The organism is Chryseobacterium sp. SN22, assembly GCF_008329705.1.
Lineage (GTDB): Bacteria > Bacteroidota > Bacteroidia > Flavobacteriales > Weeksellaceae > Chryseobacterium.
In genome coordinates this window covers 1-57,671 of the sequence record NZ_VTSX01000001.1, presented here as the reverse complement: position 1 = coordinate 57,671, position 57,671 = coordinate 1, and the positions used below count along the sequence as shown (strand labels likewise).

General features: G+C 42.0%; 48 protein-coding genes and 1 pseudogene (1 of these 49 running past the window's edge). 33 read left to right on the top strand and 16 right to left on the bottom strand.

Going from position 1 to position 57,671, the window contains the following annotated elements:
* Positions 1-7: the start of a prephenate dehydratase gene (gene pheA, locus FY557_RS00245; RefSeq protein WP_149245293.1), read on the bottom strand. The gene continues 842 nt to the left of window position 1, outside the view; only the first 7 of its 849 coding nucleotides appear in the window; it begins with the start codon at positions 5-7; the stop codon falls past the left edge of the window.
* A 90-nt stretch (positions 8-97) separates the two neighbouring features.
* Positions 98-508, bottom strand: a complete 411-nt coding sequence (locus FY557_RS00240; protein ID WP_149245292.1) for an acyl-CoA thioesterase — start codon at positions 506-508, stop codon at positions 98-100.
* A 137-nt stretch (positions 509-645) separates the two neighbouring features.
* Between FY557_RS00240 and dnaA the strand changes: the two genes are divergently transcribed.
* The 3 genes from dnaA (at position 646) to FY557_RS00225 (ending at position 3,370) form a co-directional block, all read left to right on the top strand.
* Positions 646-2,100: a chromosomal replication initiator protein DnaA gene (gene dnaA, locus FY557_RS00235; RefSeq protein ID WP_149245291.1), complete on the top strand. Its 1,455-nt coding sequence runs from the start codon at positions 646-648 to the stop codon at positions 2,098-2,100.
* Between the two features lie 84 nt (positions 2,101-2,184).
* A complete protein-coding gene (locus FY557_RS00230; protein WP_149245290.1) occupies positions 2,185-2,634 on the top strand; it encodes a low molecular weight protein-tyrosine-phosphatase in 450 nt (149 codons plus the stop codon).
* Positions 2,635-2,671: 37 nt separating this feature from the next.
* Positions 2,672-3,370, top strand: coding sequence for an SAM-dependent methyltransferase (locus FY557_RS00225; protein WP_149245289.1), 699 nt, complete (start codon positions 2,672-2,674; stop codon positions 3,368-3,370).
* 372 nt (positions 3,371-3,742) lie between these two features.
* Here the strand turns inward: FY557_RS00225 and FY557_RS00220 are convergent, their stop codons facing one another.
* Complete coding sequence (locus tag FY557_RS00220; RefSeq protein ID WP_149245288.1) at positions 3,743-4,579, bottom strand: DUF4349 domain-containing protein; 837 nt, start codon at positions 4,577-4,579, stop codon at positions 3,743-3,745.
* 125 nt (positions 4,580-4,704) lie between these two features.
* On the opposite strand from FY557_RS00220, the gene FY557_RS00215 reads away from it, so the two are divergent.
* Positions 4,705-5,772, top strand: coding sequence for a DUF2891 domain-containing protein (locus FY557_RS00215; RefSeq protein ID WP_149245287.1), 1,068 nt, complete (start codon positions 4,705-4,707; stop codon positions 5,770-5,772).
* 52 nt (positions 5,773-5,824) lie between these two features.
* Here the strand turns inward: FY557_RS00215 and FY557_RS00210 are convergent, their stop codons facing one another.
* The gene (locus tag FY557_RS00210; RefSeq protein ID WP_149245286.1) at positions 5,825-6,298 is read right to left on the bottom strand and encodes a DUF962 domain-containing protein; all 474 of its coding nucleotides are present in this window, start codon (positions 6,296-6,298) and stop codon (positions 5,825-5,827) included.
* Positions 6,299-6,368: 70 nt separating this feature from the next.
* On the opposite strand from FY557_RS00210, the gene FY557_RS00205 reads away from it, so the two are divergent.
* The 6 genes from FY557_RS00205 to FY557_RS00180 all read left to right on the top strand — a co-directional run bounded on the left by FY557_RS00205 (position 6,369) and on the right by FY557_RS00180 (position 12,964).
* Complete coding sequence (locus FY557_RS00205) at positions 6,369-7,214, top strand: helix-turn-helix domain-containing protein (RefSeq protein ID WP_149245285.1); 846 nt, start codon at positions 6,369-6,371, stop codon at positions 7,212-7,214.
* Positions 7,215-7,303: 89 nt separating this feature from the next.
* The gene (locus FY557_RS00200) at positions 7,304-8,614 is read left to right on the top strand and encodes a TolC family protein (protein ID WP_149245284.1); all 1,311 of its coding nucleotides are present in this window, start codon (positions 7,304-7,306) and stop codon (positions 8,612-8,614) included.
* Positions 8,615-8,631: 17 nt separating this feature from the next.
* Positions 8,632-9,747, top strand: a complete 1,116-nt coding sequence (locus tag FY557_RS00195) for an HlyD family secretion protein (RefSeq protein ID WP_149245283.1) — start codon at positions 8,632-8,634, stop codon at positions 9,745-9,747.
* A 98-nt stretch (positions 9,748-9,845) separates the two neighbouring features.
* Positions 9,846-11,438, top strand: a complete 1,593-nt coding sequence (locus tag FY557_RS00190; RefSeq protein ID WP_149245282.1) for an MFS transporter — start codon at positions 9,846-9,848, stop codon at positions 11,436-11,438.
* A 194-nt stretch (positions 11,439-11,632) separates the two neighbouring features.
* Positions 11,633-12,091 (top strand): adenylate kinase, encoded by a 459-nt coding sequence (locus FY557_RS00185; RefSeq protein ID WP_228451652.1) that lies wholly within the window; start codon positions 11,633-11,635, stop codon positions 12,089-12,091.
* Positions 12,092-12,259: 168 nt separating this feature from the next.
* On the top strand, positions 12,260-12,964 hold the full coding sequence (locus FY557_RS00180; protein WP_149245281.1) for a class I SAM-dependent methyltransferase: 705 nt from the start codon (positions 12,260-12,262) through the stop codon (positions 12,962-12,964).
* Here the strand turns inward: FY557_RS00180 and FY557_RS00175 are convergent.
* Together FY557_RS00175 and metG are read right to left on the bottom strand one after the other, a co-directional pair.
* On the bottom strand, positions 12,937-13,623 hold the full coding sequence (locus tag FY557_RS00175; protein ID WP_149245280.1) for a hypothetical protein: 687 nt from the start codon (positions 13,621-13,623) through the stop codon (positions 12,937-12,939). The two genes, FY557_RS00180 and FY557_RS00175, sit on opposite strands and share 28 nt — an antisense overlap.
* A gap of 35 nt (positions 13,624-13,658) precedes the next feature.
* Positions 13,659-15,695 carry a methionine--tRNA ligase gene (gene metG, locus FY557_RS00170; protein WP_149245279.1) on the bottom strand — a complete coding sequence of 679 codons (2,037 nt, stop codon included), beginning with the start codon at positions 15,693-15,695 and terminating at the stop codon, positions 13,659-13,661.
* Positions 15,696-16,029: 334 nt separating this feature from the next.
* Here metG and FY557_RS00165 point away from each other — a divergent pair, with 334 nt between their 5' ends.
* The 21 genes from FY557_RS00165 to FY557_RS00060 all read left to right on the top strand — a co-directional run bounded on the left by FY557_RS00165 (position 16,030) and on the right by FY557_RS00060 (position 47,701).
* Complete coding sequence (locus FY557_RS00165) at positions 16,030-18,888, top strand: SusC/RagA family TonB-linked outer membrane protein (protein WP_149245278.1); 2,859 nt, start codon at positions 16,030-16,032, stop codon at positions 18,886-18,888.
* An 11-nt stretch (positions 18,889-18,899) separates the two neighbouring features.
* Positions 18,900-20,459, top strand: coding sequence for a RagB/SusD family nutrient uptake outer membrane protein (locus tag FY557_RS00160; RefSeq protein ID WP_149245277.1), 1,560 nt, complete (start codon positions 18,900-18,902; stop codon positions 20,457-20,459).
* 20 nt (positions 20,460-20,479) lie between these two features.
* On the top strand, positions 20,480-21,589 hold the full coding sequence (locus tag FY557_RS00155; protein ID WP_149245276.1) for a SusE domain-containing protein: 1,110 nt from the start codon (positions 20,480-20,482) through the stop codon (positions 21,587-21,589).
* Between the two features lie 78 nt (positions 21,590-21,667).
* Positions 21,668-23,824 carry a glycoside hydrolase family 97 protein gene (locus FY557_RS00150; protein ID WP_149245275.1) on the top strand — a complete coding sequence of 719 codons (2,157 nt, stop codon included), beginning with the start codon at positions 21,668-21,670 and terminating at the stop codon, positions 23,822-23,824.
* A gap of 231 nt (positions 23,825-24,055) precedes the next feature.
* The gene (locus FY557_RS00145) at positions 24,056-25,915 is read left to right on the top strand and encodes a glycoside hydrolase family 13 protein (protein ID WP_149245274.1); all 1,860 of its coding nucleotides are present in this window, start codon (positions 24,056-24,058) and stop codon (positions 25,913-25,915) included.
* A gap of 66 nt (positions 25,916-25,981) precedes the next feature.
* Positions 25,982-26,494 carry a nuclear transport factor 2 family protein gene (locus FY557_RS00140; protein ID WP_149245273.1) on the top strand — a complete coding sequence of 171 codons (513 nt, stop codon included), beginning with the start codon at positions 25,982-25,984 and terminating at the stop codon, positions 26,492-26,494.
* The gene (locus tag FY557_RS00135) at positions 26,494-27,909 is read left to right on the top strand and encodes an MFS transporter (RefSeq protein ID WP_149245272.1); all 1,416 of its coding nucleotides are present in this window, start codon (positions 26,494-26,496) and stop codon (positions 27,907-27,909) included. The genes FY557_RS00140 and FY557_RS00135 overlap by 1 nt, the downstream gene beginning before the upstream one ends.
* Before the next feature lie 421 nt (positions 27,910-28,330).
* Positions 28,331-31,234 (top strand): sensor histidine kinase, encoded by a 2,904-nt coding sequence (locus FY557_RS00130; RefSeq protein WP_185151622.1) that lies wholly within the window; start codon positions 28,331-28,333, stop codon positions 31,232-31,234.
* Positions 31,231-31,842, top strand: coding sequence for a response regulator transcription factor (locus FY557_RS00125; protein ID WP_149245270.1), 612 nt, complete (start codon positions 31,231-31,233; stop codon positions 31,840-31,842). Before FY557_RS00130 ends, FY557_RS00125 begins: the two co-directional genes overlap by 4 nt.
* A gap of 207 nt (positions 31,843-32,049) precedes the next feature.
* Positions 32,050-32,769: a hypothetical protein gene (locus FY557_RS00120; RefSeq protein ID WP_149245269.1), complete on the top strand. Its 720-nt coding sequence runs from the start codon at positions 32,050-32,052 to the stop codon at positions 32,767-32,769.
* Positions 32,770-32,784: 15 nt separating this feature from the next.
* Complete coding sequence (locus FY557_RS00115; protein WP_185151616.1) at positions 32,785-33,501, top strand: hypothetical protein; 717 nt, start codon at positions 32,785-32,787, stop codon at positions 33,499-33,501.
* Positions 33,502-33,882: 381 nt separating this feature from the next.
* Positions 33,883-35,415, top strand: a complete 1,533-nt coding sequence (locus FY557_RS00110; protein ID WP_149245267.1) for a GMC oxidoreductase — start codon at positions 33,883-33,885, stop codon at positions 35,413-35,415.
* Positions 35,412-36,578, top strand: a complete 1,167-nt coding sequence (locus FY557_RS00105) for an MFS transporter (protein WP_149245266.1) — start codon at positions 35,412-35,414, stop codon at positions 36,576-36,578. The genes FY557_RS00110 and FY557_RS00105 overlap by 4 nt, the downstream gene beginning before the upstream one ends.
* Positions 36,579-37,105: 527 nt before the next feature.
* Positions 37,106-37,834 (top strand): pirin family protein, encoded by a 729-nt coding sequence (locus FY557_RS00100; protein WP_149245265.1) that lies wholly within the window; start codon positions 37,106-37,108, stop codon positions 37,832-37,834.
* Between the two features lie 367 nt (positions 37,835-38,201).
* Positions 38,202-38,753, top strand: a complete 552-nt coding sequence (locus FY557_RS00090) for an NADPH-dependent FMN reductase (protein ID WP_149245263.1) — start codon at positions 38,202-38,204, stop codon at positions 38,751-38,753.
* 274 nt (positions 38,754-39,027) lie between these two features.
* Positions 39,028-40,020, top strand: a complete 993-nt coding sequence (purM, locus tag FY557_RS00085) for a phosphoribosylformylglycinamidine cyclo-ligase (RefSeq protein WP_149245262.1) — start codon at positions 39,028-39,030, stop codon at positions 40,018-40,020.
* A 68-nt stretch (positions 40,021-40,088) separates the two neighbouring features.
* Positions 40,089-40,655, top strand: a complete 567-nt coding sequence (gene purN / locus FY557_RS00080; RefSeq protein ID WP_149245261.1) for a phosphoribosylglycinamide formyltransferase — start codon at positions 40,089-40,091, stop codon at positions 40,653-40,655.
* 196 nt (positions 40,656-40,851) lie between these two features.
* Positions 40,852-42,369 carry a bifunctional phosphoribosylaminoimidazolecarboxamide formyltransferase/IMP cyclohydrolase gene (gene purH / locus FY557_RS00075; RefSeq protein WP_149245260.1) on the top strand — a complete coding sequence of 506 codons (1,518 nt, stop codon included), beginning with the start codon at positions 40,852-40,854 and terminating at the stop codon, positions 42,367-42,369.
* Between the two features lie 91 nt (positions 42,370-42,460).
* Positions 42,461-43,699 carry a phosphoribosylamine--glycine ligase gene (purD, locus tag FY557_RS00070; RefSeq protein ID WP_149245259.1) on the top strand — a complete coding sequence of 413 codons (1,239 nt, stop codon included), beginning with the start codon at positions 42,461-42,463 and terminating at the stop codon, positions 43,697-43,699.
* A gap of 228 nt (positions 43,700-43,927) precedes the next feature.
* A complete protein-coding gene (gene guaA / locus FY557_RS00065; RefSeq protein ID WP_149245258.1) occupies positions 43,928-45,457 on the top strand; it encodes a glutamine-hydrolyzing GMP synthase in 1,530 nt (509 codons plus the stop codon).
* A 744-nt stretch (positions 45,458-46,201) separates the two neighbouring features.
* Positions 46,202-47,701 (top strand): carbon-nitrogen hydrolase family protein, encoded by a 1,500-nt coding sequence (locus FY557_RS00060; protein ID WP_149245257.1) that lies wholly within the window; start codon positions 46,202-46,204, stop codon positions 47,699-47,701.
* A gap of 94 nt (positions 47,702-47,795) precedes the next feature.
* On the opposite strand, the gene FY557_RS19980 is transcribed toward FY557_RS00060, so the two are convergent.
* Positions 47,796-47,951 carry a bacteriocin-like protein gene (locus FY557_RS19980; protein ID WP_185151615.1) on the bottom strand — a complete coding sequence of 52 codons (156 nt, stop codon included), beginning with the start codon at positions 47,949-47,951 and terminating at the stop codon, positions 47,796-47,798.
* A 170-nt stretch (positions 47,952-48,121) separates the two neighbouring features.
* Here FY557_RS19980 and FY557_RS00055 point away from each other — a divergent pair, with 170 nt between their 5' ends.
* Together FY557_RS00055 and FY557_RS00050 are read left to right on the top strand one after the other, a co-directional pair.
* Positions 48,122-49,768, top strand: coding sequence for an ABC1 kinase family protein (locus FY557_RS00055; RefSeq protein ID WP_149245256.1), 1,647 nt, complete (start codon positions 48,122-48,124; stop codon positions 49,766-49,768).
* Between the two features lie 285 nt (positions 49,769-50,053).
* Positions 50,054-51,406 (top strand): DEAD/DEAH box helicase, encoded by a 1,353-nt coding sequence (locus FY557_RS00050; protein ID WP_149245255.1) that lies wholly within the window; start codon positions 50,054-50,056, stop codon positions 51,404-51,406.
* Positions 51,407-51,437: 31 nt separating this feature from the next.
* On the opposite strand, the gene FY557_RS00045 is transcribed toward FY557_RS00050, so the two are convergent.
* The 9 genes and pseudogenes from FY557_RS00045 to FY557_RS20255 all read right to left on the bottom strand — a co-directional run.
* Positions 51,438-51,872 carry a lipocalin family protein gene (locus FY557_RS00045; protein ID WP_149245254.1) on the bottom strand — a complete coding sequence of 145 codons (435 nt, stop codon included), beginning with the start codon at positions 51,870-51,872 and terminating at the stop codon, positions 51,438-51,440.
* Between the two features lie 92 nt (positions 51,873-51,964).
* Positions 51,965-52,930, bottom strand: a complete 966-nt coding sequence (locus FY557_RS00040) for a tetratricopeptide repeat protein (RefSeq protein WP_149245253.1) — start codon at positions 52,928-52,930, stop codon at positions 51,965-51,967.
* Positions 52,931-52,938: 8 nt separating this feature from the next.
* Entirely contained in the window at positions 52,939-53,592 is a 654-nt protein-coding gene (locus FY557_RS00035) for a GDSL-type esterase/lipase family protein (protein WP_149245252.1), read from the bottom strand.
* Positions 53,593-53,668: 76 nt separating this feature from the next.
* Positions 53,669-54,133 carry a lipocalin family protein gene (locus FY557_RS00030; protein WP_149245251.1) on the bottom strand — a complete coding sequence of 155 codons (465 nt, stop codon included), beginning with the start codon at positions 54,131-54,133 and terminating at the stop codon, positions 53,669-53,671.
* Between the two features lie 379 nt (positions 54,134-54,512).
* Entirely contained in the window at positions 54,513-55,676 is a 1,164-nt protein-coding gene (locus FY557_RS00025; protein ID WP_149245250.1) for an iron-containing alcohol dehydrogenase, read from the bottom strand.
* Between the two features lie 366 nt (positions 55,677-56,042).
* Positions 56,043-56,624 (bottom strand): hypothetical protein, encoded by a 582-nt coding sequence (locus FY557_RS00020; RefSeq protein ID WP_149245249.1) that lies wholly within the window; start codon positions 56,622-56,624, stop codon positions 56,043-56,045.
* A gap of 33 nt (positions 56,625-56,657) precedes the next feature.
* Positions 56,658-57,062 carry a hypothetical protein gene (locus FY557_RS00015; RefSeq protein WP_149245248.1) on the bottom strand — a complete coding sequence of 135 codons (405 nt, stop codon included), beginning with the start codon at positions 57,060-57,062 and terminating at the stop codon, positions 56,658-56,660.
* A gap of 54 nt (positions 57,063-57,116) precedes the next feature.
* Complete coding sequence (locus FY557_RS00010) at positions 57,117-57,452, bottom strand: hypothetical protein (RefSeq protein WP_149245247.1); 336 nt, start codon at positions 57,450-57,452, stop codon at positions 57,117-57,119.
* An 11-nt stretch (positions 57,453-57,463) separates the two neighbouring features.
* Positions 57,464-57,671 (bottom strand): annotated as a pseudogene (locus FY557_RS20255) (hypothetical protein); the annotation flags it as partial.

Here is a 57,671-nt window from a genome sequence, read left to right as displayed (position 1 = left end):
TCTTCATGTATATTCTTTTTTTTAATAATATAATAATAGATATTGAATGGGTAATGGAAAATATCTTACCATTAAGAAAATGATTAACGGGCCGGAATTATTTATTCCAGTGGGCTTCAATAAGCTTCATCAGGTAATCGGGACATTTTACCACTTTATTGGTTCGGGCATCCAGAAAAAACAGGGTCGTGGAGGCCTCCGTAATCTTGATATTTTGTTCGTTAAAAATCTCGTACTCAAACTCAATCCTGACGCCCGGAATTTTTTTTACATAGGTATGAATTTCCAATTTTTCATCATAAAAAGCAGGCTTCAGGTACTTGATTTTATACTCCGAAACAGGCAGCCAAATTCCTTGATTTTCAATCTCATTATACGACATTCCGATGCTGCGGAAAAGTTCTACCCTCCCGATTTCAAGGTACTCCGCATAGTTGCCGTAGTAAACGTATTTCATAGGGTCTGTTTCTCCGTAACGTACTCTTAATGAGTGGGTTGTATGTATCATTTTTTATGCTTGATTATACATACAAATATATTTTTAAATAATCAATAAGCACAATATTTTTTTTTAAAATAAAAATTATGGACCTTTGTCGTCCTTCTGAAAAGAGTACTAACAAAAGAATTAATCGGGGCATATTTATGGATGAAAATTTAATGATGATATGGCAGAGGTGCCTTCAGTTCATGCGCGATAATCTCAACGCAGCTGAAGATAGTTCTGACCTGAAAAAACTTGAAAAATCTTTCGATCTGCTGTTCGATAAGGTGCAGCCGCTTTCTTTGGTGGACAATAACCTTACGCTGATAGTGCCGAGTGATTTTTACAAGGAATATATAGAGGATAATTACCTGTCCCTTCTTTCTGCTGCCCTGAAAAAAAATATCGGAAAAGGAGTGAAATTATGGTACTCAGTAATCGAAAACAAACCTGCGGGTCTGGATAAGCCGATTACCATGAATATGAAAGGCAAAAATACACCTACACCGAAAGTGCAGGAGACGATGCCGCAAGGCTTTTCATCCAATATCGTCAATCCTTTCGTTGTCCCGGGAATTAAGAAAGTCAATATCAATTCCAACCTGAAATCAGATTTTTCTTTTGATAACTATATAGAAGGAGAAAGCAATAAATTTGCAGCGACCGTGGCGAGATCAATTGCCAAAAGACCGGGAGCTACCGCTTTCAACCCGTTATTTTTATACGGAGGTTACGGAGTAGGGAAAACCCACCTTGGGCAGGCCGTAGGTCTGGAAGTGAAAAGTCAGTTCCCGGACAAGATCGTTCTGTATCTTTCTTCCGAAAAATTCATCCAGCAGTTTATTTCGGCAGCCAAAGCCCATAAGCAGACGGAATTTGCGAATTTCTACCAGATGGTGGATGTACTGATCATCGATGATATCCAGTTTCTTTCCGGAAAATCGGCGACCCAGGACAGCTTTTTCCATATTTTCGACCACCTGCATCAAAATGGAAAACAGATTATCCTGACTTCTGATAAGGCGCCGGCCGATATTATGGACATTCAGGACCGGATCGTTTCCCGTTTCAAGTGGGGGCTTTCTGCAGAGATCAAATCCCCGGATATTTCTACCCGTAAGAAAATCATCGTGGATAAATTAAGCAGGGACGGAATCGTTCTTCCTGATGATATGCTCGATTTCCTTGCGGCGGAAGCTAAGACCAACGTAAGAGAGCTGATCGGGATCATCAATTCGGTAATCGCTTATTCTACCGTATATAAGACCGATCTTAGTCTTGATTTATTAAAAGAAACGATAAGCAAGATTGCCGCTGTCCAGAAAAAGGTCATCAATATTCCTTACATTCAGGATGTGGTTTGCGATTATTTCGGGATCAAAAAAGAGCAGCTTTTATCCAAAACAAGAAAAAGGGAAATTGCGCTTCCGAGACAATTGGCAATGTATTTTTCCAAAGAGCTTACCAATTCCACCTTCACGAAGATCGGTGCTGAAATGGGAGGGAAGGACCACTCAACAGTAATGTATGCCTGCGATACCATCAAGGATGTTTCGAAGATCGATAAAGAGATCAAGAAATATGTAAAAGAACTGGGCGAAAGGATCAGACAATAAGAATACATATGATAAATATAGAAAATGGAGAATAATTTTATTCTTCATTTTTTATTTAGCTTTGTACCTTAATTAATTTGAACAATGAACATATTAATGGTCTGCCTCGGGAACATCTGCCGGAGCCCGTTGGCCGAAGGAATTATGAAAACAAAAGTTCCTGCAAGTTTCCTGATTGATTCTGCCGGAACAATTTCTCTGCACGAAGGCAAACATCCCGATAAAAGAGCCATCGAAACGGCTGCCATGCACGGGATCGATATTTCAAAGCAGAGATCGAGACCCATTACGGCCGCGGATTTTGAAAAGTTCGATAAAATCTACTGCATGGATATCGATGTGATGGCGGATGTGGTGTCAAAAGCCAGAACCGAAAAACAGAGACAGAAAGTGTCGCTTTTCCTGGAAGTTTTGGGAGACTACGAAAATGCCGAAGTTCCTGATCCGTACTGGGGCGGAGCCGATGAATTCGAGCACGTCTTCCAGCTTTTGGAAGCGGGCTGCAATAAGATGGCTGAACAGGTTTTATCTTAACAAGAAATCAATTTATTTAAATTAAAAATACTCCAATATGCTTTTTTTACTTCCTGCCTATCTTTCGGAAAACACGTCCATTACCCACTTTGCGCCTGTGATTCAGGATTATATCATGCAGACGGATTACTTCTTTGTGGAAAACGAAAAAACCGCAAGAAAGGTAGTTAAGTTTTTTGCACCGGAGAAAAAGCAATCTGATCTGAAGCTTTTTCTTCTGGATAAATACACGGAAAATGCCGATATTAAAGAAGCGCAGGAACTGATGCTGAAAGGGCAGGATTTTGGATTGCTTTCCGAAGCGGGTCTGCCATGTATTGCCGATCCCGGGAACCTGATGGTGAAGTGGTGCCATGAAAAAAACATCCGGGTCATTCCGATTTCCGGTCCGTCATCCATCATTCTGGCTTTGATTTCCAGCGGTTTCAACGGCCAGGAGTTTACCTTCAACGGCTACCTTCCGATTGATAAAGGAGAAAAGAAAAAACAGATCCTGCAACTGGAAAGCCAGGTTCAGAAGACAGGGTATTCCCAGATCTTTATGGAAACGCCCTACCGTAACAATGCGCTTTTCGAAGACCTGACAAAGTTTCTTTCACCGAATACCCAACTCTGCATCGCAGCGAACATCAACGATCCCGGACACGAATTTATCAAAACCAAAACGATTAAGGACTGGCAGAAACAAAAAACTGAACTTCATAAAATCCCGGCGGTGTTTGTGCTGGGAAAATAAGGTCTTCATAGTCTCACGCAGATTTTGCAGATGGCGCAGATTTTTTTGAGGAATTTTTCAACGCAAAGATGGAAGTTTCATACCGCCGATTTCAGGTGGCAATGACAAATAAATTTGCTGCGCGAAGCGCCCCGTAAGCTTTATTAATCAGCTTGCTGATTCCTTCTTTATATTCATTAGAGGAATAAGACTTTGCGTTAAATAAATCTCACGCAGATTTTGCAGATGGTGCAGATTTTTATTGTTTAAAATAATTTTATTCTAAAAGCGTAGCTTGTTAAAGTGTTAATTTTAAATCCCATAGAAAACTTATTCTATTAAATTAATCTGCAGAATCTGCATGTGAAAAGTTTTCGGCCCTGCTCTTTAAGACTAATTCGTTAAATTATTTTTTCTCCTACTTCTCCATTTTCTCCAGGAAAACACCACCACCGGAATAAACAGAAAAAAAGGCCACAGCGAAATTATGCCCAAAAAGAATTCGACGAAACTGTTCCAGCCTTCCGTTAAGGAATCGCTGAATCGGCTTCCGAAACCGATTCCTGATGTCGCCGAGCTTCTTATTTTTTCTTTATACAGGTTCAGGTTGAGGGTACTGTAATTCACACGGTCATCGATAAACCGTAACCGTCCTTCCGATACATCGATTTCGTCTTCCAGATCACGGATATTTTCCTGGATTTCCAATATATCTTTTGTTGTTTTGGCGCTTTTCAGCATATCCCGGTATTTTTCGAGATAAATTTTCTTGTTGGCAAGCTTTATCGAGACATCGGTATATTCCTCAGTGACATCATCAGACGATATATTTTTGGAAAGGACGGAACCGACACCGGTCGAAAATGAATTGATCAGGGCATCGAAATTTTGGTGCGGAACTCTGATGATCAGATGCAGATTTTCATCAAGATCATTATTCTGAAACTCTTCTTTCTGAATATATGCTTTGTTATTTTTTAGAAAGGTACTGATTTGGCTCTGAACCTTATTTATATCAGCAACCTGGATTTTCATATCCCCGTTCTTAATGACTTTCCTTGAAATGGAAGTTGTCTTTTCACTTATCGTCTTTTCTGATGAAAATCTGATGGATGCATCTACTTTATCATTCTGAAGAACATCAACGAGATTGGCATTTAAGGATTGAGGTTCACTTTTCTTACAATTGATAAGAACTAAGCAGCATACGGACAGAAATAATTTTTTCATAATTAAGTTTTATCAATCCCATCAAAAATTATGCTTTAAAAAATATCCTAAGCATAAATTTTAAAAAATGATGAATATTCGGATGTTCCGGGATAAATATGATAATAATTTTATATTTTTATTACATGAAAAAAAACCTTTTAGCCTTTACTTTTGCTCCATTTCTGATGTTTGCCCAGGAAGGTCCGAAACTTACGGATGACATGGCTGTTAAATTATCCGAAAAGCCTTTGCACTGCATCAACCAGGAGTATCCGAATAAAACGGCGCATATTATTAATACGGCAAACGAAGTTCCTTTAAGCCCGAAAGACCTGCATCCAAGCTTTTACGGCTGTTTCGACTGGCATAGCTCGGTTCACGGGCACTGGATGCTGGTGCGTCTGCTGAAAACAAAGCCCGATTTGTCAGTGGCGAAAGATATTGAAGCGATTCTTGAAAATTCTTTCAAAAAAGAAAACCTTCAGACCGAAGCCGATTATTTTACCAAATACCAGTTGACCGGAACTTTTGAAAGAACCTATGGCTGGGCCTGGCTCTTAAAGCTGGACGAGGAACTGGCTACCTGGGACCATCCGAAAGCAAAAATCTGGCACCGGAACCTGAAGCCGCTAACCGATAAGATTCTGGGCTCCTGGAAAACCTTTTTACCGAAGCAGACGTATCCCAACAGAACAGGCGTTCACCCGAACACGGCATTTGCCATGGTTTTTGCACTGGACTGGGCACGGGCAACCGGGGATAAGGATTTTGAAAATCAGCTGATTGAAAAGGCTAAATATTTTTATCTGCACAACTCCAAAACCCCTGCGTACCTGGAGCCGGACGGATCGGATTTCTTTTCGCCGAGCCTGGAAATTGCCGACCTGATGCGAAGGGTGCTGCCACAGAAAGAATTCATTGTATGGCTGAATACATTTTATGAAAAAAGAAGCCTTGAAAATATTGAAAAAATTCCGGTGGTGAGCGATCTTTCAGATTACCAGACGGTTCATCTGGTCGGACTGTCCTTTACCAGAGCGTGGTGCATGAAAGGAATAGCCAAATCGCTTCCCGCAAGCCATCCGTTGAAAAGTGAATTTGAGAAAACGGCAGTCCGGTTCTTAGACAACGGGTTGCCATTATTGTTCCAGGGAAATTACGGCGGTGACCACTGGCTGGCCAGTTTTGCCGTTTATGCTTTGGAAAACTGATAAACGAAAAAAAATGATTTGAAATCATTAAGATAACTTCCAACATCCGGTTTTAATACCTGATTCCCAGCTTTTTCAGAACAAAACTCAGCAGCCAGATCGGTCCTACCAGAAGGAACTGCAGGTCTTTCAGGAAAGAGGGCTTCTTGCCTTCGATCTTATGGCCCACGAACTGTAAAATCCAGGTGGCAATGAATACGGAAAGGTAAACCATCCAGGAATCTCCTCTAAAACGGATGTTAACCCCGTAGGCAAAACTTTCCATCAGGATCATCGCCAGAAACATGATTACGCTGATTAAAACGGAAAGCCGCATATAAAACAGGGTAACCAGCGCGATGGCTGCCAAGCTTACATAACTGATTTCCCCGATGTACCGGAAGCCGATGGACTTGGATGGGATAACGGAAATAAAACCAAGGATCGTCCAGAAAATCAGCGGGACACAGATCCAGTGGATCAGCTTATTGGTAGCATTCCTGTGGCTTTCGGCATATTCTGCAAACAGTAAATCGATCTTTCTCATATCAGTAATTTGGAAAGCACTAAAATAATAAATTTTTGCAATCGCTGAAGAGATTGCTTACATTTGTCTTATGTCTGTCCTGGAAAAATTCGGCGTTGAGATTTTTACGCAACACAATATTTTCGAACGTATTGCGGTCGATAAGCCGTTCCGGCCTGATAATCCGGCCTTTATCTTTGTGAAAACCGGAACCATTAGGCTCAAGCAGCATTTCCGGGATCTTGAGCTTTCCGCCAATATGTTTATGGTAACCGATCCGCAGACGGTATACGAAATGATTTCCGTAAGTGACGATTTCCAGTCGAGAATGGTCTCTTACAAAAGGGAATTCATCTCTGCTCTGTCGTTAAAATTCAACCGGCTGATTACCTACCGCTATTTCAGGCAGCAGATGAACATTGGGGTTCCTTTTGAGCCTGCTGAAATGGAAGTGGTCTGGAAAAGCGTCAATTTCCTGAAATACATCCTGAATTCGGAAACCGAAATGACTTATAAAAAAGAAATTGTAGAACACCTTTTTTCCGTGTTCTGTTACCAGATGGCCGGCGTTATTTCCAAGGAAGACAGCAATTCCATGAGCCAGATGTCGAGACAGGAGGAAATTGTTTTTATTTTCCTGAATGATATCGCCAGATATCACCACACCCAGCGCAGTCTGGAGTTCTATGCCCAACGGCAATCCATGACAACCAGACATCTTTCGGCGGTAGTAAAGGACATTACCGGGAAGTCTGCAAGCCAGATCCTTGCCCTGATCATCATGAACGAGGCAAAAGTGTTGCTGAATTCCTCTACAAAGCCTGTTTCCGAGATTTCTTCCATGCTGGGATTCAGCGATCAGTACTCATTTTCCCATTTTTTTAAAAAACACCTGGGCGAAAGCCCTTCGCAGTACAGAAATCAGTTCGATAGCTGAAATCTTACATTTGAACATCTTTTTCCAATTCTTAAACATTTGTTTGAGCTTTTTGCCTACCTACCTTTGTATTCGTAAAACAAGGTAAAATGGTTAAGAACATAAAAACAGCGCTATCACTTGTGATAGCCCTATTTCCTGCGCTGTTTTTTGCACAGGAAATAAAACAGATGACCGCCGGTGAGGCAGCCGAACTCGCCGTACGGAATCATCAGCAACTGAAAGTTTCGGCACAGAATATCGACATTGCAAGACAAAGCAAAAACATCGTAAAACTTCAGAAGCTCCCTACGATCACTACTTCTGCCAGTCAGTTTTATCTGGGCGATGCCGTAGCCATCGACAAAGATTTCTCCAATTCCACCAATATCCCGATGCCGCACTACGGAAGTTCATACGCAGTTCAGGCTACCCAGCTGATCTTTAAAGGAGGCCTTGTGAATAGGTCGGTTGAGCTGGCCGGACTTCGTGAACAGCTTGCGGAGCTGGATCTGGAAAAGAACAAACAGGATGTGAAATTCCTCGTGATTTCCAACTACCTGGATGTCTATAAGATCCTGAACCAGCAGGAAGTATTTCAGAACAATAAAAAACTTGCACAGGAACGGCTGAAAAATATTCAGAAATTCTATCAGCAGGGAATGGTGACGCGGAATGAAGTGATCCGTAGTGAGCTGGCGATCAAGAATCTGGACCAGGGGATTTTAACGTTGGTCAATAACAGAAAGATCCTTAATTATAACTTAAACCTGGCGCTGGGATTGCCGGAAGATACCGAGATTGTTCCTGTGGAAAGCCTGCAGGTCAAAGAGGCAGGTATCGGAATGCCATATTATCTCAACCTCGCCCACGAAACCAATCCGTTACTAAAATCAGCAAAAACCAACATTGAAGTTGCCGATAAGAACATCGATATCATTAAGACGGATAAGATGCCTACCGTGGCAGGCTTTGGAGGATATTCGGTCCAACGGCCCATCACCACAAGGAATCCGGTTCTGGATATGTATTCCGGAGGCTGGCAGACCGGGATTTCCATCAGCTATAACATCGACAACCTGTATAAAACAAAAGAAAGGGTAAAGCTTGGAGAAATTCAGAAAAACCAGGCAGGTGAGGTCCTGACGCTGACGCAGCAGAATGTTGATATGGCCGTGAATGCGGCCTATGTGAAATACCAGGAATCGATCCAGCAGGCTGAAATTTTGGATGAGGCCAAAAAACTGGCGGAAGAAAACTACAAGATTACCGAAGCCAAATACCTCAACCAGTTGGCAGTGCAGGCGGAAATGATCGATGCCCAGAACCAGAAACTCCAGTCGGAGCTGGATTATGCCAATGCTGAAATCAATATGCTGTACCAATACTACAATCTTCTGAAATCTACCGGAACTCTATAATTTTAAAACTCAAAACAATGGAAAACAAGGAACAAAATACGCAAACGACACAGCAGGCTCCCGCTAAAACCGGAGCTGCGGTGAACAAAAAAGAAAGAAAGAAAAATAAAATAAAAGCAGTTGTTTCCAACATCGTCGTTTTTGCCGTGATCGGTTTCGGCCTGTATTGGCTGATCGCCCAATATTTCCACATCGGCGATAAAACCTATACGGAAGCTGCCCAGGTGGAGGAATTCATTAACCCGATCAACACTCGGGTTTCAGCTTACATCAAGGAAATTAAATTTATCGAGCACCAGAAGGTAAAAAAAGGAGATACGCTGGTTATCCTCGACGACCGTGAGATTCTAACGCAGATCGGACAGGCGGAAGCGGCTTATCAGAATGCCCTGGCCCAACGTGCGGCGACCCATTCGTCAGTAAACACCATTTCCAGCAACGTAAATGTGATGGAATCCAATATGGCCGGTGCCAAAGCCCGCCTCTGGAATGCCGAACAGAATTTAAACCGTTACAAAAACCTGTTGGCTTCCGAAGCCGTAACCAGACAGCAATATGACCAGGTGAAAACCGAATATGATGCACAAAAAGCGGCCTATGAAACTTTAGTTAATCAAAAAAGATCAGCCAATCTTTCTACAACAGAAGTAAAGAGCAAGTTCGGGATCATTGATGCTGAAATTAAAAGAACAAAATCCGCTTTGGATATGACGAAAATTAACCTTTCATATACCGTCATCACCGCTCCTTATGACGGCGTGATGGGAAGAAGAACGATTTCCGAAGGGCAGCTGATCCAGCCCGGCCAGCAGGTAGCTACCATTGTATTGAACGGACAGAAATGGGTAACGGCCAATTTCCTGGAAAGCCAGATGCCGAATGTGAAAATCGGTGAAAAAATGATGATGACGGCCGATGCCCTGGGCGGAAAGCAGTTTGAAGGGGTGGTCACTGCCATTTCTGCTGCTACCGGTTCGCGGTACTCCAGCATTCCGACAGACAATTCCACCGGAAACTTTATCAAAGTCCAGCAGCGGATCCCCGTACGTATCGAATTTACCGGTTCCAATAAAAAAGAAGAAATCAATAAGCTGAGCGCCGGAATGAACATGAATATTGAGATTAAACAATAAGGCTGGGTGATGGGTGCAGGATGCCGGAAGTTTTTAGAGTATGTGAATACCCAGCTCCCTGCATCCAGCTTCCGGCGTATAACAAATTTTAACAAACTATGTACAACAAAGGATTATACCACGACTGGGTACCGAAACCCGTCCAGCTTTTACTCATCGTCCTGTTAATGACGGTGGTGATGCCGTTGGGCGGTGTGTATACAGGGAACATCAGCTATATGGTGGGGGGAACCGGTGCGCTTTCGGAATATTATATATGGGCCAATTATGCTTCGACTATTGGAATGGGCGCAGCGATGCCGATTGTCATGAGGCTGAAAATGCGGTTTAAGATCCGGGATAAAATCACTTTTGTCCTGATGCTTCTAGGGATTTTAAATTACATTAATGCCACGACCTCGGAACCGTCGGTGATTATCGGAAGCTCCCTGCTGATCGGGTTCTGTAAAATGATTGTTTCCATCGAATTATTTTTACCCGTCATGGCGATGATCGGAAACCGGGGAATGTTTTACGGCGTATTCTATGCTTTTATTCTGATGGTGAACCAGCTGGCGGGATATTGGGCGGTTGAGGTTTCCATTTTATACAACTGGCAGCAGTTTTTCATCATCGTATCAGTATTATGTTTTGCATTGGCTTTGCTACAGGGGATTTTTATGCACAACCGGTATTTTGCACTGAAGGTTCCGCTGCATTACATTGATTGGCTCAGCATTCTGCTCTTCGTATCGACCTTTATGTTTTCAGCCTATGTATTTGCCTTCGGGAAACAGCAGGACTGGCTGAATTCAACAAAAATTATCAATGCGGGTATTGCCGCTTTCGTAAGCTTTGCCCTTCTGGTGATCCGGCAGACGCATTTGAAGAGACCGTATTTATCTTTTAAGATCTTTTCAAGAAACAATGTGCTTCACGGCCTGTTCATGCTGCTGTGCCTCGGAATGTTCATGGCCACAGCCTCCATTCAGAATATTTTTGCAGTTGGTGTTCTCGGGTATGATCAGCTGACCAACGCCCGGCTCAATCTGCTGATGATCCCGGGAATTCTGCTGGCCGGAACCATTGCCGTTTTCTGGTTTAAAAAAGAAAAGCCCTTAAAAATGTACATCTTTTCCGGATTCGCAGCGATGCTGGGATATTCAATCATCATGTATTTTTCGATGGTGCTGGAATTCAGTTATGACAACTGGTACCTGCCGTTGTTTTTGAAAGGCTTCGGAATGACGGCCTTGTTTATTTCAGTTTGGTTCTATGCCCTGGATAAACTGGAGCTGGATGATATGCTGGCGGCCATCGGACTTGCCCTGGTATGGCGGACTTTCCTTACGGTTGGCTTATTTTCGGCAGTATTTTCATGGTTCCAGTATCAGTTCCAGATCGTCAGTCTGGGAGATCTTGCGGTGTATATGGACGGCATGACGGTAACTTCCCAGAATGTAGCCGCCAACCTTAAAACCATACAGCTGAATGCGATTATCGCTGCCAATAAAAAGATTTTCGGATACATTGTTGTCGCAGGCTTCGGGATTCTGGTGTATGTTCTTACCCACCATTTCGGCAGGGAACGTTTTATCTCCGCCCGTTTTGTAAGGCTCATGAGCGGAAAATCGGTCATTGCCAGAAGAAGGCTGATGGAAAGAAAAAGATTATCGGAAGAAATAAAAGATGCAGCAGGACCTGCATTATAAAGAAACCTTGTTTTTCATTTACTCTGAAGCCTTATTTTAGTGATAAAATAAGGCTTCTTTTTTGATAAGATCAGATTTATTTTGCTAAAGGTTTTGTTCATTCTGATGCTGACACTCAGGATGGTTAAATTTAAAAGGCTTATAACTTTAAAACCTTTAATTTTGCAGATCTAGCATTCATATTTTTATTTCAAATGATACCTTTAGAAGATTTAGGCAGGAAGATCTGTATTATCGGACCCAGTTCGGGTAGAAAGTCTACATTGGTTAAAGCATTGGGTGAAAAATTACAGGTGAAGGTCTGTCACCTGGATCAGCTTGCCCATATACCCGGAACCAACTGGCAGCTGAGGAATAAAGAACTATTCAGAAAAGATCATGCTGAGTTTCTCAAAGAAAACAGGGAATGGATTATTGAAGGGAATTACAGTTTTTTAATGAAGGAAAGATTCACAGATGCCACGGTAGTAATCTGGCTTGATTTTAATGTCCCGGGTTCCATTCTCCGGTATCTATTGAGAACATTGAAAAGTTCGGCTTCCCATCCCGGAAATCTTCCGGGCGCTGAGCAGCAGTTCAGCTGGCAGCTGATAAAGTATATCGTTTTCAAAGCACCTAGAAACAGGGAAAAATTACGGCAAGCTGATCTGTGAAACCGGACTGCCTCTTTTATGTCTTACGTCCTTTGGCGAATTGAAAAAATATTATCGGCTCTGGAAGCTGGAAAGAAGGAGATGAAATACAGCAGCAGATAATATATCTGAGACAGAAATGCAAACTTTTGTATGGCAAACAGTATCTTTGCACCAATAAATGAAACTATGAAAGATATAATGGGCAAGGCCATCCGGGATTATTACCACAACGAAAATCCGGAGGACCTCCAGACTGAAACTTCCATTTCCGAGCTGGATGAACTGCCGGTAGAATACCTGTTCCGTGAATTTGACGGAATGAACAAGCTCGAACAGAAAGCCCTGGACGTGGCTGAAGGAAAAGTCCTTGACATCGGAGCGGGTGCCGGTTCCCACACATTGTATCTTCAGAATGAAAGAAATCTGGACGTTACCGCACTGGATATTTCACCAAAATCCATTGAAGTCTGCAAAATGAGAGGCGTTAAAAAAGCGGTTGCCGAAAATATGCTGTATTTTTCAGGAGAAACTTTTGATACCATCCTTTTATTAATGAATGGAACGGGGATTTTCCAGAGCCTTAAGGTGATCGACATTTACCTAAAAAAATTATATGATCTGCTGAATGCCAAAGGGCAGATCTTAATCGACAGTACCGATATTTTATATATGTTTGATGCCGATGAGGATGGCGGGGTTTATATTCCGGCAGAAGGCTATTACGGTGAGCTGGATTACATTGTTCATTACAAAGGCGAATCCGAAGACCCGATCAAATGGCTGTATCTTGATTTCAACACCCTGAAAAATGCAGCTGAAAATAATGGCTTTAAGATTGAAAAAGTTTTGCAGGAAGAGGATTCTTATCTGGCCAAAATAACGAAGAGATAAGATGGGGAGTACCCGTAATAATTCATGTAACTCAGAAAAACGGATAACAGTACGATGATAACAGGGATTAATAATGAATCCTTACGGTAAGGAAGTTTTTTTATACTTTCTATCCACAGGAGATAGAGCAGTAAAAATCCCGTAACGGCAAATAACAATTCAGGACTCCGGTTGAAAACCTTTGTTTCTCCGGTGGTTCTTGTCTCATATATGAATAGGATTCCGAAATACTGGATGACGGTATATGCAATGCCAAGGAAAATAACACCGGCACCTTCCCTGTATTTTTTCAGTTTGAAGAGATTCAGGCTGAGAAGAACAGCCCCGGAGATAAACCCGAAACAGAGGCCGGAAAACATAATCACTTCTCTGGAGTGCAGCCGGATAGCCCCGGGGTCTTCAGTAATGTGGTCTTTCTGTAGTTCTTCCTGCTCCAGTCTTTTATGATTTTCGGTTTCCTTTTTCTTTCTGATAAGCTCCCGGGTACATGATTTTTCGTTATCCGTAAATATCCTGCCTCTTTCTTCAAGAATTTCAGCAGCCAGGTAAACCGCCTCCGGTGTAAACCGGCTGTCTTCCCGTAAGTACCGCTCGAGTTCCGGGTTTGTAAGCTTTTGTAAAACTTTTTTCTGTACCATAGCAGATAAAAAAATGGGCAATCACTGCCCATTTTTAAGATATAATAATGAAAAATTTATCCGATTTCGATTCCGTTTTCTACATTGCTGTCATCCGGTGTTACGAAAGACAGTTTTCCATCCGGTTTTGTGGTCAACAGCAACATTCCCTGGGATTCAATGCCTCTGATCTTTCTCGGCGCAAGGTTTAATAAAATCATCACCTGCTTTCCGATCACTTCTTCCGGGGTAAAGCTTTCCGCGATTCCTGAAACAACGGTTCTTACATCAACACCTGTATCAACGGTAAGTTTCAGCAATTTATCGGCTTTTTCCACTTTTTCAGCTTCTAAAATGGTTGCTGTTCTCAGGTCGATTTTCGTAAAATCATCAAAAGTGATCTCGTCTTTCATAGGGTTGGCATTAGGGTTGGTTTTTTTATTGTTTTGCTTGGTATTTTCCAGCTTCTGGATCTGGGCTTCGATGACGTCGTCTTCGATTTTTGAGAAAAGAAGAGAGGATGCGTTAATCTGATGTCCGGCTTCAATTAAAACAGATTTTGTCTCAACATCATTCCATTCCGATTTCTGAACATTAAACATATTCAGCAATTTTTCTGAACTGAAAGGCATAAACGGTTCGCACAGCTGAGCCAGAGCCACTGCAATCTGAGCCCCGACAAATAAAGAGTTTGCTGCTTTTTCAGGACTGTCTTTAATGGTTTTCCAAGGTTCTTCATTCTGAAGATACTGGTTTCCGAAGCGGGCTAAATTCATTAAAGCTGTTAAAGAATTTCTGAATTCATAATTCTCAAGAAAGCCTGCAATTTCTTTAGCTGATTTATTAATTTCCTGTAATTCAGTAGTATTTGCATCACCTGCAGGTACAATTCCATCATAATATTTATGAATCAAAACGGCAACCCTATTGATAAAGTTCCCGAAAATACCTACCAACTCAGAATTATTCTTCGTCTGGAAATCCTTCCAGGTAAAATTATTATCCTTGGTTTCTGGAGCGGAAGACAGAAGTGCATAACGAAGTACATCCTGTTGTCCAGGGAAATCTTCCACATACTCATGTGCCCAGACGGCCCAGTTTCTTGACGTTGAAATTTTATCGTTTTCCAGGTTCAGGAATTCAAATGCAGGAACATTTTTCGGCATGATATACTCGCCATGAGCTTTCATCATCGAAGGGAAAATGATACAGTGGAACACGATATTGTCTTTACCGATGAAGTGAACCAGATCGGATTCTTCGCTCTGCCAGTAATCTTTCCAGTCCTTTCCGTTTTTCTCCGCCCATTCTTTGGTAAAGGAGATATAGCCGATCGGGGCATCAAACCATACATACAATACTTTTCCTTCGGCACCAGACAACGGAACCGGGACCCCCCAGTTCAGGTCTCTGGTCATGGCACGAGGTTTTAATCCGTCATTCAGCCATGATTTTACCTGTCCGTATACGTTTGGCTTCCAGTCGTCTTTATGGCCTTCGATGATCCAGTCATTCAGGAAATCTTCATATTCATTTAAAGGCAGATACCAGTTTTTCGTTTCCTTTAAGATGGGAACATTTCCGCTCAGCATGGACTTCGGGTTGATCAGTTCGGAAGGCGAAAGGGTAGAACCGCATTTTTCACACTGGTCTCCGTAAGCGTTTTCGTTGCCGCAGTTCGGGCAGGTTCCTACGATATAACGGTCGGCCAGGAATTCTCCGGCCTGTTCATCAAAGTACTGCTCAGACATCTCTTCAGTAAATTTGCCTTTTTCGTAAAGCACCTTAAAGAAGTCCTGACTGGTTTCATAATGCTTTTCAGACGTCGTTCTGGAATATTCATCAAAGGAAATCCCAAGATCCGAAAAGGATTTTTTGATGATCCCGTGGTATTTATCAACAATATCCTGAGGAGTTACCCCTTCTTTCTTAGCTCTTATGGTAATGGGGATTCCGTGTTCATCCGAACCACAGATAAACGCAACGTCTTTCCCTGATCTTCTCTGAAATCTTGCATATACATCCGCAGGAATATAAACCCCTGCCAAATGCCCGATATGAACCGGTCCGTTTGCATAAGGCAAAGCCGCCGTAATCATCTTTCTGTTTGACATTTATAGTAAAGTTTTTTTGAATTGCAAAGATAAGGATAATCATCGAAAGTCAGCAAGATTACGCAATTAAGGCTTTATATAACAACTGAACAGGTGGAAATGTTACATTTAGTTAAACGAATGTTTAACTTTTGGTTAAAATTTTACCAATGGTATGCTGTGCATATTTTAAGGTAACTGATTGTTAATTAAAAATTTAACTAAATTAACGCTTTAAATTTACATAAATTTATCTAAATTTTTATTAAATTTAAGTTAATTCTATTTTTTTTATAAATTGCATCAGGCCTTTTGGCTGAAAATAACTACAAAGAAACTATATAAAAATAATATTGTGAAAAATTTTACAACGGTATTAAAAATTGCGCCTGCCTTCTTATTGGCCAGTGCAATGGTCCATGCACAAACGGACTCTACAACCAAGGAGAAAAAGATTGATGAGGTGGTCCTGGTCGGTTATGGAAGGCAGAAAAAATCTGACTTAACCGGTGCCATTACTGCTGTTTCTGAAAAAGAATTTAATAAAGGAGCGATTGTTTCTGCAGATCAGCTGATTGCAGGAAAAGCTCCGGGGGTAAGAATTACAAGTTCGGGAGGTTCGCCTGATGCTGCTCCTAATATAAGGATCAGAGGCGGGTCATCTTTTAGCGCGAATAATAATCCACTGATTGTTATTGACGGAGTTCCTCTCGATACTAACAATCCTGCTGGAGTGGCTAATCCCTTAAATTTAATTAATCCGAATGATATTGAATCGTTTTCCATTCTGAAAGATGCATCGGCCACAGCCATCTATGGTAACAGAGGTTCTAATGGGGTTATTATTATCAAAACAAAAAGAGGAGGAGGAAAGCTAAGGGTAAGCTTAAACACTAATGTTTCCGTAGGTACGGTCAGTAAATATATTGATGTAATGGATGCCAGTGAATTTACAAGCTTTATTAATCAAAATTATCCAAACTTCAATTATCTTTTAGGAGTTGGCGGAGATCCTAATAATAAAACAGTACCTGGAAGAATATATAATACGGACTGGCAGAAAGTAATTTATAGAAATTCTGTTTCTTCAGATAATAACTTAAGTGTCTCGGGAAGTCTATTCAATAAAGTTCCTACCCGGTTATCTTTGGGATATAACAGAACGGAAGGTGTCGTAAGAACAAGTGATTATGAAAGATTTTCTGCAGGATTAAATATCACACCAAGTTTCTTCGATAATCATTTAAAAATTGACTTCAGTTTAAAAGGTTTATTTTCAAAATTGAATGCTATCGATGATGGCGGAGCGATTGGCGGAGCGTTGAATATGAATCCTACTTTGCCGGTTTATGCATCTGATGCCGGTTTAACCGGACAGCCCTATGACCGATTTGGAGGATATTACCAGAATGTTGTATTAAAAGGAAATCAGTATCTTATTCAGGGACAAAGCAATCCGTTGGCAATCCTTCTGCAGAGACAATCCCCACAAAGAATTTCTAAGTTTTTAGGTAATGCGGAAATCAATTATAAATTTCATTTCTTACCCGACTTGAGAGCGGTAGTAAATTTAGGATTGGAAGCTTCCAGATCTAATTTGAAAACCGTTTATAATAATAATGCTATTGCAACATACAGAAACCCGCAAAATTCTGTTATGCCGAATGATTATGTATTTAGTCCGGGAGTAGACTACGCTGAACATCAAAGTATAGTCAATCAGACAATGGATGCCTATTTAGTCTATGAAAAAAAATACTCGGGGTTTCTCTCTCATTTCCTTGTTCAGGGAGGATATTCCTATCAGAATTTTAAAAATGACGGATATAAAGATCAATACAGATATGATGATGCTTCCGGTCTGAGGGTTCCAAATCCGGGAACGGCTTTGAATCCTAATAACAGGTATTATAATGTTTTAAATTTACAGTCTTTTATCGGAAGAGCAAATATAGATTTTTATGATAAATATTTATTTACCCTGAACTTCAGGGCAGATGCTTCTTCATTATTTCAGAAAGGTGAGCGATGGGGCTATTTTCCAGGAGTTGGTTTTGCTTGGAAGGTTAACAAAGACTTTTTAAAAGAATCTGCAAATGTAAATGATCTTAAACTAAGACTAGGATGGGGGAGAACAGGAAATGCTGATATTGTTGGTGTTGCAGGATTTTATCCTTCCAGTGCTTATTTTTCCATTGGAGGATCCAATTCTCAATATTTTCCGGGGGTAGGTACATATAGTGCATTGCCTTTTAATCCTAATCTGACATGGGAAACTACACAAACGTGGAATGGAGGAATAGATTTCTCATTTTTCAAACAGGAAAGAATATCTGGTAGTGTCGACATTTATCAAAGAAAAACCACTAATCTTCTGGCAAAAGTTACATTGCCACCAGGACAAGGTTTAACGAATGAATTTACAACAAATGTTGGTTCTATAGAGAATAAAGGTGTTGAACTTAATTTAGCGGTCGTTCCTGTAAAAACCGAAAATATAAGCTGGTCTGTATCAGGAAATTTTGGATATAACGACTCCAAGGTTGTAAATTTAGGAGATGTTACCAATATACAGGTTTTAGATAGCACCTTGCCGGTAGGAACGGGCGTTAAACTGGCAACCAATGTGGTAGGCGGACAGCCTTATTCAGCTTGGGTGCTGCAACAGGTTTATGATTCCAACGGAAAACCACTTGATAATGTGTATGTAGATCGTAATAACGACGGTATCATCAATGAAAATGACAGGTATTTTAAAGCGATAAGACCAAGATGGACATATGGATTCAGTACAACATTCAATTATAAAAACTGGGATCTTAATGCTGCATTCCGCGGACAGATCGGAGGTCTTATTTATAATACAAGAAAAATTGCACAGGGATTAAAGAGTTATACCATTCCTTCAAATTCTCTGAATTTAAATAATACATTGGCTTCTACGGCAGATTCACCATTTACCATTTCGGATAATCTCTATTTATCGGATTACTTCCTTGAAGATGCTTCTTTCTTAAAGCTGGATAACATCACGCTTGGATATTTATTTAAAAATATATTTAAAAGTACAAACGTAAGAGTATACGCCTCAGTAAATAATGTATATACCTGGACCAATTATACAGGACAGGATCCTGAAAATTTCACGGGGATTGATAATAACTTTTATCCGAGACCAAGAACATATACTGTCGGATTTAACTTTAATTTCTAAAAAATATTAAAATGAAAAATACTAAATATAAAGTACTGGCTCTTTTAACATTTCTTGCGGTAAATACTGCGTGTATAAGTGATCTCGATACACAGCCGAAAGTAGAACAGACTTTAGAAAATCTTTTGGCAGCAGATCCTAATGCTGTAGAAGGTTTGCTTTCACGATTATATGCAAGTTTTGCTCTTTCAAGTGTGGAAGGACCCGATAAATCTGATATTTCAGGAGCAGATCCCGGAGAATCGCCCTTTGTAAGAGGTTTGGTAAACTTACAGGATTTTACCGCAGACGATATGAAAAATAGGTGGGGAGACAATGGACTGGATCAGTTAACGACAACGGCAAACTGGACCTCAAGCAATAAGTTTTTTAAGTATGTATACGACAGGATTTATTATACGGTTCCACAGGCAACCAATCTGATTCTTATCATGAAGAGTGATCAGGTAAATTATGCAAATAAAAATCAGGTAGTCGACGAATTGAGATTTTTAAGATCTTTATCTTATTATTATCTGATTGACTTATTTGGTAAGGGTGTATTGGTAAATGATCAGAATTTTAATACTTCCACACCGTTACCTGAATCTTCCAGAAAAGATTTATTCAATTTTGTCGAAAGTGAATTATTGGCTGTAGAGGCAACTTTACCGGTGACTAATTCTTATGGCAGGGCAAATAAATCATGTGCTAGAATGTTGCTGGCGAAATTATATTTGAATGCAGAAGTCTATACAGGTACAGCAAGATATAACGATGCAGCTATTTACATTAATAAAATTATAAATGAAGGAGGTTACCAGCTGGAATCTAATGTAAGAAAGAATTTCTCATCGGATAACAATACTTCCAAAGAAATCATATTTCCTCTGATTGCAGATGCCGTTTCCAGCCAGAGTTTTGGGAATACCACTTATTTGGTTAACGGGAGCATTAGTACCGATACCATGGTTCCTGCGGATTTTGGTGCCAAACAGGGTTGGGCCGGGCACAGGGCTACAAAAGCATGGTACGGCTTATTCGGAAACAGTATTGCCGATCTTCAGGCCAGTCCTGATAAAAGGGCAAAACTGTTCTGGACCCAGGGGCATAACTGGGAAATGAACGACTATAAAGCATGGACTGACGGATTGCCTTCAGATAAATTCTGGAATAAGGATTCTAATGGAACAGGAGGCGCAACAGATTATTCCTCAACAGATTTTCCATTATTCAGACTGGCAGATGTTTATCTGATGTATGCTGAATGTGCATTGAGAGGAGCTTCCGGAACTACCGTTGCTCAAGGTCTGACTTATGTAAATCAGGTAAGGGCCAGATCTTCCGCATTACCATTAGGAACACTTACCCTTGATAATCTTTTGGATGAAAGAGCAAGAGAACTGAACTTTGAAGGAATGAGAAGACAGGATCTCATCAGATTCGGAAAATTTACAGGAGGATCTTATTTGTGGCCATGGAAAGGAGGGGTGAAAAACGGAACTTCTATTTCGGATAACTACAAAGTGTTTCCTATACCGAGTTCAGCACTTCAGTCAAATCCTAATCTTACTCAAAATCCTGGTTTTTAATTTTTAAATCAATCTAAAAAATGAAAAATATTTTAAAAATATTTCTGTTGGGAATTATAAGCTTTCTTATAGTTTCATGTAGAGAAGATGATGACAAGGTAACCCTTGATAATATGTCGGCAGGAAGTCTTTCAGTAAATAAAACAGCAGTAACGCTTAATGAAACGATTGCTGATCAGTCTGCACTTACATTTACGTACAGTAATCCCACATTTAATCCAAATATAAGTATTTCCAATACAGTAGAGTTTGCAGTAGCAGGAACTAATTTTGCTTCTGTTGCAAGCCAGCCTGTTTCAATGGATCAGAAAACATTTTCTTTAACCCATTTACAACTGAATGTCATCTTATCGACATTGAATGTTGTCCCTAATGTTGCTAAACCGATTGAAGTAAGATTAAAATCAAGTTTGAACTCTACAACAGCTTATTATTCTAATGTTATCGCGGTTAACATCACGGGTTACACACCAAATCCTGATTTGATCTATCCAAAAATTAATGTTCCTGGAGGATATGCCGGAGCAGCAGGATATGCAGACTGGACTCCCGGCAATTCCCCGAACTTATTTTCACCTTCAAAAGATGATAAGTACAGAGGATTTATTTACGTAACCAGTCCGAACAGCGAATATAAGTTCGCCATCAACCAAGACTGGCCGGGAAATAAAGGAGATGATGGTACTAAAACCGGTAAGCTTAAAGCGGACGGTGATAATATTAAAGCACTTACTGCCGGAACTTATTATGTTAATGTAAACTGGGGATTAAATACCTATTCTTCCGTAATTGCCAACTTTGGAGTAATTGGGGATGCTACGCCCACCGGTTGGAATTCAGACACAGATCTTATCTATAATCCAGCAACAAAGACGTATGTCATCAACTCAATTGCACTTACTGCTTCAGGTGTATTTAAGTTCAGAGCCAATGACGATTGGGCAATGAAGTTCCAGCCGGAAAGTGCAGATCAGACATTGGTTTCAGGAGCAGCCGTTAAATCGTTCATGAGTGCGGAAGGTACTGTAACCGGAGATCCGGCCTATAAAGTTTCACAGGCAGGAAATTATAAAATCGAATTGGATTTACACAATTCAGGTTATTATAAACTGACCGTTACAAAATTGTAACATATAACAAATTTAAAACAGCAAAGTGTTGCTTATCGGCAGCACTTTCTTTATTTTTAAAGCGTATAAATAGTCATTATGAAGAAAATTACGATGGGGGCAGTCTTGTTCTCAATGATGTTTGCAGGAGTGAACGCACAGACGTTACAGTCGCCGGATGGAAAGTTCCGGATGGATTTCCAGCTGAAACAGGGCGTACCGTATTACAACCTGAAATACAATGGAGCAGTGGTGGTGGAAGATTCCAGGTTGGGGCTGAGGTTATTCAAGGATACGGCCATTAAATTCGCCTCTGAGATTGCCAAACCGGAAGACACCAAATTTGATCTGAACAACGGATTTTCCAAAAAAGCGGAAACCAGGGATTCTAAAAACGAAACCTGGCAGCCGGTACTGGGCGAAAAGAAAAATTATATCAACAACTATAACGAGCTGGCAGTAACACTGCATCAGGATGCAACCGATCGGGATATTGTCGTTAAATTCAGACTGTTCAATGATGGGCTTGGATTCCGGTACGAATTCCCGCAGCAGAAAAACCTGAACTATTTCGTCATCCGTGAAGAAGATTCCGAAATCGATTTCCCGACCGATATGAAAGCGTGGTGGATTGCTGCAGACTACGATTCCCAGGAATACCAGCCGCAGACCACAAAAATCTCCGAAATCCCGGCGAGATGGCCGAACTCTTTCGACAGCAACGCCTCCCAGAAGATGGTGCGGAATGCGGTACAGTCGCCGTTGATGCTGAAAAAGGAAGGCAAAGAATCATTGTATGTTAATCTTGGGGAAGCTGCTGTATTGGATTATCCGGCTTCCAACCTCGAAGTGGATGCCGTGAATTTCAAATTTAAAACCCATTTAACACCGGACCGGCAGGGCGCGAAAGGCTATATCCAGACTTCCTCTGTTTCCCCGTGGAGAACCATCATCGTTTCCCCGAAGGCGGAAGAGGTATTGGGCTCCAAAATGATGTTTAACCTCAACGAACCGACCAAATATACCGATACTTCCTACATCCACCCGACCAAATACATGGGCGTATGGTGGGAAATGATCATAGGAAAGTCCCAATGGGCGTACTCCACGGCGGAAAACGTTCACATCGGCGTAACGGATTTCTCCAAGCTTACCCCAAACGGAAAACACGCCGCCAACAATACGAAAGTAAAGGAGTATATCGATTTTGCTGCGGAAAACGGCTTTAAAGGCTTACTGATCGAAGGCTGGAACGTGGGTTGGGAAGACTGGTTCGGGCATTCCAAGGAATTCGTTTTCAATTTCATTACGCCGTATCCTGATTTCGACCTCAAAATGCTGAACGACTATGCCCATTCCAAAGGCATGAAGCTCATCATGCACCACGAAACCTCCGGTTCCGCCACCAATTACGAACGTTGGGCGGACAAAGCTTTCAAACTCATGAATGATTACGGGTATGACGCCGTAAAAACCGGTTATGTCGGCGATATCATTCCAAGAGGCGAGCACCACTATTCCCAGTGGACCATCAATCATTATTACAGGATCGCGGAAAAAGCCAATGAATACAAAATCATGGTCAATTCCCACGAATCGGTTCGTCCGGGCGGGGAGAGCAGGACCTATCCGAACTGGATTTCTGCTGAAGCAGCCAGAGGAACGGAATTCGAGGCCTTTGCCGGAAACAATCCCGACCACCAGACCATTCTTCCGTTTACCCGTTGGATGGGCGGTCCGATGGATTACACGCCGGGAATCTTCCAGACCAAACTGGATTACTATTTCCCTGGTGACAAGCGTTTCGTTAAAACCACACTGGCCAAACAGCTGGCCCTGTATGTGGTGATGTATATGCCGTTGCAGATGGCTGCCGACTTACCGGAAAATTACAAACGGCATATGGATGCCTTCCAGTTTATCAAGGACGTTGCCGCAGACTGGGACGATACCAAAATCTTATCTGCCGAGCCGGGAGACTACATCATCACGGCCAGGAAAGCCAAAGGTACCGAAGATTGGTTTGTTGGTGGAATTACCGATGAAAACAAACGCGAGTACACCGTGGATTTCTCTTTCCTCGACAAAGGCCGGAAATATGAAGTAACGGTATATGAAGACGGAAAAGATGCGGATTACGTCAACAACCCTCAGAGCTACAATATTTACAAAAAGACGGTCACTAACAAGTCTAAGATCAGGATCAGCATGGCGAGAAGCGGTGGTTTTGCCATCTCTGCGAAGCCGGTGAAATAAAACGGAAGCCTCCCGAAGATCCTAGTTTTCAGGAGCTTTTCCCGCTCTCCGCTCATACTCCTCGCGCCGCCGCCTGGCCAGCCCCGCTGTGGGGTAACCGCTGCGATCGGGGCTATGGGCGGAGAGCTTTTAAGAAACCCTTGTGAAAAGTACATCCGGATCACTTCCGGAATACTGAAAATAAAAAATCAGTGGTATTTCCAAATCAACGCTGATTTAAGAATAATAAATATGAAAAAAATATACATCACCTTTGCGTTATCTATGGCGTCCCTGGCATTTTCCCAGAAAGCGCTGGACCGCGTGGAACCGGCATTCTGGTGGAAAGGAATGAAGAACCCGGAACTTCAGATCCTGGTCTACGGAAAAAACATCGCCAATAATGAAATCGAACTTTCAGACGGTGTCCAGGCCAAAGAGATCCGCAAAGTCGAAAACCCGAATTACGTTTTTGTAACGGTCAATACCAACGAAATCAACGTTCCGAAATTCAATATCACCGTTAAAAACGGCAGGAAAAAAGTAGGTGCCTACACCTATGAACTGAAACAGCGGAACCCAGATTCTGCCGGCCGGGAGTCCTTCACCTCAAAAGATGTGATGTACCTCATCATGCCGGACCGCTTCGCCAATGGTGATGAAAAGAACGATTCCCGGCCGGATCTTACGGAAAAAGCCAGCCGCAGCCTTCCCAACGGCCGCCACGGCGGAGACCTGAGGGGCATCATTAGCAATCTCGATTACATCCAGAATTTAGGGGCCACCTCCGTCTGGCTCACCCCGGTGAATGAAGACAACGAAAAAGTCTACTCTTACCACGGCTATGCCCAGACCGACCTCTATAAGATCGACGGCCGCTACGGTACCAACGAAGAATACCGGGAACTGTCCCAAAAGCTCAACCAACGGAAGATGATGCTGGTGATGGATTACGTGACCAACCACTGGGGGATTTCCCACTGGATGATCAAAGACCTGCCGACCAAAGACTGGATCCATACCTTCAGCGACGAAGAAAAAGGCTTTAAACGTTCCAACTATAAAACAACCACGCAGTTTGATACCAATGCTTCGGAAACAGACCGGCAGACAGCACTCGACGGCTGGTTTGATACCACCATGCCGGACATCAACCAAAGCAATCCGCTGGTGCTGAAATACCTTATCCAGAATGCCATCTGGTGGATCGAATATGCCGAACTCGGCGGATTCCGGGTAGATACGTATCCGTACAACGATAAGGAAGCCATGGCTCAATGGGCCAAAGCCATCACCGATGAATATCCGAAATTCAACATCGTCGGGGAAACCTGGCTAAGCAGTCCGGCCTACATCTCCGCATGGCAGAAGGATTCCAAGACCGGGGAAGCGGCTCATTACAATTCCAACCTTCCGTCCGTAATGGATTTTATGCTCTACGGAGATCTGCCCAAAGCCATCCGGGAAAAAGACGGCTGGGACAGCGGGATGAACAGGATTTATAACAGCCTCGCCAGCGATTTCCTTTATCCGGACATCAACAACGTCATGGTCTTCTTCGAAAACCACGATACCGAACGCTGGAATGAGATCTTTAATGCCGATCCGAAAGCCTATCAGATGGCAATGACTATTATTTCAACTGTCCGCGGAATTCCCCAGATCTACTACGGTTCCGAAGTGGGAATGCGGGGCGATAAAAACAAAGGCGGCGATGCTGACATCAGAAGGGATTTTCCCGGAGGATGGAAAACTGATCAGCAAAATGCCTTTAACCCGTCATCACAGACCGCCGGACAAAAGGAATTCTATCAGTTCACCCAGAAATTGCTGAACTGGAGAAAAGGAAAGGACGTCATCCATACCGGGAAAACCAAAAATTTCGTTCCTCAGGATAATGTCTTTGTGTATTTCAGATACAATGAAAAAGAAAGTGTCATGGTAATTCTTAATAACAATGACCAGGAAAAAACCGTCGGCGTAAAACATTTTGCAGAATCGCTGTACCCATTTACAACAGGAAAAGATATTGTTTCCGGAAAAGAATTTTCCGTAAAAACCGATTTCGTCATTCCTGCCAAAACCTCAATGGTCATTGAATTGAAGCACTGATAAATCTTAAAAACAATATAAAAATCAACAGGTTTCAAAACCTCTTAGCTTATTAAACAATCCAACATGAAAAAGACAACCATACTTTTTACTTTTCTGCTGATGATGCTCAGCTTTTCAGCCGTTTCAGCCCAGACAAAAACTGAAAATGAAAAAACGGCCATCGGTACGATGCTCGACGGCTTCAACGTTGCCGCTGCAAAAGCCGATTTCAATACCTACTTTAATTATTTCGCAGACGAATCCACCTTCATCGGAACTGATGCTACGGAAGTTTGGGACAAAAAAGCCTTTAAGATTTGGGCAAAACCGTATTTCGACAAAAAATCCACCTGGAATTTCACCTCATTGAAAAGAAACATCTGGTTCAGCAAAGACGGAAAGCTCGCCTGGTTTGATGAGCTGCTCGATACCCAGATGAAAATCTGCCGCGGTTCGGGGGTAGTGGAAAAGATCAACGGGCAGTGGAAAATCAGGCAGTACGTTCTTTCCATGACCGTTCCGAATGAAATCGTGGATAAAGTCGTTGCCGAAAAGGCGCCGATTGAAGAAGCATTAATTCAAAAGCTGAAAAAATAATGGCAGAAATGACAGGAAATCACAATTCCGGGAAATCCGGGAAAGTGAAAAAGCCCGATTTATCCATGCTTCAGATCATCAACATGAGCATGGGATTTCTGGGAATCCAGATGGCTTTCGGGCTGCAGAACGGAAATGCCAGCCGGATCCTGGCCAATTTCGGGGCCGACGTGCATGAGCTGTCATGGTTCTGGCTCGTCGCTCCGGTGACGGGACTGATCGTTCAGCCGATTATCGGCCACATGGGCGACAACACCTGGAGCCCGCTCGGAAGAAGAAAACCGTATTTCCTGATCGGGGCCGTCCTGTGTGCTATCGGTCTGGTGATGCTTCCGAATGCAGCGTCGGCGACGCAGATGATGGCAGCCAACGTATTGCTCCTGGCCGTCATTTTCCTGGCGATGATGGATGCTTCCATCAATGTGGCGATGGAACCGTTCCGGGCACTGGTCGGGGATATGCTGCCGAAGCATCAGGGAACCATCGGGTTTTCAGTGCAGACCATCCTGATCGGGATCGGAGCGGTCATCGGTTCTTACTTGCCGGACTGGCTGACGCAGCTCGGTGTTCCAAATGAAGCGGCAGCAGGTTTTGTAGCAGATAATGTAATTTACTCTTTTTATGTAGGAGCAGGTTTTCTTCTGTTGACCATCATTTATACCATTGTCACCACCAAAGAATACTCCCCGGCAGAATTTGCTGCTTTCGAAGGAGGAAAGGACGTGGCGCCGCCTTCCAAGTTCATGGATATTTTCAAGGATTTCTCCAATATTCCGGCTCAGATGAAAAGGCTCGGAATTGTACAGTTCTTTTCCTGGTTTGCCCTCTTCACCATGTGGGTATTCACCACCAGTGCCCTGGCGACCCACCATTTCGGACTGTCGCCGGACGATACCCATTCAAAAGCCTTCAATGATGCGGGCGACCTTACCGGGAAGCTCTTCGGGATGTACAACCTGTGGGCCATCCCATTTGCCTTTATCCTGACGCCGCTCGCGAAATGGCTCGGGAAGAAACAGACCCACGCTCTGGCACTGGCATTCGGGGGAACCGGTCTTATCCTGATGTATTTCATCAAAGACACCGGGCTGCTCTGGATTTCCATGGTCGGACTCGGATTTGCCTGGGCAAGTATTTTAGCAATGCCATACGCGATGCTGATCGAAGTGATCCCGCAGAAAAAAATGGGCGTGTACATGGGGATTTTCAACTTTTTCATTGTTATCCCGCAGATCATCAACGGGATATTCGGCGGACCGATCGTCAGCGGCGTATTCGGAAAAATGGCCATCGATTACGTCGTTGTAGGAGGCATCTGCATGCTGTTGGGTGCTGTCCTAACCCTTGTTTTCATTAAATCCGAAGAGGAAACCCCAAAAGAAATTGAAGAGGAAATCCAGCAGGTGCATTTCTAATTAAAAATCATCTGTTATTGATACCAGTGAATCTTAAAAATACAAGGCTGTCTCAAACTGAGACGGCCTCTTTTGATTATCAGACTTCTGGATAAATGGATTTGAAAGGGCATGAGGTCTGATCATCGACTCCTTTTAATCTTATGAAAAGTGTAAATCACTCATAGAAAAATATACGTTTAAAATAAAAAGAAATATTTTAAATTTCTATTTAAATATAATTTAAAAGAATTTTATCCTATGTTACTTAAAAATTGAAGTTATTGCTATTGGATTATTAATGGCTGTAAGAAACGGTTTGCCTATATTTGCAGAATAAAACAAGCATGGTTATTTATCTCTAATGAAATTTTGGTACTGTATACTTCTGCTCTTTTCCCTGTTTTTTCCAGCTCAAAATTTCAATTCTGTTTTTTATAACATGGATAACGGCCTTCCTCAAAACGGGGTCAAAGATATCATCAAGGATCGGTACGGTTTTTTGTGGCTGTCAACCGATGGTGGCATCGTAAGATACGATGGGAAAAATCTTATTCCTTTTAATAACATCAATACTAAAAATCTGTCTTTTGAAAACTTTTTAAAAACAAAAACAAATGCCATTATCTGCTTTAACAACAATGCTGAAAATTGTGTCCTGATCGCAGACAGAACCGTTAAAGTACTTCCGGAAGACAATGCAGAAAAGACCTTTTACATGCATGGAGGAAAGCAATATAAAAGGTATTACAAGAACCGGCCTAGCGGCGAATTTTTTCCTGAAACCAACTGTTATTATGTAAAAACAGATGCTGCAACCTATCTTTTCGATAATCAGAATATCATCTATCGAAGAATAGGTAAGCCTGATAAGAACATTTTTCCGGGCTTTCCCTTCAACCGACTGAAAAATGCTTATGCTTTCGGCAATACCATCTATCTTCCGGATCCGCAGAACCGCAGGACGCTAATTCTGAAAGAAGGTAAAATCTCCTACGATAACAGGCCGTCTCTTTTTAACGATCCTCATTCTAAAATCTACTGGCACCAGGGAACCGGACAGGTATTGGTTATCAACAGCGGAAATATCTATTACAGCAAGATGCTTCATGATGAACCGGCCCTTCAGTTTCTTCTGAAATATGATGACGTCGATAAACAGTTTTTATCGTCTCTGTTTTATGATGAGGAATCCCGGCAGCTTTATCTGGGAAGCCTTATCAAAGGACTTCAGGTAATCCGGCTGTCTGCATTTTATATTCCCCAGAAAAAAATTCCTTTTACCAGTGAAGTGGTGTACGAAGCTTTACCGTACAGTAAAAGCTCGGTAATCACAAAAAACGGATTTGAATACAGTCAGGAGAACGTGAAAAGACTCTTTACCGCCAATCCTAATTATGACAGGCGTTTCATTGATTATGACCGTTCGCGTAACATTTTATATGTTGATTTCAATAAAATACACAGAAGATACTCCGCTTCAAAATATAAGAAGCATGATTCCTTAAGTTTTCCGGGCCGGAATGTTGATGCGGTTTTTAAAATTGATCAGAATTTCGCTGTTAGTATGGCAGATCTCAGATACCGTTATTATGAGCTATATGTATTTGATAATGATTATTTTAATAATCCGGAAAAAATATACAGTTTCAGATCACCGATTGTTTTCGTCAAGAAACGGAACAGGAACACCGTTTATGTAGGTACCGGAAACGGAATTTATCTTTTATCGCTTTCGGATCATACCCTGATCAAACATTTTGGTGCAGATCTGCCGGTAAAGGAAATTCAGCAGACAGCAGACGGAAATTTCTGGCTGACGACTTACAACAAAGGCTTTTTCCTGATAAAGAACGACCGCCTCATTAAAATGCCTTATGACCGGAACAGCTACCTGGCCAATGCGCATCATCTGTTGCAGGATCACTCAGGTTTTTACTGGATTTCTTCCAACAACGGACTCTTCAAGGTTTCAAGGCAGGCTCTGCTGAATTTTGCCCGCAGTAAAAAGACAAAGGTTACCTACTATCGTTTCACCAAAGAAGAAGGGCTTCGCAGTAATGAATTTAACGGAAGCTCCAGTCCGTCCGGAACGGCATTGCCCGATGGAAAATTAGTATTTCCGTCCATGGAAGGGTTTGTATTTTTTAAACCTGGGGACACAAGAACGTACTATCCGAAAAAAGATCAGTTTTTCCTGGAAAGAGCTAAGATTGATGGCAAGAAAATAACCTTTAAGGATACGCTCCGCATCAGCAGTGATTACCGTAAAGCTGAAATTTATCTGGATTTTCCCTATTATTACAATGTTGAGAATATTTACCTTGAAGCCCGGCTCAGCAACAGTAGACCCGGAGAATGGGAAAGGATAAAAGAAGACCGCACGTTTTTGCTGAGTGAGCAGTCTCCGGGAAGCTATACTTTATTGATCCGGTTCTTAATTTCCGATCAAGGCGTTTTTGCTTATAAGCAAATGCATATCGAAATACAGCCATTGTTTTATCAGACCTGGCTATTTAAAACACTGATGATCCTACTGTTGATAGCTTTCATTGCCGGGATGATGTATATCAACGCGCATTATCTTATCAGTATCAACCGTAAGCTGAAAAAAAACCTCAGCATCGAAGGGCATAAGCTGAAGATTACGGAAACAAAACTGCAGAAGGAATACGAATACCAGCAAAAAATTATGGAAAGCATAAGCCATGACATTGCTACACCGATTCGGTTTATCATTTCAATATCGCAGCAGCTTAATCACGAAAAGGACGCCGAATTACAAAAACAGTATTTTAACGAAATTTATAAAACCTCAGAGCAGCTGTTTAAGTTTACGTCCGATCTGAAGGAATATACGAAGTTATTCAAAGAAACTGAAATTAACGAAGACAAAGAATATTCGTTAAGTGAATTGCTGGATGATAAAAGGCTTCTTTTTGAGCCGATTGCTTCCAGAAAAAAGATTACCATCATCAAAATGTATGATGCTTTTATAAAAATAAGGACCAGCAGAAAAATATTGGCCCCGGTGATTCATAATATACTGGACAATGCAGTAAAAAATACAGAGCAGGGCCACATTCAAATCCATGTTGTTAAAGTAGGAAATGCAGTAGAAATTACTATATTAGATACCGGAAAAGGAATGTCCCGCGAACAGTTAACCTATTATTCCGGGGTTTTCAGCAGTACCGATACCGAAAAATTTGTCTTCAAAGATTATGGTCTGGGATTACATATGGTCATTCAGCTGATCAAGAAGATCCATGCGGAAATCAGCTTTACAGAAAACGAACCTTCGGGAACTATAGTGAGAATAAGACTTTTTAATGAGTGTAGATGAAAAAAAAAATACTTATAGCAGATGATCATTCAGTCGTTAGAGTGGGTACGCAAGCGATTTTAAAGCAGCATATTCCCGACCTTTATATTGATTTTGCAAAGAATTATTACGAACTGAAGGAAAAGCTTCATCAGGATATATTCGATTTGCTGATTCTCGATATTGAAATGGAAGGAAGTACTTATAAAGACATGATCAAAGAGATTAAACAGATCCGGAAAGATATTAAAATCATGGTTTTTACTTCTTATAATGAACATATCGGCTTAGAATATATTCAGGAGGGTGCAAACGGATATCTTAATAAGCTCAGCAATGATGAAATGCTTATTGCAGCAGTAGAATCTATTTATAAGCAAGGATATTATTATCCTGATAATTTGGTGAAGATCTCATTCGGGCCGCCTAAAAAAGACCCTGAAAAAATTCTGTCGGAGCGGGAGCTTCAGGTTTTTAATATGCTTGTAGAAAGTACCGGAAACCTTGAAATTGCCAATGCGCTCGATGTAAAAGCAGGTACGGTAGCCACTTATAAGAAAAGGATCTACAATAAGTTAGGTGTTAATAATCTCATAGATCTTTTTAAAGTCTACAAAAAAATCAATTAATATCCATTAAAGAATATCATCAGCCTGAAAATAAATTTTTCAGGACAACTTCCTATGGGCAAATTTCAAATCATTTGTCTGTTTTTTCATACATGTAAAGTCTTTATTTTAATACCTATATGTCTGCATATTGATACAGGCGTTTTTTTATTTAACATTGCCGAATCCATAATTTTGAAAACGATATAATTACCAAACTCTTTATATATGAAAAGAAAAATTGTTTCAGGTATAGCGCTTATATGGTGTACGGCGATCTATTCTCAAGTAGGCATCAATACGGCCAATCCTCAGGGGGTCCTTACCATTGATGCCGCAAAGGATAATCCATCTACGGGAGTACCTTCTTTGGCACAGCAGGCCAACGATCTTAATATTCTCTCTAATGGAAATACCGGTATCGGTACAGATACACCCACAAACAAATTGCATGTAAGCAGCACAAGCAACGGGGCTTTCAGAATAGCGGACGGAACGGAAGGAAACGGTAAAATTTTCGTATCAGATGCCAATGGGGTAGGAACCTGGCAAAATTCTGCGCCACCGGTAATTTTAAATTCCACGACCGGAATTTCAACTCAGGTGCAGAGTACACTAACTTATCTGGGCGCATCCGCAACAGTAGCCATCCCGGGATATTATTTGATCAGCCCAAGATTGATTACGGATCATACGCCGGCCAACTGTTCTAATTTTATCGCCTATAACCTGAGTAAGAGTACGACAACTCTGGTAAACCAGGCTTTTACCATACAGGATGCCCACTTTGCTCCAAGTACTCTTTTTGACTTTATTTTTTCGACGAATGTTGCATTTCTGAGCTCCGGAACCTATTACATGCTCGTACGGTCAAGCGGCACCTGCACTTCAAATGCAAGCCGGGCAACATCGGGAGAAAATGGGTTCACTCTTACTTTACTGAGATAGTTAAACGATTACAAAATGAGAAATTATTACTTTAGCCTATTTTTATTAATGTCGGGATTTGCTTATTCTCAGGTCGGAATAAATACTGAAAATCCGCAGGGCATCTTTACAGTTGACGCGGCAAAAGATAATCCTGTCACAGGCCTTCCCTCAGCAGCACAGCAAGCCAACGATTTTACCATATTGGCTAACGGTAATGTGGGAATCGGAACATCAAACCCTACCAACAAACTTCATATCAGCAGTGAAACCAATGGTGTTGTAAGAATAGCTGATGGTACGGAAGGAAGTGGTAAATTGCTTGTTTCGGATGCCAACGGTGTCGGCACATGGCAAAACTCTACCCCTCCTGTAGTGATCAATTCCACTGCAGGTACGTCTGTTGCACTTTCAACGGCACATACTTGGACCGGTGCTTCTGCAACAGTTACCATCCCTGGATATTACCTGATCAGCCCTCGGCTGATTACCGACAAATCCCCGGTAAGTTGCGGAAGTTTTATTGCTTATAATTTAAGCACAAGCAGTACAAGCTGGACAAACCCGGCATTCACTATACAGGATGCCCATTTCCCAAGCGGAAACCTTTTCGACTTTATTTACTCCACTAATGTCGGATACCTGCAGGCCGGAACCTATTATATGCTCGTTCGCTACAGCGGAGGATGTACGGCAAATACCACCAGAGGAAATTCCGGAGAAAACGGGTTTACTTTGATTCTTTTGAGATAGTTGCTTTATAGCGGTTCTGAAAACACGGTGCCCATGTCCCTCACATGAATGCACCATACAAAGTCTGTTTCATTTTTGATACAGACTTTTTTTATTGTAAAAGACCTAAGACAGGGTTTTGCCTCATTGCTTATCCGTATTTTAGAGGATAGGCCAACTTCTTTAAGGTTTTAAACTTGGCGCACCTTTATACCATCTGATATTCGATTGTATTATGTAGCAAGAAGAGTTCTTGCCCTTTTATAGTGAAAATATAATCATGATTAATAGAAAATCATCCCTTCCTGTTTGGTTCCCGATTTGCATAATCTATCGGAATTTAATCTTTTCTAAAGCTGAACACAGCTTGTAATCACTAACTTTAAATAAACAAACGGATATATGTACGACATCATTATCATAGGAAGCGGGGCCGGAGGTGCTACTATGGCTTACCAGCTGGCAGACAGCGGCAAAAAAATACTGGTTGTGGAACGCGGAGATTATGTTCCGGCAGAAAAAGAAAACTGGGATTCGGTGGAAGTTTTCGAGAAGAACAGATACACGACAACTGACAAGTGGCTGGATAAACACAACAAACCCTTCCGTCCGGGAATGCACTACAACGTTGGCGGAAATACCAAATTTTACGGGGCTGCCCTGTTCCGCTTAAGAGAAGAAGATTTTAAAGAGATACAGCATTACGGCGGAATTTCACCGGCATGGCCCATTCAGTATGACGACCTGAAAGAATACTATCTTCAGGCGGAAAGGCTTTTTTATGTTCACGGAAAAAGAGGATCGGATCCTACTGAACCTTTCGATGAAGAACCGTATCCGTATCCCGCTCTGCCGCACGAACCGAGAATCCAGGAAGTGGTGGACGAGCTTTCCGGTTACGGCTGGCATCCCTTTGAACTGCCGATCGGCGTAAATTTCGAACCGCACAGAGCAGCCAATGCGCCTTATACCCTGGACCGGTTTGATGGATTTCCCGATGCCGCGGAACGGAAAGGGGACGCTCATTTATGTTCACTTTCAAAAGCATTGGAACACTCTAATGTGGAACTGATGACCAATGCCAAAGTCCTGAGAATGAATACCAATGAAGCAGGAGATGCCGTTACGGAAATTATCGTGGAACAGAATGGTGAAACCAAAACACTGATGGCGGAATTGGTAATCCTTTCTGCCGGAGCCATTAATTCGGCGGCAGTTCTTCTGGAAAGTAAAAGTGAAAATTTCCCGAACGGACTGGCCAATTCTTCTGATCAGGTAGGACGGAACTACATGTTCCACCAGAATTCCGCTTTAGTAGCACTTTATACCGAACCGAATCCGACCAAATTCGGAAAAACCTTTGGGATCAACGATTTTTACCATGCGAACAAGGGCTATGAATTTCCGCTCGGCCACATCCAGATGCTGGGGAAATCAGATGAACACCAGATCAAAGCAGACAGTCCTGTGCCGGCACCCGGATTCACTTTTGAGCTGATGGCTAAACACGCCGTGGACTTCTGGCTTACTTCCGAAGATCTCCCGGATCCGGAAAACAGGGTAACTGTGGAAAACGGACAGATTAAAATCAGTTATACCCCGAACAATCAGAAAGGACACGGACATTTGAAAGAAGAACTGATCAAAGCCCTGAAAGCTTCCGGAAAATTTGATTCTTTCCTGTTTAAAGGCATCTATTTCAGTAAAGGAATGGACATTGCGTCTCCGGCTCACCAAAACGGCACGGCCCGGATGGGAACCGACCCTTCCAACTCAGTTGTAGATACCTACTGCAAAGCCCACGATCTGAATAATCTGTATATCGTTGACGGTGGCTTTTTCGTATCAAGCGGTGCCGTAAATCCGGCACTGACAATTATTGCAATGGCTTTAAGGGTAGGAGAGCACATTAAAAAAAATGTTCTGAAATTATGAATTCCCGGATCGCCAAAATGACGGTGATTTACCTTCTGGCATTTTTTACGGGGCTTAATTTTGTTATTTTTCCGGCACTGAGCAGTGTGTTTACCGATCATTCCCTATTCGGGCTTTCCCCGGCCCAGTTCGGGAATCTCTTCATCCCGCAGGTCATCTGCATCATTGCTTCCTGTATTGCTGCGCCGTTTCTGGTCAATAAGACGGGACCTAAAATTATTTTAGCGACAGGATTGGTGCTGATGATGGCAGCTACGGCAGGGTTATGGAGCCTTCAGTTTTTCATGAATGAAAAGCAGATGCTTTTTCCGGCACTGATGATTCTGGTTGCGTGTACGGGAACCGGTTTCGGACTTTCCATTACTACGCTGAATCCCTTGGCAGCAAGCCTTTCCGAAAGCAATACATCCTCATCCATTCTTATTCTGCAGTTCCTGGTCGGACTGGGAACCTCAGCATCGCCTTTGATGATCAATGCCGTCGGCAGCCTGCAGTACTGGATGTATGTTCCCGGAATTATTTTTATATTGATAATGTTGATATTCATTCTCTTCCTGAGTCTCCGGCTTGAAAAAGGATCGCTTTTCCAGCTTCCGTCCCACTTTAAAATTCCTTCCCGGCTCTGGCTGTTTTTTGCTGCCATTGTTTTGTATGGATTTATTGAAGGGACCTTCGGGAGCTTTGGAGCCGTGATCCTCAAAAACCAGGGCCTTAGCAGTCGGGAGGCCAGTCTCGGGCTGTCTCTGTTCTGGTGCGGAATTGCGGTCAACCGCCTGCTTTTCGGTATTTTCTCTAAAAAATTCAATCTCTCGTATATATTTCTGGGTTCGCCTATGACAGTTGCGGTGTTGTTAAGTATACTCTGGATTTATCCAAATCCTGGATTTTTGATTCTGATGATGTTCCTGACCGGTTTTTTTATGGGTACCTTGTTTCCGGGCTCCATCGGTTGGGGAACTGTGGAATTTCCGTTTCTGTCGGTACTGGTTTCCGGATTTTTGATGGCCGCTAACCAAACGGGCACCGGCATCATTACCAACACGCTGGGTCATTTTTCAAATCAGACCACCCTCATCCTCCAGTTCCTCACCAGCTGCATGATCCTGATCTTCATTCTCCTGATGATCCTCCGGAAAAACTCAAAAATTGAAGAAGCTTTTTAGTAAGGGTGAACGGTCAATGATCAATGGTGAATTTTGCTATGCAAGTCAGTTTTCAGAGATGATTAAAATTCACCATTGACCAGCAGAAATTGATCATGGTTAAACGTGAATTGTCAATAGTCAATTTTGCTGCGCCAGTGAATTTTCTAAATGCTTAAAATCAATCTTGATTCAAAACATGGATAGTGAACAAAAGGTAAGTGATGAATTTCGTCTTGTAAATAAACATTCAGAAAAAACACTACTCCGTACGAGTAAAATCTGTATCGCAATAATAAAGGTTTGACAAGATGCACGCCAGAGGTGTGCTATGTAATAAAGCATACGGTTGGTCCTCGTAAAAAGATAGAACTCCTCCGGAACAAATCATATCAGGTTTGGACCGCCGACAAACCTTGAAGGTTTAAAACACACAGCAATTACCCATAACACCTTAAATAAACCTTGAACCCGCTTTCCTTTCTTACCTTACATCAACACTTTCATGACATCCCTGCCGTACATTTGTACCATAAAACAATCACGATATGAAAACAGTATATCACAAAGCAGACACCAGAGGGCATGCCGACCACGGATGGCTGAACAGCTACCATACCTTCAGCTTTGCCGGTTACCAGAATAAGGACCGTACCCACTTTGGCGTATTAAGAGTATTAAACGATGATACCGTTACCCAGGGAATGGGCTTCGGAACCCACCCGCACCGTGATATGGAAATTATTTCCATTCCGTTGGAAGGCGACCTGGAACATAAGGATTCGATGGGAACAACCGCTGTCATCAGAAAAGGAGAGATCCAGGTAATGAGTGCCGGAACCGGAGTGATGCACAGCGAGTACAACAAGAATAAAAACCAGGCGGTAAAATTCCTGCAGATCTGGGTGTTCCCGAGGGAAGTCGGGGTAGAACCCAGATACGATCAGAAAAGTATTAAAGAAGGAGAGAAGATCAACGGTTTTCAACAGATCCTGTCCCCAAATAAAAGCGATGATGGCGTGTGGATCCATCAGGATGCATGGTTCAACCTGGCGAATTTCACCAAAGGAAACGGAAAAAACTATATGCTGAACAAAAAATGCAACGGGGTGTATGCCTTTGTTCTTAAAGGAAGCGCAAAAGTGGGCGACCGTATTCTGAAGGAAAAGGACGGCCTGGGAATCTGGGATACCCAAAGCTTCAATATCGAAGCCGTGGAAGATACCGAAATCCTCCTGATGGAAGTTCCGATGGAATTACCGGACTATTTAAAATAATAGCCCCGGGAGGAAATCCTTAACCGGCATTCCTACCCTTTGGAGGGATGTCGGAAATTCATAGAATTTCCGACGGGTGTTTTGCTGCTGCTCTGATTAAGCCGCTGTTCCTTTTAAGTGATACAATCATTTATTTTGGGGATTTTGATTTAAAGCATGATGATCTTTTGTTGAGTGTAAATAATGCTGAGCCTGTCAGGGTACCTTGCGGACTTAAAGCAATCAGTCATAAAAAATATTTGCGTAAATTATATCAGACAGTCAATAAGAAGTTTAATAATAATCTATATCTAAAACATCCCATTTCCCGAAAATCTTCCGATCTTTGCGGCAATAAAAACAAACAAACTTATTCAACAGATAAACAATGAAAATATTAGCTATTGCAGGAAGCAATTCCGATACGTCCATCAATAAACTTTTAGTGACTTACGCTGCTTCATTAGCCCAGGATGCCGAAGTGGAAACCGTAGACATGAACGACTTTGAAATGCCGATCTATAAGCATCAGCGCGAAGTGGAAAGCGGAGTTCCGCAGCAGGCTGCTGATTTCGCAGCGAAAATCGATGCCGCAGATATCCTGTTTGTATCACTGTCCGAGCACAACGGGACCTATTCCGCAGCGTTTAAAAATGTGTTCGACTGGACTTCGAGAATAAAGAACCGCGCGGTATGGAACGAAAAGCCGATGTTGCTGATGGCAACTGCTCCCGGAGGTAGGGGAGGATTAGGCGTTTTGGAAGCTGCAAGCAAACGATTCCCTTTACATGGAGGCAACATCGTAGATACTTTTACCCTTCCTTTCTTCAACGATAACTTCGATAAGGAAACCGGCAGAATATCCAATGAAGAGAAAGACAATGAATTAAAGGAAAAGATACAGAAGATTTCGGCAATCGAATCCATCCTTGAAAAATAGATTTGAATATTAATTTAAAATTAATATCTTTGCAAAAAGAAATAAGATGAAAATTCAGACCGCTTTTAAAGAATGTTTCTCCAAAAAAGGCAATCTTGTGGACTCTGAAATTCTGAGATAAGACAACGGCCGATAATCTACTAAGATTGTCGGCTTTTTTGTTTTCAAAATTTAAAATAAATTTAAAAATAAAATGTACCGATTTATCAATCAGCAGCTCCTTTACCTGGTATTGTTAGATTGTTAGAATGATACATGGCTAAATTATTAAGTAATGAGCAACACGTACAAATCAGCAGGCGTAGACAAAGAAGAAGGATACAAAACCGTTGACAAGATCAAGAAGGCGGTGGGCGAAACACACAACTCCAATGTACTGAACCATTTGGGGAGTTTCGGGGCATTCTATGAAATCGGAGGATACAGAAACCCGGTGCTCGTTTCCGGAACCGACGGGGTGGGAACCAAGCTGAAGGTAGCTTTAGACTCAAAACAATACGGTTCTATCGGGATCGACTGTTTCGCAATGTGCGCCAACGATATCCTTTGCCACGGGGCAAAACCTCTGTTCTTCCTCGATTACCTGGCTTGCGGAAAACTGGATTCCGAAATTGCTGCTGAAATCGTTCTGGGAATGGTAAATGCCTGTAAGGATAACAACTGTGCCCTGATCGGTGGTGAAACCGCTGAAATGCCGGGGATGTACCAGCCGGGAGACTATGATGTTGCCGGATTCTGTGTAGGAATTGTTGAGAAAGACGAAATCATCGACGGTTCCCAGATCAAGGCAGGAGATAAGATCATCGCATTGCCAAGCTCAGGTTTCCATTCTAACGGATTTTCCCTGGTAAGAAAAGTGTTCCCGGATTTCAAAGAAGAATTCGAAGGGAAACCTTTATACGAAACGCTTTTGGTTCCTACCAAATTATATTACAAAGACATTCATAAAATCCTTGAAGAAGTGAAAGTGGCCGGGATCGCCCACATCACCGGCGGAGGATTGTACGAAAATATTCCGAGAATTATCGCTGACGGCTTGTGTGCTTCCATCGATGCTTCAAAAATTAAAATTCCGAGCATTATGCTGGAGCTTGAAAAAAGAGGCGGGGTAGCGCGCGAAGAAATGTTCGGAACCTTCAATATGGGAGTGGGGATGATCGTGGTCGTAGATACGGAACATGCGGAAAAAATCCTTCATCTTCTCGATGACGCCTACGAAATCGGGGAAATCACCGAAGGAAACGAAAAAATTAATTTGACAATTTGAAAATAAGCCGATTAGATAATTCATTTATTTAATTTTCAAATTAACACATTTTCAAATTGATTCATTATATGAAAAATCTTGTTGTGCTTGTTTCAGGTTCAGGAACCAACCTTCAGCGGATCATTGATACTATTGACAGCGGGGAAATCCCGGATGCAAAAGTATCTTTGGTTGTGGCTGACAGGGAATGTCTCGGACTGGAAAGGGCAAAAAAACATAACATCGAAAACGTTCTTATTCCCAGAGGAAAGAATTTCAGCAGCGAATTGGGGAAAATCATCCCTGAAAATACGGATCTCATCGTATTGGCCGGGTTTTTATCCATTCTGAAGCCGGAATTCTGTGAGAACTGGACCGGAAAAATCATCAATATCCATCCGGCACTGCTTCCGAAATTCGGAGGCAGGGGAATGTGGGGACACCATGTTCATCAGGCGGTGATCGAAGCGAAGGAAAAAGAAAGCGGTGCCACCGTACATTTTGTAACACCCGGAATTGATGAAGGGGAAGCCATCCTTCAGAAATCATTTCCGATTACGCAAGACGATACTGCGGAAACCATTGCCGGGAAAGTCCACCAGGTGGAATATGAAATCTTCCCGGAAGCCATCAACAAAGTGCTGAATAACCAATAGGTGAAAAATTCCCCTCCCCTGGAGGGGTGGCAAAAATTCAGAAAGAATTTTTGACGGGGTGGTTAATGAGTGATCCCAACAGCAGCATGTAACAAAGTGCTCAAACAAAGAAAATCTAAGTAAAAATAAAGACCGGAGGTGAAAGAACCGGTCTACAGTTTGAAATAGCTGTAAAAAGTAAAAAATCGAAAGTAAAATGAGTAAAAAGAGAGTTTTAATCAGTGTTTCTGACAAAAGCGGATTAACCGAATTCGCTCAATTTCTGGAAGCCCGAAACTATGAATTGATTTCTACAGGAGGGACGTTCAAACATTTGAAAGACGCTGGTTTAAATCCCATTCAGATTGATGAAGTAACCGATTTTCCTGAAATGCTGGACGGAAGAGTAAAAACCCTTCACCCGAAAGTGCACGGCGGACTATTGGCCGTCCGTTCCAATGAAGAACACATGAACACCGTTCAGGAACACGGAATCGGGCTGATCGACATGGTCATCGTGAATCTTTACCCGTTCTTTGAAAATGTAAACAAAGACATTTCCCTTCATGAAAAGGTAGAATTCATCGATATCGGGGGTCCTTCCATGCTTCGTTCTGCTGCCAAAAACTTTGATTCGGTAACGGTAATTACCGATGTGGCAGATTATGCAGCCGTGCAGGCGGAAATGGAACAGAACGGTGATACCTACATTGATACCCGTAAAAAGCTGGCTGGAAAAGTATTCAATCTTACGTCAGCTTATGACGCGGCGATCTCAAGAATGCTTCTTGATGAAGAATATCCGGCTTATCTGAATGCATCCTATAAAAAAGTTTCCGATCTGCGATACGGCGAAAACCCTCACCAGACGGCGGCGTATTACGTTTCTACTTTCGAGAATGGCGCGATGAAGGATTTCGAACAATTGGGAGGCAAAGAACTGTCTTTCAATAACCTGAGAGATATGGATCTTTGCTGGAAGGTTGTAACGGAGTTTAAGGAAGAAATGGCCTGTTGTGCCGTAAAGCATTCTACCCCTTGTGGAGTGGCGATCGGAACTTCAGCCCTCGAAACCTATCAGAAAACTTTCGAATGCGACCCGGTTTCCATCTTTGGCGGAATTGTTGCAATGAACTACAAAATCGATGCGGCGACAGCGGAAGAACTAAACAAAACGTTCCTCGAAATTGTAATGGCTCCTGAATTCGATCAAGAAGCCCTGGAAGTTTTAAGGAAAAAGAAAAATTTAAGAATCATTAAAATCGTTAACCCGGTTTCCGATAAGCAGACCTGGGTGAAGATCGACGGTGGCATCCTGGTTCAGGATAACGACAGCATTTTCTCAGACGATATTAAAGTAGTTACCGAAACTCAGCCTACCGAAGAGCAGAGAAAAGCATTGCTGTTCTCCCAGAGAGTGGTAAAATATGTAAAATCCAACGCGATCGTAGTATCCAACGGCATCCAGGCTTTCGGAATAGGCGGCGGTCAGGTAAACAGGATCTGGGCTACCCAGCAGGCGATCGAAAGGGCGAAAGAAAAATTCTCAGGAACGCTGGTTCTGGCTTCCGATGCTTTTTTCCCGTTCCGTGATGTAGTGGATTTCTGCGCACAGGAAGGCATCACCGCTATCATCCAGCCGGGTGGAAGCGTAAAAGATCAGGACAGCATCGATGCAGCCAATGAGCACAACATTCCGATGATGTTCACTGGGATAAGACACTTTTTACACTAATTAAAATAGAATTAAAAAATAATTCCGGATTGTATTTATACCATCCAAAATGATATATTTGTAAATTATAGACGAGTTAATTAAATACAGTATGAGAATATTAATCATAGGTGAAGGGGGAAGGGAATCTGCTTTGGCAGTAAAGCTTCAGAATGACCCGAGAATTTCAAAAATGTTTTTTGCCAACGGGAATGCGACCACAGATGTTATAGGACAGAACGTGAATGTACCCGATATTAAAGATCTCAGGGACTTTGCCATCAAGGAAAAAGTAGATCTTACCATCGTAGGGCCGGAAGCTCCTTTGGTAGCAGGAATCAGAGATGAATTTAAAAAGCACGACCTTAAGGTATTCGGCCCTAATCAGAAAGTGGCCAGCCTGGAAGGAAGTAAGGCATTTTCCAAGAAATTCATGCAGACCTATGGTATCAAAACGGCAACAGCCAAAGTATTTGATTCATATAACGAAGCGGTTTCCTATGTTCAGGATCACGAATACCCATTGGTAGTAAAAGCCAGCGGTCTTGCCGGAGGTAAAGGGGTGGTAATCTGCGATACCCGTGAAGAAGCGGAAGCGACCATCCATGATTTTATGATCAAAAGAATCTTCGGGGATGCCGGAATCAGACTGGTGATCGAGGAATTCCTTGACGGTTTTGAAGCTTCCATCATCGCTTTCTCCAACGGAAACAAACTTTTCCCGTGTATTGCTGCCAAAGACTATAAAAAAGCAGGAAACGGAGATACCGGTCACAATACCGGAGGAATGGGATGCGTAGCACCAAGCCCTGAATTTACTTCGGAACACTATGCTGATTTCGAGAAAAACATCCTGGAAACAACTGTGGCCGGACTGAAAGCAGAAGGATTTAACTTCAAAGGGATCATCTTCTTCGGACTAATGGTGACCAAAAAAGGAACCTACCTTCTGGAATACAACATGAGATTCGGAGATCCTGAAACCCAGGTGCTGATGGCTCTGATGGAAAATAACCTGCTGGATGTGATCCAGGACTGCATGGAAGGAAAAGACATCGAACTGAAATTCAGGGATGAAAAAGCTGTTTGTCTTGTTATGTGCTCAGGAGGTTATCCGAGAAACATCGAGACCGGCTTTGAAATCGTAGGTGAAGACCGCTTGAAATACAGTACGCTTTTATACGCAGGAGCCGTCCGGAAAGGAGACAAAGTGGTTTCCAACGGTGGAAGGGTACTGAACATCGTAGCTACCGGAGCCACCTATGAAGATGCCCGCAAAAAAGTATACGAAGACGCAGGTCACGTACATTTCGATTACGGCTTCTACAGAGAAGACATCGGAAAATTTTAAAATAAATGCCCCGATTTTTCGGGGCTTTTTTTTAAGGAGCCGGGAACCTGCTATCCGCTCATACTCCTCGCGCCCCGGCCTTGCCGGCCCGCTGTGGGGTAACCGCTCCTATCAGGGCTAGGACAGTGGTCTTTATAGAAACGGCAGTCTTTTTATAAAGGTTACCAACAGGATCGGGCTTTAACCCGTTTAAACATCAATTATCAATCATTATTCATCAATTATAAAATGAACAACGGTATCATTATACTCGATTTCGGATCCCAGTACAACCAGCTTATCGGACGCAGAATCCGTGAAATGGGCGTATACTCCGAAATTTTACCATTCAACACCCCTCTGGAAACCATCCTTGAAAAACAGCCGAAAGGAATCATTCTTTCCGGAGGTCCGAGTTCCGTCAATGCGGAAAATGCACACCTTGTAAAGAAAGAGTTGTACGAACAGGGAATTCCTGTACTCGGCATCTGCTACGGTATGCAGCTTACCGCACACCTGATGGGCGGAAAAGTCCACAAAGGCGTAAAAGGAGAATACGGCAAAGCCCACCTGGAAATTGTAAAAGAATCTTCTTTGTTGAGAGGAGTGACCAACAATTCCGTGGTTTGGATGAGCCATTTCGATGAGGTAGGGGAACTGCCTGCCGGATTTGAGCTGAATGCAAAATCCGGAGTGATTGCTTCGATCGCCAACGAAGAAAAGAAAATCTACTGTGTCCAGTTCCACCCGGAAGTTTCTCATACCGAAGAAGGCGGTAAAATGCTGGAAAACTTCGTATTCGGGATCTGCGATGCCGAGAAAAACTGGAAACTGACGAATTATATCGACAAAACCGTAGCCGAGATCCGTGAAAAAGTAGGAGACCAGAAAGTAATCCTCGGCCTTTCCGGCGGAGTAGACTCTTCCGTAGCGGCAGTGCTGATCCATAAGGCCATTGGCGATCAACTGACATGTATCTTCGTAGATACCGGATTGCTGAGAAAAGATGAGGATAAAAAAGTAATGGACAATTATGGCGAGCATTTCCACATGAACATTAAATTGGTGGATGCCAAAGAACGTTTTTTATCCAAACTGGCCGGTGTTGATGATCCGGAAGCCAAAAGAAAGATCATCGGAAACGAATTCATCCACGTATTCGACGAAGAATCCCATAAAATCGAAGGTGCAAAATTCCTGGCCCAGGGAACCATTTACCCGGATGTTATTGAAAGCCAGTCGGTAAACGGGCCGTCTGCCGTAATCAAGTCCCATCACAACGTAGGCGGGCTTCCGGAAGACATGGAATTTGAATTGCTGGAGCCGCTAAGAGAGCTATTTAAGGACGAAGTAAGAAAAGTAGGGGAAGAATTGGGAATTCCTCATCATTTGGTGCACCGGCACCCTTTCCCTGGTCCGGGATTGGGAATACGGATATTGGGAGCCGTTGATGCTGAAAAAGTAAGAATCTTACAGGAAGCCGATGATATTTTTATCGAAGAGCTTTACAAAAACGATTTATACGAAAAAGTTTCCCAGGCTTTCGTGGTGTTGCTTCCGGTAAAATCCGTAGGGGTAATGGGCGACGAAAGAACCTATGAATACACCGCAGTGGTGCGTTCTGCCAATACCATCGATTTCATGACGGCGACCTGGAGCAGGCTACCTTATGAATTCCTGGATACCGTTTCCGGCAGAATCATCAATGAAGTAAGAGGAATCAACAGAGTCGCTTATGACATCTCAAGCAAACCGCCTGCAACCATTGAGTGGGAATAATTGTAAAGAGATTGATTATACTCATAAATAATTAAATTTCTTCGGAATAACTTTGTAATCCGAAATAATTTTTTTTCATCATTTGTGTTTTTTTGGCCTCCCGTAAGGGAGGTTTTTTTATGCAAGGTAATCCGTCAGGTAAAGTCATTTTGAGCGAATTTTCAGGAAAATCGTATCGAAGCTGCTAATCAAGAGCTGAGGTTGATCTTTCAAAGATCTTTGATATCTTTTCTGCTTTTCAGTAAAACCCTGAAAAGATGAAAAGGTCATTATAACTCCAACATAAAATTAAGTCCTGAAAGAACACGTTAAACCAACACCGGGTGGAGGCCGGTGTAATCCAGAAGCGGCTAATGCAACCCCCGAATAAACTGAAACACAAAAACTGAAATTTTTTTGACGAAAACGGGAGCAGTAATATATTCAAGGCAATTAATAAAATGTATATTACTTTAAAGATAACATGCCTGTAATTGATAAAGTAGCTGATGAAGATCGATAACATCGGATAGAAATAATAATGCTTTTCGCGTCGGAACCATTAATTTGAGAATTGAACAACCCGTTTAAATTGTGTGAAATATTCTCCACAGCTTCAGAATAAAAGAACCTTAGGAAAATGACGGCAAACGAACATAAACTTAAAATCAGGGCATATATTTTCATTCATCTTGAGAAGTTTTTAATGGACTCTTTTATTTAATTTGGTTAAATTTTCCCTAAATTTAAGGAAAATTACATCAGATGCAAATAGAAACAAGAGCGCTCACCGTAGCCGATTATCCGGAACTGGTAGAGACCATGAAGAGGGCTTACCCGCAGATGTCGGAATACGTCTGGTCCAAAAGAAGTATTGAAAAACTGACGGCCATTTTTCCGAAAGGACAGATCTGCATTACGGTAGACGGGAAACTCGCTGCCGTGGCATTGTCCATCATCGTTAACTACGATGAATTCGGGGACGACCATACCTACAGCGATATTACGGGAAATTACACCTTCAATACCCATATTTCAACGGGAAATACACTGTACGGAATTGAAGTTTTCGTAGATCCCGAATTCCGGGAGCTCCGTTTGGGAAGAAGGCTGTATGATGCCCGGAAAGAACTCTGCGAACTGCTGAACCTGCGTTCGATTATTCTGGGCGGCAGAATCCCGAATTACCATAAGCACAACGACCTTTCACCGAGGGAATATATCCGGAAAGTCCGGGATAAGGAAATTTATGATCCGGTCCTGTCATTTCAGCTTTCCAATAACTTCCTGCCGATCAAAGTGCTGAAAGGCTACCTTCCGGAAGACGAATCTTCCGGGGAAAATGCAGTATTGCTGCAATGGAACAACATCTATTACAGCAAAAAAACAACAACGATGCAGGACAGCATCATCCGTCTCGGACTGGTGCAGTGGCAGATGCGGCATTTTAAGGACATTGATGCATTTTACGAGCAGGTGGAATTTTTCGTCAACGTAATGGGGGATTACAAAGCCGATTTCGTACTGTTCCCGGAACTTTTCAATACCCCGTTGCTGGCACCGTTTAACAAGCTTTCGGAAAGGGACAGCATGATCGAGCTGGCTAAGCTGACGGAGGAAATCAGGATGAGAATTTCGGATCTGGCCATCAGCTATAATGTGAACATCATCTCCGGAAGCATGCCGGTCTTTGAAAATAATGATTTGTATAATGTGAGTTACCTCCTGCACCGCGACGGCAGGGTAGACGAATACCGCAAGATCCACATTACCCCCAATGAAAGGAAATACTATGGCATGAAAGGAGGCAGTGAAATCCGGGTTTTCGATACCGACTGTGGAAAAATCGGGCTGGTGATCTGCTATGATGTCGAGTTCCCGGAATTGCCGAGAATCCTGGCCGATGAGGGGATGAAGATCCTTTTTGTCCCATACCTTACCGATACCCAGAATGCCTATACACGCGTCCGCCACTGTGCGGCTGCGAGAGCCATTGAAAATGAGTGTTATGTAGCCATTGCAGGTTGTGTAGGAAATCTGCCGGGCGTAAATAATATGGATATCCAGTTCGGACAGGCGGCTGTCTTCACACCGTCGGATTTTGCCTTTCCGTCGAATGCCGTGAAAGGAGAAGCAACTCCAAATACAGAAATGACGCTGATTGTTGATGTGGATTTAAATCTACTGAAGGATCTCCATCATCACGGTTCGGTTCAGGTGATGAAAGACCGCCGGAAGGATTTGTATGAAACTTATTTAAGATAAATATAACAGATCTTCAAATTTGTCACGTTTTGAATAAAAATAAAAGGCTGCCCGGATTTTTGGACAGCCTTTTATGGTACATAATCTGCGGAGATTACAATACCTGTGGGCAAACGACTGCAGGACAGATCAGTCTTGGACATCTCGGCCTTCCGTCATCTGGACAGCATTTGTTTGAACAGTTGATAAACGGTCCGCCTCCTGAAATACTTTTCATCTCCGATCTTGATACTTTTTTCAAATTTTTCATTTTAATAAATTTATAGGTTAGTTTCACTGTTTGGTGAATGTAAAGTTAAAAAAAATCATCACATAAACTCAGTCTGGGAAAATAATTACATTTTATTTAACATTTACTAATAAAATTTAAGTTCTGGCGGGAATAATTTTTGAATTAAATTGCACCTACATTTCAGGAATATGTTTGATAAGCAGCAAAGAAAATTGAAAAGATCGGCCAGACTCATTTCCGTATTGAGCAAATACGGTTTTAAAGATATGCTGGCCCGGATGAACGGCGGGAATAAAGTGGATGCTACGGAAAATGCAGATGACACTGTTTCCAAAGGTACGGTATACGAAAGAATACGGCTGGTACTCGAAGAGCTGGGTCCTACTTTTGTAAAGCTGGGCCAGACGTTCAGCAACAGGGAAGACCTGCTGCCGCCTGAGCTGATCCGGGAATTGCAGAAGCTTCAGGATAAAGTGGAAACGGTAGCAATGAACGTGGAAGAGATCCTGGAAAATGAATTCAATATTTCCGTGGAAGATCACTTTGCCGAAATTCAGAAACAACCGTTGGCTACAGCTTCTATCGCACAGGTCTATAAAGCGGTCCTGGCTGACGGAACAGACGTTATTTTAAAAATTAAAAAACCCGATGTACAGACGTTGATCGAAGACGATCTGCTGCTCATCAAAGACCTGGAAAAACTGGTGTCTTCCTATTCCGAAATCGGCGAGAAGCTGAACCTGAAACAGGCGATTTCCACCTTTGAGAAATCTTTGCTGGAAGAAGTGTCGTTAATCAATGAAAAAGAAAACATCCTGCAGTTCAGAAGGAACTTTAAAAACAGTAAAGAAACCTACGTTCCGAAAGTATACGAGGAGATTTGTAACAACAATGTCCTCTGCATGGAGTTTATCGACGGGATCAAGGTAACGGATACAGCCGCGCTTTTACAGTATAATCTCGACCCCGTCCACATATCCGAAGCAGGTTTACGGCTTTTTGTTTCACAGATTCTGGACTATGGCTTTTTTCACGCCGATCCGCATGCCGGAAATATCCTGGTGAAAAAAGACGGAAAAGTGGTCTTCATTGATTTTGGCGCGGTCGGAAAAATCCCGCCGAACGATAAAGAAATCCTGGAAAACCTCATCGTCAGCTTCGTTGCAAAAAATCCGCACAAAATCGTCCGTTATCTCAAAAAGATGGCCGTCAGCTACCGGATTCCCGATGAAAAAAGGTTTGAAGCCGATGTGGAAGACATCCTGAATTTTGTCCATAGCACTTCATTAAAGGAAATTAACCCTCAGGCGATTATCAATAAAATGAAAGATGTTTTAAAGGACAACCGTCTGTATATGCCGGATTATTTTTATCTTCTGTTTAAAGGAATCGGATTGATCGAAGGAGTGGGAAGGACCATTAACCCGGATCTTGATGTGGTAAAAAGCCTTCATCCGTACACCCGGAAAATATTTGCCAAAAAAATCAGTCCTAAAAACCTGGTGAAAACAGGAATGGACCGGATGATGATGTTCACGGATAACGTGGATGAAATCCCGAAAGAACTTCGCTCCGTCCTGCAGAAGCTGGATGAAAATAAGTTTACCGTTTCCAGTGAAATCAAAAATATCGACAAAACCAACCAGCTGATCAGATCCAGCATCGTCAACCTGATATTGGCTATGGTTCTGGGGGCCAATATTATTGCCACCGCCATCGTTTTTGTCTCGGAAGCAGGTCCGAGGATTGGCGAACTGTCTTTGGTTGCGGTATTGGGTTTTATCTTCTCCGTATTTTTGATTATTGTGATTCTGCTGAGAATTACGAGGAAATAAATTGTGGATTGGATTAATTTTTTTCTGCGTTGTTTCAGGAAAAATAGTACCGTCAACTCTAAAAATCCATATTCCATAGGAATATTGTCGGTATAACAACAATAAGAGTGAGTAAAATGCACGCCGTAGGTGTGCCATCTGGTAAAGCAAAAAGAAGATCCTGCTGCATCTATCAACTTTAATTTACGAATCAACGAAAATTACAACTTGGGTCTAAATAAATCTACACAGTCAGTGCGGTTTAGATTTTTAAACTTTAAAAAATTAATTGCCTATCTTTGCAGAATGGAACAACTCACTTTTGCAGATTTTGACCTGCCGGTTAAAATTCTTGATGTTTTAGCAGACCTGAATTTATTTGAACCGACCCCGATTCAGGAAAAAAGCTTAAACCCGATCCTTTCCGGGCGTGATGTCATGGGCATCGCACAGACGGGAACCGGGAAGACATTGGCTTATCTTCTACCTGTTTTGAAGACCTGGAAATACAACAAATCCGGGAATCCGACAGTTTTGGTATTGGTTCCTACAAGGGAACTGGTAGTTCAGGTAACAGAAATCGTAGAAAAGCTGACGGAAAATATTACTGCAAGAGTGATCGGAATCTACGGAGGCAAAAACATCAACACCCAGAAGCTGCTTTTCAATGACGGTTGCGATATCCTGATCGGAACGCCGGGAAGGGTAATGGATCTTGCGATCGATAATGCTATTTCTCTGAAAGAAGTCCAGAAGCTGATTATTGATGAATTTGACGAAATGCTGAATTTGGGATTCCGGCCGCAGCTAACGCACATTTTCGAAATGATGAAGGGAAAAAGGCAGAATATTCTTTTTTCTGCAACCATGACTGATGCAGTAGACGAAATGCTGGATCAGTATTTTGCAGGCCCTATTGAAATTTCCCTTGCCAAATCAGGAACTCCGCTTGAAAAAATCGAGCAGACGGCTTATAAAGTAGAGAATTTCAATACCAAGATCAATTTGCTGGAGCACTTGCTGAAAACGGATGCCGACATGTCTAAAGTATTGATCTTTACCAATAACAAGAAGAATGCAGACCTGCTGTTTACGAAAATCGATGAGCTTTTCCCTGAACAGTTTGATGTGATCCATTCCAATAAATCCCAGAACTACAGGCTGAAGGCGATGAAACGTTTTGAGCACGAGGAAATCAAAGGACTGATTACAACAGACGTGATGGCAAGAGGTCTGGATATTTCCGATATTACCCATGTCGTCAACTTCGAAACGCCTGATATTCCTGAGCAGTACATCCACCGGATCGGTAGAACGGGTAGGGCAGACAAAGATGGCAAAGCAGTGACTTTCGTTACGAAAAAGGAAGAGACCTTAGCACTGGATATCGAGTTGCTGATGGATAAGGAACTCAGGTACATTGATTTCCCTGCAGAAGTGAAGATCAATCCTAAAAAGATCGCATCCGAAGAAGAGCAGGTGGTTATGAAAAATCCTGCGATGGTAAAAATCGGTGAAGGAGGCGGCGCATTCCACGAGAAAAAAGCGAAAAACACCAAAGAGAACTGGGGCGGACCTTCAAAAAGGAAAGCACCGAAAAAGTTCGGAGCCAACCGGGCACAGCAGAAAGCGATATCAAAATCCAAGAAAAAGAAATAAAAAAACACCCGGAAATTTCCGGGTGTTTCTGTTATCTGCTCATTACCAGAATAATTTTGTCATCTACGCCGTCGCCGTTTACATCATCGTAATCACTCACGATATGCAGCTCTTTGCTGTTCAGGACTGCCACTTCGGTGATGTCGCCGTCAACAGTCAGTTGCTTATTTCCTGGGTCATACGAATACGAAGACGTATCAGTTCCGTAGTTTTCACAGTTTCCGCTTGAATTTTCATCATAAATCGTACTGGATAAGGTATTACTGGATTTGAAATTGAAAGTGCTTTTTTTGTAGCAGGTAGAGTGGGGATCGTTGTAAAGGGTGCTTCCGTTTTTTCCGGAAATGGCTTTTTCGCTTAAGGGCTTCCAGATACCCACGATGGAATTGGTGTCTCCTTCATCGTCACTACTGCATGAAGTAAAAATGAAGCCGGCCGATAAGGCAAGAAATAATAGCTTTTTCATGGTTTTTATTAATTATTTTAAGCTGCAAAGAAAGGAAAAAAAACAGAAAAGCTGTCATTTGCAACATTTAATTATTAAAATTCTTTGGAAATTTATTTAAAATCTATATTATTCTCTCCTAAAATCTGGTTGAATCTTTCAATTTTGTTTTCTTCCTTCATTTTTTTATACATCAGGCTGATCATGGATTCGGCATCTGACCGGTAAGGAGATTTCTGTTGATTATAAATTCGGTAAGCTTTACACATATAGTCCAGGCCTTTATCATTATTCTTTAATGAAGTGAAATAAATATTACCGATCCCGTAATATACTTCAGGATCTCCGGGATATGCTTTATCCAGATCCATGTAGGCATTGATGGCCTTTTGGAATTCCTTTTTATAAATATACACGATCGGAATATTCTGCAATGCCATCTTTCCGTTAGGATCAACGGTTAACGATTTTTTATAAGCTTCCAGTGCTTTATCATATTCGCCGACCCTTCTGTAGCAAATTCCCAGATTATCCCAGGCATAGGAAAATGAAGGATCCGTTTTTACTGTTTTTTCATAGTTTTTTATGGCATCCTTCCAATTTTGATTTTTAGATGCCTCCATCGCCTGATGGTAAAAATCCATCGCTTCGTTATTTTTTGATAATTTGCCGGCTTTACTTTCAGCTAAATTTACAGCTTTTTTCAGGCTTTCGCAGGATCTCATCATATACCTTTCGATGCTGTTATAGCTGTCTTTATACTGTTCAGAGTCTTTGTCAGTATTAAAATTGAGCGTAATCTGTTTCTTACCGTTCACTTCAGGAGCGGTCTTTGATAATTCATCAACACCGGTGAGGAGACTTCCCAGTTGTAAAGCTCCGGCCTGCTTATCAATACACTCATGAATTTCTTTAATGACTTCTGTCTTATCCCTGTTAAAAAGACTTATCGAATCTACACATTTGCATGCATTTTCAGAAAGCTCTTTCGTGAGTTCCGCCATATCCGGTTTATTCTGGGCAAAGGAAAAGGCAAAGGAAAAAATCAGAATTAAAATGGTTATTTGTTTTTTTATCATGGTTAAAATTATTTCATATAAGGTTTCATTACCGAAGTCCAGAGCCTGTAGCCTTCAGGCGTCATGTGAAGCATATCTTCCACAAAAAGCTCTTTTCGTACATTTCCGTTCCTGTCCTGCATGACTTTGGTAATATCAATAAATTTTGACCGCGGCTGTTTTCTCATAAAAGCGGCAATTTTCTTATTGGCTTCCTTCATCTGCGGCCATAGGTTTTCGCGGCTTGGGGAATACTTGATGGAAATATAATCCACTTCGATATTCGGGAATTTCGTCCTGATTTTTTTGTAGAACGTTTTGAACCGGTCAACCACAACATCCGCTTTCAGCTGGGCATTGTCTGCAAAATCGTTCTCACCGCAGTAGATGATGATCTGTTGAGGCTGGTAAGGGTTCAGGAGATCATTGGCATAATAGTTAAGATCCGTAAGCCTGGACCCGCCAAAACCTCTGTTGATAATGGTTTTATCCGGAAAGTAGCTGGCGACATCAGTCCATTTGGTAAACGAGGAGCTTCCTAATAAAAGGATGGCATTTTTTGCCGGAGGGTTTTCCTGATCCAATTTTTTAAAGTGTTGGATATCCTGCCAGAACATCGGTTTTTCCTGTGAAAAAAACAGGGCAAAGGTCAGCAGTAAAAATGCTGAAAACATCTTCTTCATTGTTTAATAATTTAGGGTATATTAAATTTCTTTTTCATTTTATTAAAAAAACTCCCGAAAAATCCGGGAGCTTCTTTTATCTTTTGTAGGTCGTATATTCTGCATCTATTATCATATCTCCGTTCTGATCTATATTATCGGAAGTCTGCTTGATTCTCATTTCCGAGCTGGTAAGCACAACGATCCGGTAACTTACCGAGCTGTTGTTTTTGTAAGTAACCACGAGGTCTTTCGTTTCAGAATTGTAGGTATAGTTTCCTTCAAGCTTGGCAACCAGCTGGCAGTTGGTTCCCGTTCCGCCATACGTGGTAAATGAAGTATAATAATCGGTCCTGAATTCTAAATTATCTTTAACACTGCATCCCGTAGGAACTTCGGTACTTAGTGCGGTCTTGTCATCTTTGCCGGATATTACTTCTTTTTTACTAATCTTCCAATCGCCTTTCATCATATCCATTTCATAGGCTTGGATATCATCATCATCTTTACAGGAAGTAAGCGCTAGCGCTGAAAAGGCAAATAAAAGTAACGGTTTTTTCATTTTTACAAATTTAGAATATGCTAAAATATAAATAAATTTGAAATATATATAATGAAATTAAGGTTTTTTAAACGAATGTTTGCAGAAAAGGTAAATGAGATGGGAGCGGGATGCCTGATACCGGAAGTTTATTATCAAAATATACTGTCTATACTGTTTTTCATGTGGATACACTATTGGATTGGAAGCAGGAAGCCGGAAGTATTATCGTCGCACCATGGCCCAAGGTATAAGACATCAATTGATTGTTTAATCCCGTTAATAATAAATATAAGTACCTGCTGATCTCCTCTGTTCTCTCTTTGGACAAGCTGAGACTCGATTGGATATATTTCCTATGACATTTACTTTCAGCTTCCGTCATCCCGCTTCCTGCCCTTTAATAACTCATCTCCACAATCTTATAAGCATCCTGAGGCGTCAGCTTTTTGTATTCACCGAGGCCGAGCCAGTTTCTTTCGATAAATGCTTTCTCTACACGCTCTGCCGTGCCTTGGTAATCTTCTGTATATTGTGAAAGCCTGGTCTGGATATTCAGGCTGTGGAAGAATTCTTCCAGTTTTCTGATACCGGCTTCCGCTTTTTCTTCTACGCTTCCTTCTTTAACGCCCCAGACTCTTTCCGCATATTGCGCCAGCTTGCCTTTTTTGGTCTCGAAATTATACCGGTAATGGGAAGGTGCGATAACCGCCAGTGTTCTTGCATGGTCGATCCCGAAATAAGCTGTTAATTCATGGCCCATGGCATGCACCGCCCAGTCGGTGATTACCCCTTTCTGGATCAGTCCGTTTAACGCCATAGTACAGCACCACATGAAGTTGGCGGCAGCGTCATAATCAAAATCACCGGCCAGGACTTTCGGGGCTGTTTCCTGTAGGCTGATAAAAATGCTTTCCGCAATCCTTTCCTGTAAATCGGCGAATGAAGGAGCGGTCATGTACTGTTCTAAAACGTGGATATAGGCATCCGTTAATCCGTTAACGATCTGTCTTGGCGGAATTGACCGTACCACTTCAGGATCCAGCACCGAGAACTGTGGGAACAACCCAGGGCCGCCGGTAGACAGTTTTTCATTGGTTTCCCTTCTGGAGATCACGTAACCCGAATTCATTTCGGAGCCTGTTGCCGGTAACGTTAAAACCGTTCCGAAAGGCATACCTTCCCCTTCAAACGTCCTTACGGGCCTGGTCAGGATTTCCCACGGTTCACCGTCATAATTTGCCGCTGCGGAAAGGAATTTTGTTCCGTCGATCACCGAACCGCCGCCTACCGCCAGAAGGAAAGTGATATTCTTTTCTCTGATCAGGTTCAGGGCATTGATTAAAACTTCATATTCCGGATTCGCCGGTACTCCGCCGAATTCATACACCTGGTGGTCTTTTAAAGATTCTTTTACCTGATCATAAACGCCATTGTTCTTGATGCTTCCGCCGCCGTAGATCATCAAGACGTTGGCATCTGCCGGAATTTCTTTAGAAATTTTAGCGATTTCCCCTTTTCCGAAAAGTATTTTGGTTGGATTTTTAAACTCGAAATTAAGCATTGTTCTTAAATTTATTGTAGCCCAAATTTACGCATTGTCCGAAGAAAATTCAGTTAAAGAAGTTTTAAAATTCTAATGACTGGATTTTATGAAAACTATGGGAATATGGGTGGAAGATGGATGCTGGAAGTTGAAGAAAGAAAAAAACAAAAATGCAGTTTGAACCATTAAGAGGCATGAAGGGTTTAAGAATAATTAAGAAAAATCTAAGATTTTAATTAGCATTATGCTTAAAGCAAAGCTTATCTTCATTTTTCTAAAAACCTTATTTGACCTCAATCGTTTCTTTCGGTGGTATTAAAGAATACTATTTTTTAGTATTATAGTGACCGGAAAAACATCCAGCTTCCCTCTTCCAGCCTGAAATCATCTCCCAATCTTCTTCGCTTCCAGTTTTCCGGTCTTCCGGCTGATCTTAATAAGAAAATTTTCTTTTGTTTGCTGATCTTTTTTTAACTTGACAAGATAGAGCGAAACCTGTTGGTCTTCCATTTTGTAAGAGCTGCCCTGTGGGTTGGCAGTATCCACCATATAGCCGTAACTATTGGCCAATAAAATCGCTTCCGGAAAATTGTCGATAAACCCGATGAAATTCCGTAACTGCTGTTCGTCTGAAAAATAGCTGGATCTGCCGTTTTCACAGGCTAATATATAAGTGAAACAGTCTTCGCCCAGGCATTTCTGAAAAAAGCCTCTTTCCGGTGCGGGATCATTTAAGGTCATGCGGTCAGGCATCTGGCTTTCATAGATGATCGCCTTGTCGGGATCAGGGTTGTTGCGGAGCACCGACCAGTAACCGTATTTTTTATCCGGAACAATAAAAGGGTAGAGGAGTTCTGGATTGTCGAGGATTTCCGGGATCTTTCTGAAATCGGCAGGCACACTTTTCTGCCCAAAAAATAAACCTGATATCAGGACCAAAGCCAAAGCCGGAAATACTACTTTCATTCTGTACGTTTTGTAAATGCTGCAGGCTAAAACTTACTGGAATATAATTTTGTAATAGCCGTTTTCGTCTTTCACATCAATTCCTACGCCAGTAAAAGTTAATTTGTTGATCTGGTATCCGTCGCACCCGCCTTTAAACTCCGACGATTGTATCGTAAAAGTGAAATTTCTGACATTGGAAGTAAACGTATAGTTTTTCGTGCCGTTGTAAGCCCCTACATTTTCCAGGATCAGCAGGTTTTCATCGGTTTTGGTAAGCTGGATGGTCTTCTGGTTTTCTTCCTTTACGGAATAGTTCGTCAGTGTCCCGTTGGTGATCAGGTTTTCACCGCTGGCATTCACAAACTTAAAAGCAATCGGCTGCGGCGCGTTGTAGCAGTCTTCCCCGCAGGCGGTGAAGAGGAAGGTTATGATAAGGAAAAAGAATAGTTTTTTCATGGGATTGATTTTGTGTGATTTGTAAAATTAATCATTAAATGGTTTCATTCAAAATTATAAGCCTGAATGATTGTATCTGGATCTGAATATCTTCAAAACCTGTGAAAGCTGATAATCCGTCATATCGAAATCGTCGATATTGATTTCTATTTTTTCACCTTTATGAAAGAAGTAAAGATAATTCATTTCCGGTCTGTAATCATGTTTTGATTCCCAGCTTACCAGATGTTTAACTGTAATTTTTTCGAGTTGAATATCATTCCACAAATACCTTATGCATTCTCTCACCTGAATACCTTTTCCGTCAATAGAGATGATGGTAGCTGAAATTATTTTGATGATAAAATATACTATAAAAGCTGTTAACAATACCAAAATAAGCACTGTCATGAAATTAAACTTTACACGGATACATGACATAAAAAAGATTCCCAGGATTTCAAAAATAGTGTACGTAAAAATGGCAATAATTCTACCCGGAAGCGGCTTTCTTCATCTTCTTTCAGGAAACCGATGGTCTTCTGTACCATGGAATTCGCGATATGGATATCGTCATACCAGGAAAGTTCCTTGTCTCCGAGATAATCGTGGAAATCATCATTTTCAGCA

Excerpts from the sequence above, each read along its gene's own strand:
- FY557_RS00240 (WP_149245292.1), bottom strand. The coding sequence starts at position 508 with ATGATACATACAACCCACTCATTAAGAGTACGTTACGGAGAAACAGAC.
- dnaA (WP_149245291.1), top strand. The coding sequence starts at position 646 with ATGGATGAAAATTTAATGATGATATGGCAGAGGTGCCTTCAGTTCATG.
- FY557_RS00230 (WP_149245290.1), top strand. The coding sequence starts at position 2,185 with ATGAACATATTAATGGTCTGCCTCGGGAACATCTGCCGGAGCCCGTTG.
- FY557_RS00225 (WP_149245289.1), top strand. The coding sequence starts at position 2,672 with ATGCTTTTTTTACTTCCTGCCTATCTTTCGGAAAACACGTCCATTACC.
- FY557_RS00220 (WP_149245288.1), bottom strand. The coding sequence starts at position 4,579 with ATGAAAAAATTATTTCTGTCCGTATGCTGCTTAGTTCTTATCAATTGT.
- FY557_RS00215 (WP_149245287.1), top strand. The coding sequence starts at position 4,705 with ATGAAAAAAAACCTTTTAGCCTTTACTTTTGCTCCATTTCTGATGTTT.
- FY557_RS00210 (WP_149245286.1), bottom strand. The coding sequence starts at position 6,298 with ATGAGAAAGATCGATTTACTGTTTGCAGAATATGCCGAAAGCCACAGG.
- FY557_RS00205 (WP_149245285.1), top strand. The coding sequence starts at position 6,369 with ATGTCTGTCCTGGAAAAATTCGGCGTTGAGATTTTTACGCAACACAAT.
- FY557_RS00200 (WP_149245284.1), top strand. The coding sequence starts at position 7,304 with ATGGTTAAGAACATAAAAACAGCGCTATCACTTGTGATAGCCCTATTT.
- FY557_RS00195 (WP_149245283.1), top strand. The coding sequence starts at position 8,632 with ATGGAAAACAAGGAACAAAATACGCAAACGACACAGCAGGCTCCCGCT.
- FY557_RS00190 (WP_149245282.1), top strand. The coding sequence starts at position 9,846 with ATGTACAACAAAGGATTATACCACGACTGGGTACCGAAACCCGTCCAG.
- FY557_RS00185 (WP_228451652.1), top strand. The coding sequence starts at position 11,633 with ATGATACCTTTAGAAGATTTAGGCAGGAAGATCTGTATTATCGGACCC.
- FY557_RS00180 (WP_149245281.1), top strand. The coding sequence starts at position 12,260 with ATGAAAGATATAATGGGCAAGGCCATCCGGGATTATTACCACAACGAA.
- metG (WP_149245279.1), bottom strand. The coding sequence starts at position 15,695 with ATGTCAAACAGAAAGATGATTACGGCGGCTTTGCCTTATGCAAACGGA.
- FY557_RS00160 (WP_149245277.1), top strand. The coding sequence starts at position 18,900 with ATGAAAAATACTAAATATAAAGTACTGGCTCTTTTAACATTTCTTGCG.
- FY557_RS00155 (WP_149245276.1), top strand. The coding sequence starts at position 20,480 with ATGAAAAATATTTTAAAAATATTTCTGTTGGGAATTATAAGCTTTCTT.
- FY557_RS00150 (WP_149245275.1), top strand. The coding sequence starts at position 21,668 with ATGAAGAAAATTACGATGGGGGCAGTCTTGTTCTCAATGATGTTTGCA.
- FY557_RS00145 (WP_149245274.1), top strand. The coding sequence starts at position 24,056 with ATGAAAAAAATATACATCACCTTTGCGTTATCTATGGCGTCCCTGGCA.
- FY557_RS00140 (WP_149245273.1), top strand. The coding sequence starts at position 25,982 with ATGAAAAAGACAACCATACTTTTTACTTTTCTGCTGATGATGCTCAGC.
- FY557_RS00135 (WP_149245272.1), top strand. The coding sequence starts at position 26,494 with ATGGCAGAAATGACAGGAAATCACAATTCCGGGAAATCCGGGAAAGTG.
- FY557_RS00130 (WP_185151622.1), top strand. The coding sequence starts at position 28,331 with ATGGATAACGGCCTTCCTCAAAACGGGGTCAAAGATATCATCAAGGAT.
- FY557_RS00125 (WP_149245270.1), top strand. The coding sequence starts at position 31,231 with ATGAAAAAAAAAATACTTATAGCAGATGATCATTCAGTCGTTAGAGTG.
- FY557_RS00120 (WP_149245269.1), top strand. The coding sequence starts at position 32,050 with ATGAAAAGAAAAATTGTTTCAGGTATAGCGCTTATATGGTGTACGGCG.
- FY557_RS00115 (WP_185151616.1), top strand. The coding sequence starts at position 32,785 with ATGAGAAATTATTACTTTAGCCTATTTTTATTAATGTCGGGATTTGCT.
- FY557_RS00110 (WP_149245267.1), top strand. The coding sequence starts at position 33,883 with ATGTACGACATCATTATCATAGGAAGCGGGGCCGGAGGTGCTACTATG.
- FY557_RS00105 (WP_149245266.1), top strand. The coding sequence starts at position 35,412 with ATGAATTCCCGGATCGCCAAAATGACGGTGATTTACCTTCTGGCATTT.
- FY557_RS00100 (WP_149245265.1), top strand. The coding sequence starts at position 37,106 with ATGAAAACAGTATATCACAAAGCAGACACCAGAGGGCATGCCGACCAC.
- FY557_RS00090 (WP_149245263.1), top strand. The coding sequence starts at position 38,202 with ATGAAAATATTAGCTATTGCAGGAAGCAATTCCGATACGTCCATCAAT.
- purM (WP_149245262.1), top strand. The coding sequence starts at position 39,028 with ATGAGCAACACGTACAAATCAGCAGGCGTAGACAAAGAAGAAGGATAC.
- purN (WP_149245261.1), top strand. The coding sequence starts at position 40,089 with ATGAAAAATCTTGTTGTGCTTGTTTCAGGTTCAGGAACCAACCTTCAG.
- purH (WP_149245260.1), top strand. The coding sequence starts at position 40,852 with ATGAGTAAAAAGAGAGTTTTAATCAGTGTTTCTGACAAAAGCGGATTA.
- purD (WP_149245259.1), top strand. The coding sequence starts at position 42,461 with ATGAGAATATTAATCATAGGTGAAGGGGGAAGGGAATCTGCTTTGGCA.
- guaA (WP_149245258.1), top strand. The coding sequence starts at position 43,928 with ATGAACAACGGTATCATTATACTCGATTTCGGATCCCAGTACAACCAG.
- FY557_RS00060 (WP_149245257.1), top strand. The coding sequence starts at position 46,202 with ATGCAAATAGAAACAAGAGCGCTCACCGTAGCCGATTATCCGGAACTG.
- FY557_RS19980 (WP_185151615.1), bottom strand. The coding sequence starts at position 47,951 with ATGAAAAATTTGAAAAAAGTATCAAGATCGGAGATGAAAAGTATTTCA.
- FY557_RS00055 (WP_149245256.1), top strand. The coding sequence starts at position 48,122 with ATGTTTGATAAGCAGCAAAGAAAATTGAAAAGATCGGCCAGACTCATT.
- FY557_RS00050 (WP_149245255.1), top strand. The coding sequence starts at position 50,054 with ATGGAACAACTCACTTTTGCAGATTTTGACCTGCCGGTTAAAATTCTT.
- FY557_RS00045 (WP_149245254.1), bottom strand. The coding sequence starts at position 51,872 with ATGAAAAAGCTATTATTTCTTGCCTTATCGGCCGGCTTCATTTTTACT.
- FY557_RS00040 (WP_149245253.1), bottom strand. The coding sequence starts at position 52,930 with ATGATAAAAAAACAAATAACCATTTTAATTCTGATTTTTTCCTTTGCC.
- FY557_RS00035 (WP_149245252.1), bottom strand. The coding sequence starts at position 53,592 with ATGAAGAAGATGTTTTCAGCATTTTTACTGCTGACCTTTGCCCTGTTT.
- FY557_RS00030 (WP_149245251.1), bottom strand. The coding sequence starts at position 54,133 with ATGAAAAAACCGTTACTTTTATTTGCCTTTTCAGCGCTAGCGCTTACT.
- FY557_RS00025 (WP_149245250.1), bottom strand. The coding sequence starts at position 55,676 with ATGCTTAATTTCGAGTTTAAAAATCCAACCAAAATACTTTTCGGAAAA.
- FY557_RS00020 (WP_149245249.1), bottom strand. The coding sequence starts at position 56,624 with ATGAAAGTAGTATTTCCGGCTTTGGCTTTGGTCCTGATATCAGGTTTA.
- FY557_RS00015 (WP_149245248.1), bottom strand. The coding sequence starts at position 57,062 with ATGAAAAAACTATTCTTTTTCCTTATCATAACCTTCCTCTTCACCGCC.
- FY557_RS00010 (WP_149245247.1), bottom strand. The coding sequence starts at position 57,452 with ATGACAGTGCTTATTTTGGTATTGTTAACAGCTTTTATAGTATATTTT.